This window comes from Streptomyces sp. STR69 (genome assembly GCF_024519455.1).
In the GTDB taxonomy this organism is placed as follows: domain Bacteria; phylum Actinomycetota; class Actinomycetes; order Streptomycetales; family Streptomycetaceae; genus Streptomyces.
In genome coordinates, this window is the sequence record NZ_JALJRY010000018.1 from 166356 (window position 1) to 223104 (window position 56749).

Here is a 56749-nt window from a genome sequence, read left to right on the forward strand (position 1 = left end):
TCCGCACCGTAGAACCACCCGAGCAGCAGGAGAGGAGCCATCCCGATGGCAGTGGACGAAGGAGTCGCCCCCGCGGCGAACACAAGCGAGGACGGCGCCGTTCACCGGCTCAAGCCCAACGCCATCGGCTTGCTGGGCGTGGTCTTCATGGCCGTCGCGACCGCCGCCCCGATCACCGCGATGACCGGCAACGTGCCCTTCATGGTCTCGTCCGGCAACGGCATAGGCGCCCCGGCGAGCTACCTCGTCGCAATGGTCGTCCTGGCAATCTTTTCCGTCGGCTTCACCTCGATGGCCAAGCACATCACCTCGACGGGCGCCTTCTACGGCTTCATCTCCTACGGCCTCGGCCGCACCGTGGGACTGGCCTCGGGCCTCCTCGCCACCTTCGCGTACGTCGTGTTCGAGCCGGCGCTGATCGGCATCTTCTCGGTCTTCGCCACCGGAACCCTCAAGGACCAGACGGGACTTGACGTCCCGTGGTGGGCCTGCGCGATCGTGATGCTGGCCGTCAACGCGACAGGCACCTGGTTCGGTGTCTCGGTCGCGGAGAAGCTGCTCGTCGTCCTCCTCGGCACCGAGGTGACCGTCCTCGCCGCGATGGCGATCTCGGTCGCCCTGCACGGCGGCGGCCCGCACGGCTTCACCTTCGGCCCGGTCAACCCGGTCAACGCCTTCAAGGGGACGAGCGCCGGTCTCGGCCTCTTCTTCGCCTTCTGGTCCTGGGTCGGCTTCGAGTCCACGGCCATGTACGGCGAGGAGTCCCGCGACCCCAAGAAGATCATCCCCAAGGCGACGATGATCTCGGTCCTCGGCGTCGGCGTCTTCTACGTCTTCGTCTCCTGGATGGCCATCATCGGCAACGGCGAGACGGAGGCCGTCAAGGTCGCCTCCTCGGCGAACCCGCTCGCCCTCTTCTTCAACCCCACCGAGCACTACGTCGGCCACTGGGCGGTCGACCTCATGCAGTGGCTGATGATCACCGGCTCGCTCGCCTGCGGCATGGCCTTCCACAACTGCGCCAGCCGCTACATGTACGCGCTGGGCCGTGAGGGCGTCCTCCCCTCCCTCAAGAACACCATCGGCCGCACCCACGCCAAGCACGGCTCCCCGCACATCGCGGGCTTCGTGCAGACCGTGATCAGCGCCCTTCTGATCCTCGCGTTCTGGGCCACGAGCAAGGACCCGGCCAACGCGATGTACGTCCTGCTGGCCATCCTCGGCACGATGGCGATCCTGGTGGTGCAGGCGGTGTGCTCGTTCGCGGTGCTGGCGTACTTCCGCACCCACCACCCCGAAAGCCGCCACTGGTTCAAGACCTTCACCGCTCCGCTCCTCGGCGGCATCGCGATGCTCGCGGTGGTCCTCCTGCTGGTCTCCAACATGAGCGTGGCAGCGGGCTCGGAGTCCGACTCCCCACTCCTGAAGGCAACCCCGTGGCTGGTACTGCTGGTCGCGGCAACGGGCATCGGCTACGCCCAGTACCTGAAGCGCCGGGCGCCCGAGCGCTATGCCTTGCTCGGCCGCACGGTGCTCGAAGAGACCAAGGAGCGCTAACGGCCTTTGTCTTCAGGGGCGCGGGGAACTGCGCGACCAGCCCACCACCGGGCCGCGGGTAAGTACGAACCTGCGGGAGCGTCGTGGCCGGTCGCGCCCACGCGGCGGAGCCGCAAATCGACACAGCCCCGCGCCCCTTCACACAGCCCCGCGCCCCTTCAGGGCGCTCCACCGAACCGTGCTTCCCGGTACACCCTCCACCGCTCCATCATCGCCGCGATCTCCCCGTCGACGAACTCGAAGAACGCGAGGGTCTCGGCCATACGGCGCCCCGCCGGCGTATCCGCACCAAGGCTGGCAACCCCCTCGCTCAGAGCCGCCTCCCACCGCTTGAGGACAGCCTCGCGGTTGGTGAGCGCCTCGTACCACTGGTTGCCCTGAACCCGGTACCGCTCGCGCCGCGAACCCGGCTCGCGCTCCCGCGACACCATGTGCTGCTGCGCCAGATAACGCACCCCACCGGACACCGCCGCCGGACTGATCCGCAGCTGCTCCCCCAGCTCGACGGAGGTCATCGCACCCTCGTCCGAGGAGAGCAGCGCGGCAAAGATCCGGGCCGGCATCCGCTGCATCCCCGCCTCGACAAGCTGCGCCGCGAAGGACTCGACGAACTTCGACACGGACTCCGCGTCCCGCGCACCGGTTGTATCCGTCATGGCCCCACCCTACCCGCGCTTCATACACTTCCTTAACTTCACAAATTTCTGAACATAGCGTACGTTCGGCTCCATGACGAAGGCAATCACCGTCTCCGGACTGCACAAGTCGTTCGGCAGGACACAAGCCCTCACAGGCCTCGACCTGGACGTCGAGACCGGCGAGGTGCACGGCTTCCTCGGCCCCAACGGCTCCGGCAAGTCCACGACCATCCGCGTCCTGCTCGGCCTGCTGCACGCCGACTCGGGCGCCGCCCAGCTCCTGGGCGGGAACCCCTGGACGGACGCCGTCGAACTGCACCGCCGGGTCGCCTACGTCCCCGGCGACGTCACCCTCTGGCGCAACCTCTCCGGAGGCGAAGTCATCGATCTCTACGGCAGGTTGCGCGGCGGCCTCGACAAGTCCCGCCGCGCCGACCTGATCGACCGCTTCGAACTCGACCCCACCAAGAAGGGCCGCACGTACTCCAAGGGCAACCGCCAGAAGGTCGCCCTCGTCGCCGCGTTCGCCTCGGACGTCGACCTGCTGATCCTGGACGAACCGACCTCGGGCCTCGACCCACTCATGGAGGAGGTCTTCCAGCGCTGCGTGGAGGAGGAACGCGACCGGGGCCGGACGATCCTCCTCTCCTCCCACATCCTCAGCGAGGTCGAGGAGTTGTGCGACCGGGTGAGCATCATCCGCAAGGGCCGCACGGTGGAGAGCGGTTCACTGGCCGACCTGCGCCACCTCACCCGAACCAGCGTGAGCGCCGAACTCACCGGCCCGCCCAACGGGTTGGCGTCCCTGCCCGGCGTGCACGACCTCGACGTACAAGGTCATCGCGTCCGCCTGCAGGTCGAAGCGGACCAACTCAACGCTGTACTAAGGTCGTTGACCGATTCGGGCGTACGGTCGCTCACCTCGAAGCCGCCGACGCTGGAGGAACTGTTCCTGCGCCACTACCAGGAGCAGGAGGCGGAATGACCACCGCCACGTTCCCCGCACGCACCGGCGCCTCGCGCCAACTGGCAGGCACCGGCGCCCTGTTGCGCTTCAACCTGCGCCGCGACCGGGTGGTGATCCCGTCCTGGGTCGCGGTGACGGCCCTGCTGGTCCTGTCACTCCCCAGCTCCCTGAAGAGCGTCTACTCCACCCCCGCCGAACGCGCCGACATCGCCCGCCAGATGCTCACGAACAGCTCGCTGCGCGCCACCTACGGCCCGGTGTTCAGCGACTCCCTGGGCGGCCTCACCGCCTGGCGCATCGGCGGCTACGCCGCGATCCTCGCCGGAATCATGAGCCTGATCGTCGTCGTACGGCACACACGGGACGAGGAGGAGAGCGGCCGGCAGGAACTGGTCTCCTCGGCGATGGTGGGCCGCCGCGCACCCCTGACGGCAGCCCTGCTGACGGCGTTCGTCGCCAACTCCGCGCTGGCGCTGCTGATCACGGCCGGGATGGCCGGGCAGGGCACGGCCGGAGCCCTGGCGCTCGGCCTCGGCATCGGCGGAGTGGGCATGGTGTTCGCGACGCTCGCGGCGATCGTCGCGCAGTTCACCGACAGCGGGAGGCTGGCGAAGGGCCTGACCGGCGGCCTGGTGGGAACGGCGTTCGTACTCCGGGCGGCAGGAGACTCCACGACCAACAACGCTTCCTCCCCCCTGACTTGGCTCTCCCCTATCGGCTGGCTGGAGAACCTGCGCCCGTTCGCGTCCGAACGCTGGTGGGTACTGGGCCTGTTCGCGGCGGCGGCACTCCTACAAGGCTCCGTGGCCTACGAGTTGGCAGGCCGCCGGGACGTGGGAATGAGCTTCCTGCCTGCCCGCCCCGGACCCGCCCACGGCCGCCTCCGCACGGCGGGCGCCCTGGCCTGGCGCCTCCAACGGGGTGCCGTACTGGGCTGGAGCGTGGGCTTCCTCGCGGCCGGGGTCGCCTTCGGCGGCATCACCAAGGGCGTAGCGGACCTGGTCGGCGACAACGCCAAGACCCGCGAGATCATCGAGCGGATGGGCGGCCAGTCCGGCATCGAGGACGCGTTCCTGGCCACGATGGTCGGCATGTTCGGCATGCTGGCCGCGCTGTACGCGGTCTCGTCGGTCCTACGGCTGCACAGCGAGGAGACCGGCGGACGCGCCGAACCGATCCTGGCCAACGCGGTGGGCCGCCTGCGCTGGGCGGCCGGCCACCTGACGATCGCCTTCGCGGGCGCGGCCCTGATCATGCTCCTGAGCGGCCTCGGCCTGGCTCTCGGCTACGGCGCCGAGCCCGGCCCCCTGCTCGCCGCCACCCTGGTCCAGCTCCCGGCGATCTGGACGTTGGGCGCCTTGGCGGTCCTGCTCCACGGACTCTCCCCCCGCCTGTCCCCGCTGTCCTGGGGCGCGGCCGGCCTCGCCCTTCTCCTCGGCTGGATCGGCCCGGCGCTGAACCTCCCCCAGGCGGTCCTGGACATCTCCCCCTTCGGCCACTTGCCGAAGCTGCCGGGGGGCGACATGGCGTGGGGGCCGGTGGTGACCCTCACGGGAATCGCCGCCGCCCTGGCCGCCGTAGGACTGGCGGCTCTACGGCGACGCGACCTCACGGCCTGATCGCGCCGGGTACGGGAACCTCCGGCGCGGCGCACGCGTCCGTCCCCGACATGGGACAACGCGCGCAGGCCGCCGGAGGGTGCCTGACCGCCGCACTCGGCGCGGGCCTGGGACTGGCGGTGTGGTCGTACGACGTCCGGGGCCGCTTCGAGCGGTTCGAGGCCGGCCCCGACTGGAGCGTCCTGTACGCCGAGTTGCCGCTGGCGATCCTCGGCGGGGTCGCCGTCGCGCTCGCCGCCTGGGCGCTGGTCCACCGCCTCAGACCGTGACGCGCAGCCCCTCCAGCCCCCGGATCACGAAGTTCGGTTTCCGTTCCGGCTCCGCGGCGAGACCCAGCGTCGGGGCCCGTTCCAGCAACGCGGCCATCGAGGCGGCCAGTTCGATACGGGCCAGGGGCGCGCCGATGCAGTAGTGGATGCCCGCGCTGAAGCTGATGTGCGGGTTGTCGGCGCGGCTCAGGTCGAGGCGCTCCGGGGCGGCGAAGACGTCCGGGTCATGGTTGGCGGAGCCGAAGAGCATCGCGATCTCCGCACCACGCGGGACGGTCGTACCGTCGATCTCGATCTCGTCCAGCACCCACCGCTCGAAGAGCTGGAGCGGGGTGTCGTAGCGCATCAACTCCTCGACGGCGGACGGGATCAGGGAGTGGTCCGAGCGGAGCAATGCCAGCTGATCCGGGTTGCGGAACAGTGCCCACCAGCCGTTGACCGTGGCGTTCACCGTCGCCTCGTGGCCCGCGTTCAGCAGCAGTACGGCGGTGGAGATCATCTCCTGCTCGGTGAGCCGGTCGCCCTCGTCGTGCGCCGCGATGAGACCGGAGATGAGGTCGTCGCCGGGTTCCTTGCGGCGGGCGGCGATCAACTCGCGTAGATACGACGAGAATTCGAGCGACGCGCGGACCGCCTTCGCCGCCGTGTCCTCGCTCGGGCTCAGCTCGTACATCCCGCAGATGTCCGCCGACCAGGGACGCAGCGGGGCACGGTCCGACTCCGGGATGCCGAGCATCTCCGCGATCACCGCGACGGGGAGGGGTTCGGCCACGTCCGTGAGCAGGTCGCCGCCGCCCCGGGCCACGAGTCCGTCCACCAGCTCACCGGCCAACCGGCTCACATACGGCTTGAGCTGCTCGACCGTCCTCGGGGTGAACGCCTTCGACACCAGGCGCCGGATGCGCGTGTGGTCCGGCGGCTCCAGGTCCAGCATCCCGAAGTCGTTGAGGGTGTGGAACGGCTCGTGCTCCGGCGGCGGTGCGGTGCGCCCGAAATCCTCGTGGGTGAACCGGTGCTGATACGTCCGCCCGAGCCGGCGGTCGCGCAGCAGCGCCGACACATCCGCGTGGCGCGGGACCAGCCACTGGTTCGTGGACTCGAAGTACTGCACACGGCCCCGGGCACGCAGCTCGGCGTAGGCGGGGTACGGGTCGGCGAGGAACGCCGGGTCCCAGGGATCGAAGACTGCCATGCACGGACGTTATGCCGACGATCCCCGTCCTGACCAGGGGGAATCGATATCACCGGCCTTGAGGCGCTCAACGAGGGCGGTGAAGGCGGGGTAGGGAAGGAGAGGGGGCCCGGGTGGACGGGTGGAGAGCTTGGAGTCGCGGACGGCTGTGCAAGTGGGGAGGGTGGCCGTTTCGACGCAGGTGTCGCCCCGGCCTCCACCGTCTCACCGACTCTGCGCCCACCACACGAACCCGGCAACCGCCGCACTTCCCAGGGCGGTACTCACACCGCGGACGACCCCGAACAGAGCAGTCCGCCCAAGTCGTCGGACAGTACGCCCGTTTCGAGTCCTGTCGCTCACGTGAACCCCCTGAGATGCCGAGCGGAAGCAGCGACGTCACGCTGCTTGTTGCCCATTCAGGGGCCGCAGGTGAGTTGGCACCACAGATGTCGTGACGGTCCGGATTCCGGACTTCTACACTCCAACTTGGTCGGAAATTCCGACTCTGAGCGGAACTTCCGACTCCAGGACGGTGGGGTGGAGCAACGCATGGCGTCACCGACGATGAGAGTCTTCTCCGACCTATGGGACGCCGCGCGCGCCCGTCAGACCACTGAGGGAAGCCGCGTGACTCTGCTCCGCGTGCAGAAATTGACCGGCGTACCGGTGGCCACCCTGAGCGACTGGCGCACCGGCCATCACGCCCCGCGCGACGCCGACCGCTTCCTGGAGGTCGTACGCCTCCTGTGCCAGTGGGCCGAACTGCCCGCCCCCAATGTCCGCGAGTGGATCCAACTGGTCGAGCCGAGAAGCAACTCAGGCGCCCCCGCCAACCACCTCTCGGGCAATTCCACGGACAGCGCACTGTGGACCACTTCCATGGTCGGGCTGGCGGACCGGCTGTCGCTTGGCTTCTCCGCCCCACATGTGGAAGTCGACGCCCTGTGTCTGACCGGTCAGTCACTGTCCCTGGCCGCGGCCAGGCCCGTGCAGGACATACACGCCGGAAGAATTCGTCCCGAGAAGGTATCCCTCCGTGTGCTGGTGCCGAGCCGGGACATCGACCTGGCCTTCCCGGTCTCGGCGCAAGGAGATCATTCAGTCAGTGATCAGCTGCATCAACGATGGCTGATGCGACGCAACGCCCACGCACAATCGCTGAGAACCGCACTGGATTCACTCCGCGCCTCCCACGGCATCGACGTCGACGTGACATTCCGGGCCCTCCCCTTCACCCCCGTCGTAGAGCTCTATCTGATCAACGGATCCGAAGCACTCTTCTCCTACTGCATAGCCGTGAAGCGCGAGGAGATGATCGACGGCCGGCCTTGGGAGTACTTTGACGCGATGACGGAATTGTCGCTGCAGAGACGATTTTCGTCGGCCACGACCGACTCGGCCGACGCAGCATTCGTCGAACAGTCCTATCTGTGGTTCAACTCCCTCTGGGAAACGGTCTCCACGGAGGCCATGACCATCAATTGACTACCCCGGCCGCACCAGCCGCGCCTCGTACGCGAACACCGCCGCCTGCGTCCGGTCCCGCAGCCCCAGCTTCACCAGGACACGGCTGACATGGGTCTTGATCGTCGACTCGGCTACCACCAACCGCTCCGCGATCTCCACGTTCGACAGCCCTTGGGCGATGAGGACCAGTACCTCCGTCTCCCGCTCGGTCAGCTCTCCGTACGCCGCCTGCTGCGCGGCCGGCATCAGCCGGGGCGACTCGGACAGCTTCGCGAACTCCGTGATCAGCCGCCTGGTCACGGAGGGGGCCAGCAGCGCCTCGCCGGCCGCCACCACCCGTACCCCGTCGGCGAGTTGGCGTGCCGAGGCGTCCTTGAGCAGGAAGCCGGAGGCTCCCGCGCGCAGCGCCTGGTACACGTACTCGTCGAGGTCGAAGGTGGTGAGCACCAGCACCTTCGCGGTGCCGTCCGCCGCGACGATCTCCCGGGTCGCCTCGATACCGTTCATCTCGGGCATCCGGATGTCCATCAGGACGACGTCCGGGGCCAGTTCACGCACCCGCTCGACCGCGTCCCGTCCGTTCACCGCCTCGCCGACGACCTCGATGTCCGGCATCGCGCCCAGCAGGACCGAGAAGCCCTCGCGCACCATCATCTGGTCGTCCGCGATCAGTACGCGGATCGTCATGCCTCACCTTCGCTCGCACTCGGAACCGGCAGGAACACCGTCACCTCGTAGCCGCCGTCGTCCGCCGGGGCGGCCGTCATCTCGCCGTTCAGCATGGAGACCCGCTCCCGCATCCCCGTGATGCCGTGGCCCGCGCCGGGCGAGGGCTTCACCAGACTCGGCTCGGGCATCGGGCCGTTGACTATCCGCAGGCCCAACCCGCCCAGCACGTAACCGATCTCCACGCGGGCGCTCGCACCGGGCGCGTGTCGCAGGGTGTTGCTCAACGCCTCCTGCACTATCCGGTACGCCGACAGCTCGACGCCCTGCGGGAGTTCACGCACCGCCCCCGTCAGCGCCTTGTCGACGCTCAGGCCGGCGTCGCGCACATTGGCGAGCAGCGCGTCCATGTCGGCGAGGGTGGGCTGCGGGGCGTCCGGCGCCTCGTAGTCCTCCGCGCGCACCACGCCCAGGACACGGCGCAGTTCGGTCAGGGCCGCCACCGCGTTCTCCCGGATCGTGACGAACGCGCGCTCCAGCTCCGGCGGCGGGTTCTCCACCCGGTAGGGCGCGGCCTCCGCCTGGATGGCGACCACCGACATGTGGTGGGCCACCACGTCGTGCAGCTCACGGGCGATCGTCGTGCGCTCCTCCAGGAGGGTGCGCCGGGACCGCTCGTGCGCCGTCACCGTCTGCTGCGCGGTCACCTCCTGCCGGGCCTCCCGGCGTATCTGCCAGACGGCGACGCCGAGCAGCACCAGCGCGGAGAGGAACAGCATCTGCGCGCTGTTCGAGCCGAAGGCGTGGCCGCCGGCGAGGCTGGTGGCGCCGATGCCGTAGACCGCCGTCAGCGCCCACATCCAGGCGGCCGTGCGCGGTCGGGTGCGTATCGCCACGATCGCGAGCACGGACAGATGACAGACGAAGCTGCCGGTCCGCCACGGCCAGTCGTCGTCGAACTCGGTCGCCAGGGCGGTGGCGACCGGGGTCGCGGCCATGGACAGCCAGAACGCGCCGACCGGCCGCACCATGGTCAGCAGCACCGGCACCAGGGCGAGCAGGCCGAGGATCACGTTGCTGCCCGCGCCGCGGGCCTCGTCGTTCGTCGCGACGAGCATCGCGAGCAGGCCGACCGCGGTGATCAGGGCGTGCGGGCTCCAGGCCGCGTACTCCCGTGCCCGCCCCTTCAGGCGGCGGGTCAGCGGGCCGTCGGCGGTGGAGGGAGGCAGCGGGCGGTACGCGAAGGCGTCGTGGAACAGGTCCTGCCGCAGTCCGCGCAGGGCGTCCGCGGCAAGCCTGAACTCCGGGCTGCGCGGCTTGGCCCCGCCCGTCGGCGGCAACTGCTGGGTCGTCTCGGTCACATTCAAAACGGTAGGCGGAGGGGCGGGTAGCCGTCGTCACCTGTGAGAAGGGTCCTGGGGCGTCCGTCTCAAGTACTACGGGTATGCCTGACGACCGGGCTTCAGCGGCCCCCGCCCGGCCGCACCAACCCCGACTCGTACGCGAAGACCGCCGCCTGCGTACGGTCCCGCAGCCCCAACTTCACCAGGATGCGGCCGACATGGGTCTTCACGGTCTGTTCGGCGACGACCAGGTGCTCGGCGATCTCCGCGTTGGACAGGCCCTGCGCGATCAGCGCGAGCACCTCCGTCTCGCGTTCGGTGAGGTCGCCGACGCGTGACTTGAGCGGGGTGCGCGGTGTCCCGTTCAGCCGGGAGAACTCGGCGATCAGACGGCGGGTGACACCCGGCGCGAGCAGTGCGTCGCCGGCCGCCACCACCCGTACCGCCTCGGCCAGTTGCTCCGCGGACGCGTCCTTCAGGAGGAAACCGGAGGCACCGGCGCGCAGCGCCTCGTACACGTACTCGTCGAGGTCGAAGGTGGTGAGCACCAGGACCTTTATCTGCGGGGTCGCATCCGTGATGCGGCGGGTGGCCTCGATGCCGCCGAGCTCGGGCATGCGGATGTCCATGAGGACGACGTCCGGGGCGAGTTCGGCGACCTTGGCCACCGCGTCCAGGCCGTCGACCGCCTGGCCGACCACCTCGATGCCGGGCTGGGCGTTCAGCAGCACGGTGAAGCCCTGGCGGACCATCTGCTGGTCGTCGGCGATGAGTACACGGATGGTGCCGCTCGTCATGGGGTCTCGTCTCCTGTCGGGAAGATGATCTCGGGGGCGGCGGATGCGGAGGGTCCGGGGTCGGCGGATGTGCCGGGGTCTGCGGAAGTGCCGCGAGCAGTGGAGAGGCCGCGAGCGGTGGGTCTGTCGGGGGCATCGGGACCGTGCGGGCCACCGGGTCCGTCGCGTCCATCGAGTCCGTCGGGTCCATCAAGTCGGTCGGGGCCGTCGGGTCCGTCGGGGAGTGCGACGCCGTCCCTGGGGAGGAACGCGACGACCGCGAAGCCGCCCTGGAACGTGCTCGCCGCGGTCAGGTGCCCGCCGAGCATGGCCGCGCGCTCCCGCATACCCAGCAGCCCGTGCCCGGCGCCCGGGGACGGCGGGGCGGCCTGCTGCGGGCGGGAGTTGGTGATGATCAGCCGCAGTCCGTCGGGGTCGTGGGCGACCTCGACGGCGACGGTGGAACCGGGGGCGTGACGCAGCGCGTTGCTCAGGGCCTCCTGGACGATCCGGTACGCCGACAGCTCCACACCGGGTGCCAGCGGGCGCACCTCGCCTCTCACGTCGCCGCGCACATCGAGACCGGCGGCCCTGGTGTTCTCGATCAGGGCGTCCAGGCGGTCGAGGGTGGGCTGCGGGGCGTCGGGGGCGGTACCGGTGCCGGGGCCGCCCAGGGCGTAGGGGTCGTCGGGATACTCCGGGTTCTCCGAGCGGAGCACACCGAGGACCCGGCGCAGTTCGGCGAGAGCTTCGAGGGCGTTCTGTCTGATGCCGTCGAGGTTCTCCTTGAGTTCCTCCGACGGGTTCTCGACCAGGAGGGGCGCCACTTGGGCCTGGATGGAGATCACCGACATGTGGTGGGCGACCACGTCGTGCAGCTCGCGGGCGATACGGCTGCGCTCCTCCAGGAGGGTGCGGCGGTTTCGCTCCTCCGCCGTGATCGTGACCTGCTCCACGAGTTGGGTACGGGCCTCGCTGCGACCGCGCAGGGCGGTGCCGATGAGCACGGCCACCGCGCAGACGGCCACCGCGACCGTGCCCGTCGAGGAGTAGCGCTGGGCACCCACGAGACCCTGGATGACGAACGTCGTCAGGGCGGTCGCGGCCAGCGCCGCGAGAGCCTTGCGGGTGGGCACGCGCAGGGCCACGAACAGCAGGACAACGGCCTGGACGATAACTTCGGTGGTACTCCAGGGCCAGTTGGGGCCGGGGGTCACTCCGGGGAGGGGATCCATGGTGGGGAGGGGATCCATGGCAGCACGCACGGTCAGCGCGGTGAAGGCCGTGGCGGTGAGGGACAGGGCCCAGGCGGGGACGGGACGACGCAGGGCGAGGACCAGGGCGACGCCCTGCGCGAAACCGGCCAACAGGCCCTGGAGTACGCCCAGTTTGTACTCGCTCATCATCTCGTCCGTGCCGGACAGGGAGAGGCCGAGAGCGGCGAGGGAGACGAGGGCGTACGTGATGTAACGCAGCCAGCGGTGTCCGGGGAACAGGACGGGTGCGGTGGGCGGGGACCCGGCACCGTCGGCGGCTGCGTTCACCCGGTCAACCCTAGGCACGGTGAGGGCTCTTCGCTGCCGGGTGGGGCGGGTGGGTGTGGGCGCGGGCGACCCGTGCGTGGCGTGACGGGCGGCGCCTCGGACCCTGTTCGTACACCCGGAACGCCGCCCAGCAGACCGTCAGCGTCAGCGCGAACACCGGGAGCCAGGCCAGTCGCGCCGCCACCCAGGTCAGGTCGTCGGGGCGGGTGTGCAGGCCGGGCAGACGGCCGGCGGGCAGGATCGCGGCCGTGGTGGCCATCAGGGCGGTCTGGTGCCAGAGGAAGACCGTCATCGCCGAGAGGTTGACCAGGGCCACCGCCGACCAGGCGAGCGGGCGGCGCAGGGCGCGGCGCAACCGGTCCCGGAGCAGCAGGGCCAGACCGCACTGGGCCAGGCCGAAGGTGACGGCGGCCAGGGTCGGCGGGTCCAGGTTGGAGATCGTGGTGCCGGGGACGCCGACCATCGACGCCGGGTAGCCCGCCCAGAGGACGAGAGCCGCCGTCGCCGCCGTACCGCCGGCCAGCAGGACCCAGCCCGCCCGGGCCCGGTCCAACTCGCCGCGGGTCCAGGCCGCGCCGAGGGTGTAGGGCACGAGCCAGCCCGCCGCGACGTTGACCCAGCCGAGCCAGGAGGGGCCGCCGAGCCCGAAACGGATCAGGTCCACGTGCAGTACGACGGCCAGCGGCCACAGCGGGTTGAGCCGGGTCAGGAGCGGGGTGGCCGCTGTCAGGCCCGCGAACACGACCAGGAACCACATCGGTGACAACGCCAGCTTGACCAGCGCGCGGACGGTCTCGAAGTCCGTGCCGGACAGGAGCAGCGCGACGGCCGTCACGGTCCACACGACGAGGACCGCGGCGACCGGTGTGAACAGCCGGGACAGCCGGGCGGCCAGCCATTGGCCGTACGTCGTGCCCTGGGCGCGTGCGGAGGTGTATCCCCGGGTCGCCACGTGGCCGCCGACCAGGAAGAACACCGACAGCGTCTGGAACACCCAGGAGATGGGCGCCAGCCACGGCATGTCCCGCAACGGGCTCGCCGTGTGCAGGGTGCCGCCGTCCGCGACCAGGGCCGTCACCAGCCAGTGGCCCAGGACGACACCGAGGATCGCGAAGGCGCGCAGGGCGTCCACGGCACGGTCCCGGTCGGGCGGGGTCGCGGCGTCGAGGCGGACGGCGGCCCGGCGGAGGCGTTCACGCATGGGTCACCTCCGTGGTCTCGCCGAGGACGATCCGGGCGAGGTTGGCCAGGGAGGCCGAGCCCGGTGAGAAGTAGTCGCTGTGGCCGCCGTCTCCGGCCGCGAAGACGCGGGCGCCGAACTCCGGGGACACCGGGTCGGTACCGAAGCCGACGGTCGTACCGAACAGGTCGGCGCTGACGTGCGGGACGTCCCCGACCCAGTCGTCGGCGCCGCGCGCCGCCCAGACGCGGGCCGAAGTACGCAGCCCCGCGGCGGAGTCGGCGCCCGTGCCGGGGCTGCCGACGAGGACGAGGTCGGACACGTCCAGGCCGGCGGCGGCTCGGCCGCACACGACCGTGCCGTACGAGTGGCACAGCAGCGCGATCCGCGCCGTGCGGCCGGTGATGCCGTGCAGCTGCCGTATGAACTCCCGTAGATGCGGGGCCGCCTGGTCCGCTCTGCCGGCGGTCAGCACCGTGGTGCTCACCGTGCGCGGGGTGTCGTAGCCGAGCCAGGAGACCACCGCTGTGCGGGAGTTCGGGGCGTCGTGGGTCAGTTGGCGGCGGAGGTTCAGCGCGGTGGCACGGAAGCGGTCGTAGGTGTCGAGCGAGGTGTCCGAGCCCGGGACCAGGACGGCTATGCGGTCGGCGTGGGCCAGGTCGCCGAGGACCTCCGTCGCCAGGCCCGGGCCACGGCCGTCGTAGGCGAGGAGGTGCCGGGCCGGGTCGGCCATGGCGCGGTCCGTCGCGGCGCGACGCTCGTCGCCGTCGGCGGCGGCCATGCGGGACGCCTCGGCGGCGTTGGCGCCGTTCGCCGCGTATGTCCCGTCCAACGTGGCCGGGGTGAGCGGGGCGAGCGCGGCCGGAGCGGGGGCGGGGATCTCGGGCCGGGCCGCGGCCGAGAGGGGTATCACGACGGCGCCTATGACGAGCGCGGCGAGGAGCGCGCGGCGCCAACTACCAGTACGACGAGGCTTGTTGCGGGCGCGTGGCGCCTCGGCCTCCCCGGTCGGGCCCCTCTCCACCGAGTCGGCCACCGCCGTACCGGTCTCCGCGCAGGCCTCGACCACCCCCCTGCCCAGCCCCATGTCCGTCTCCCCTCCCGCTCGGCCCGCCGTCGGGCCGATCTGGAAGGGAAATTACGGATCCGCGGTCGTCGTCCGCGTCCCGCCAGGGAACTCACCTGCGCTGTAGCTCTCAGGTACTACGGGTATGACGCGGGTGGGAGAAGTTGCTCACCACGCCAGTTGTGCGATCTCCTCCGCCACCACCGCGCACGCGTCCGCCGCCGGGTCGATCAGGGGGAAATGGCCGACGTCCTCCAGGAGCGTGAGGCCCACGACCTCGCCGGACTTCGCCGCCGCGTCCGCGTACGACTCGGCGACCGCCTGCGGGACCACGAGGTCGGCGCGGCCCTGGACCAGCGTGGTCGCGATGCCGGTGGGAAGCAGGAGCGTCGGATCGGCGTACGGCAGCCGTTCCGCGAACTTGGCCTCTCCCCCCAGGAGTTGACCCGCCGCTCCCCCGCACACCGCGAGCTTCTCGGCGACCGTGAAGTCGGCGATCGGGGCGAGGGCGACCACACCGCGCAGCGCGGCGGGGGCGTCGGTGCGCCAGGGGGCGTCCTTGGGGAGGACGTGCCGGGCCGCCGCCCACAGCGCGAGATGACCGCCCGCCGAGTGGCCGGTGATCACCGTGCGGCGCCGATCGGCCTGCGGAAGCGCCTCCCGGACGAGCGCGGGCAGCGCGTCTAGCGCCGCCGCGACGTCGTCGAAGGTCTCCGGCCAGCGGCCCGCGACCGGGCTCGTACCGCCCTGCGCGGGCAGTGCGGCCCCCCGTCGGTACTCGACATTGGCCACCGCGAACCCCCGCCGGGCCAGGAAGTCCGCGAACGGGGTGATGTGCCGGCGGTCGTACGGCGCCCGCCACGCACCCCCGTGCAGTACGACGACCAGCGGCGCCGGTTCGCCCGGCACCCGCTCGCCGTGCGGGGCGTAGAAGTCGATCACCTGGTCGGGGTGGTCGCCGTACGCGGCGGTGCTGTCGGGTTCCACGGCGGGGTGCGAGAAGGCCGACTCCTCTTCTGCGGCGGCTGCGGCGGCACGTGCGGCAGCGGCGTCGTCCGGCATGCTCCAACCTCTCAGCGACGATGGGGGCACCTCCCAGGCTTTCGGGCACTGGGGGAGGACTTGGACGGAACGGGATGTGACGGGATATGGCGACCAGGAGCGAAACACACGAAGAAATTCGGCCGTCCGCCGGACGCTACCAGGCCAGTGACGTGCACGGAGACCGCGGTTGTCACGCCCGGTGAGGCGTAAACGGTTCTGCGGTGCACGTCACCGGCACATCACTGGCACATCACCGACATCTAACCACTCCAGCGACCTACGGCGGTTAGACCGGGATACACAGTTCCCAGAGGTCCTAGCGGACCAGGTCCCCCAGCACCCGCGCCGCCCGCTCCACGTCCCCGAACCCGACGTACAGCGGTGTGAATCCGAACCGCAGCACGTCCGGGTGCCGGAAGTCGCCGACCACACCCCGCTCGATCAGCCGCTTCATCACGTCACCGGCGTCCGCGCAGCGCAGCGCGACCTGGCTCCCCCGTTCCGCATGAGCCACCGGAGTCACCGACTCCACCCGCCCGGACGGCACGTACGACGCCACGCACTCCAGGAAGAAGTCCGTCAGCGCAAGGGACTTGGCCCGCACCGCCCCGACCGAGACGCCGTCGCCGTCCCACACGTCGAGGGCCGCCTCAAGGGCGAGCATGGACAGGATGTCCGGGGTGCCGACCCGGCCGCGCAGCGCGCCCGGGGCCGGTTCGTAGGCGGGCCGCATGCCGAAGGGTTCGGCGTGCGAGTTCCAGCCCGGGAGCGGGGAGTCGAAGCGGTCCTGCAACTCCTCGCGCACATACAGGTACGCCGGTGAACCCGGGCCGCCGTTCAGGTACTTGTAGGTGCAGCCGACCGCGAGGTCCACCCCGTGCTCGTCGAGTCCGACCGGCAGGGCGCCCGCGCTGTGGCACAGGTCCCAGACGGCCACGGCACCCGCCGCGTGTACGGCGGCGGTGAGCGCGGGCAGGTCGTGCAGCCGGCCGGTGCGGTAGTCGACGTGGTTGAGGAGCACCGCCGCCGTACGGTCGCCGAGCACGCCCGGCACCTCGGCCGGGGTCACCGGCCGCACCGTGCACCCGGTCATCCGGGCCGCCGACTCGGCGATGTACCCGTCCGTGGGAAAGGTCGTGGCGTCGACGACGATCTCGTCCCGCCCCGAGCCCGCCATCCGCACGGCCGCCACAACCGCCTTGAACACATTGACACTTGTGGAGTCGCCGACGACGATCTGCCCGGCCGCGGCCCCGACCAGCGGGGCGATCCGGTCGCCGATCCGCTCGGGCGCGGTCCACCACCCGCTCTCGTCCCAGGACCGGATCCGCAGCTCGCCCCACTGCCGCCGTACGACGTCCTCGACCCGGCCGGGGACGGACACCGGCAGCGCGCCGAGCGAGTTCCCGTCCAGGTAGACGACATCGCCACCGAGGACGAACTGCGAACGCACGCCCGCGAGTTCATCGGCGGCGTCCAACTTCTCTGCCTTCAGCGCGAGTTCAGACATGGGAGCGCGCCGTCCACAGCTCGGGGAACACGTTCTTCTGCGCGCGCTTCTCCAGCCAGGCCACCCCGGCGGAGCCGCCCGTCCCGGTCTTCGCGCCCATCGCGCGCCGGGTGGCGACGAGATGGTCGTTGCGCCATCGCCACACCAGCTCGGCGACATCGGTCAACGCCTCGCCGAGCCGGGCGAGTTCGTCGCCGGGGTCACCGGAGTAGAGGGCGGTCCACACCTCCTCCACCTCCGCCGACGGCTCGTAGCGCAGCGACACGTCACGCGTGAGCACGGCCTCGGGGACCGTGTGCCCGCGCCGGTCGAGAAGCCTCAACACCTCGTCGTAGAGGCTCGGTTCGTGCAGTGCCTTCTCCAGCTCGGCGTGCACGCGCGGGGCGCCGCGGTGCGGGACGAGCATGGACGCGGACTTCTCGCCGAGCAGGAACTCCATCCGGCGGTACATCGCGGACTGGAAGCCGGAGCCCTCGCCGAGGGCGGCACGGTAGGAGTTGAACTGCGCCGGCGTGAGCTGGCCGAGGGGCCGCCAGGAGGCGTTGAGCGCCTCCAACTCCCGTACAGAACGCTTCAGCGCGTCGATCGCGACCGGCACCCGGTCCTCGCGCAGGGCCCGCGCGGCGGTCTCCCACTCGTGGACGATGACGGTGAACCACAGCTCCATGACCTGGGTGGTGACCAGGAAGACCATCTCTCCGGGGTCGTCGGAGCGGGTGTGCTGGAGGTGGGTGAGGACGTCGGCCTGGACGTAGTCCTCGTAGGGGGTCGTTCCCTGGAAGTCGAGATGCGGGGCCTCGGGCTCCTGCGTTTCCTGAGCCGGTTGGGACATCGCTGTCTCCTGATGCGTACTCCGGGTAGCGGTCCGCCCCTGCCGAATTCCGACACGGGGGCCCCGGTCCCCACCGGGCATCCTCCCCAATGGTCCCCCGAGACCGCAAGGTCCGCCTGGTCACACCAGGCGGACCCGCATCACTGCACCCGGACTACGGGACTAGCCCAGCGTCTGGGCCGCCGTCGGCGAGGAGTCCTTCAGGAACTGGCTGCACCGCGCGTACTCCTCCTGCTCCCCGATGGCCTGCGCGGCCCGCGCGAGGGCGTGCAGGGCACGCAGGAAGCCACGGTTCGGCTCGTGCTCCCAGGGCACCGGTCCGTGGCCTTTCCAGCCGTTGCGCCGCAGGGAGTCGAGCCCGCGGTGGTAGCCCGTACGGGCATAGGCGTACGACTCCACGACGCTGCCCCGCTCGAACGCGTCGTCGGCCAGCAGGGCCCAGGCGAGCGAGGAGGTCGGATACTTCGCGGCGACTTCGGCGGGCGTCGCCCCGCTCGCGAGAAGGTCGCGCGGCCCGGGGTCTTCGGGGAGGTGGGTCGGGGGCGGTCCCCCGAGGAGGTTCTCGTGAATCGTCATGGGTTCCAGTCTCCCCCAGGGGCGGCGATTGACCGGCATCCGCCCGCTACCCCGCGTCGAGACGCCCCTTCCCCAACCGTGGCTCCAGCGGCGGGGCCGTGATCGAGCCGTGGGTGAGGCACTCCGGGCGGCGGCAGTCCGGGGCCGGGCGGCGGACCGTCGTGCAGGCCAGGATCGAACCCGCCACCAGTACCCCCGCGCACCACCCCATCGCCCGGTCGAAGGCGTGGTCGAAGGCGCTCGCCGAGCGGTACGCCTCCGAACCCATCCCCGCGAGCAGCGGCAGCGCGGCGATCGCGATGAGGCCGGCCGCGCGGGCCGCCGCGTTGTTGATGCCGCTGGCCAGGCCCGCGCGAGCCGTGTCGACGGAGGCCAGGACCGTGGCCGTCAGAGGGGCGACCAGGATGACCATGCCGGCGCCCATCACGAGGAGCGCGGGTACGACGTCGGCGAGGTAGGAGGCGTCCGGGCCGACCCGCAGCATCAGCAGCATCGCCGCCGCACACAACAACGGCCCGACGGTGAGCGGGATGCGGGGGCCGATGCGCTGGGCCAGTTCGCCCGAGCGGGCCGAGAACAGGAGCATCAGGGCGGTCGTGGGGAGCAACGCCGTGCCGGCCTCCAGTGCCGAATAGCCTGCCACTACCTGGAGTTGGAGCGCTGTCAGGAAGAAGAAGCCGCCGAACGCCGCGTAGACGCAGAGCGTGACCAGGTTGACCGCCGTGAACTGGCGGGACGCGAAGATGCCCGGCGGCATCATCGGATCGGGGCTGCGCTTCTCGACGTAGACGAAGGCGACCCCCGCGGCCACGCCCGCCACGGCGGTGACGATCACGACCGGCAGCGGGCCGTCGGCCGCCTCGATCAGCGCGTATGTGACGAGGGCGAGTGCGATCGCGCCGAGTGCCGCGCCCAGTACGTCGAAGCGGCCGTGGGTGCGGCCGTCCGCCGACTCGGGGACGTGGCGTACGGCGATGGGGGCGCACACCAGCGCCATCGGCACGTTGATCAGGAACACCCAGCGCCAGCCGGGGCCGTCCACCAGCCAGCCGCCCAGGAACGGGCCGATCGCCGCGCCGATACCGCCGAAACCGGACCACAGGCCGACCGCCCTGGCCCGGTCGTCGGGGTGGAAGGAGGCCTGGATGAGGGCGAGGGAGCCGGGGGTGAGGAGCGCGCCGCCGATGCCCTGGAGCGCGCGGGCGGCGATCAGGACACCGGCGTTGGGGGCCAGACCGCACAGCAGCGAGGCCGCCGCGAACCAGACCACGCCCAGGACGAAGATCTTGCGGCGGCCGTAACGGTCGCCGAGCGAGCCGCCGAGGAGGATCAGCCCGGCCAGCGTCAGCATGTACGCGTTGACCGTCCACTGGAGGGCGGCCAGGTCGGCGTCGAGATCGCGGCCGATGCGGGGCAGGGCCACGTTGACGACGGTGGAGTCCACCATGGCCATGCTGGAGCCGAGCACCGTGGTCAGCAGGATCCACTTGCCCTGGGGCGAGGCGAGTCGGACGTCGGAGGACATGCCCCAGGTATACAACGAGCCCGGTGCCGTAGCACCGGGCTCGCGAAACAGACGGACAGACCGACGGGCGGACGGACTTACTTGATCTTCGTGCCCGTCGAGCGCAGGTTCGCGCACGCCTCCGTGACACGCGCGGCCATCGACGCCTCGGCCAGCTTGCCCCAGGTGCGCGGGTCGTAGGTCTTCTTGGAGCCGACCTCGCCGTCGACCTTCAGGACACCGTCGTAGTTCTTCAGCATGTGGTCGGCGACCGGGCGCGTGAACGCGTACTGGGTGTCGGTGTCGAGGTTCATCTTCACCACGCCGTTCTCCAGCGCGGTGGCGATCTCCTCGGCCGTGGAGCCGGAGCCGCCGTGGAAGACGAAGTCGAACGGGGACGCCTTGCCGTACTTCGCGGCCACGCCGTCGCTCAGGTCCTTGAGCAGCTCGGGGCGGAGCACGACGTTGCCCGGCTTGTACACGCCGTGCACGTTGCCGAAGGACGCGGCCAGCAGGTAGCGGCCCTTCTCGCCGAGACCGAGCGCCTCGACCGTACGGATCGCGTCGTCGACCGTGGTGTAGAGGGAGTCGTTGATCTCGTGCGAGACGCCGTCCTCCTCGCCGCCGGTCGGGGTGATCTCCACCTCAAGGATGATCTTCGCGGCGGCGGCGCGGGCCAGCAGCTCCTGCGCGATGGCGAGGTTGTCGGCGAGGGTCTCCGCCGAGCCGTCCCACATGTGGGACTGGAACAGCGGGTTGCCGCCGGCCTTCACGCGCTCCTCGGAGACGGCGAGCAGCGGACGGACGTAGCCGTCGAGCTTGTCCTTGGGGCAGTGGTCGGTGTGCAGCGCGACCGTGACCGGGTACTTCTGGGCGACGATGTGCGCGAACTCGGCGAGGGCCACGGAACCCGTGACCATCTCCTTGGCGTACTGGCCGCCCAGGAACTCGGCACCACCCGTGGAGATCTGGACGATGCCGTCGCTCTCGGCCTCCGCGAAGCCGCGCAGCGCAGCGTGCAGGGTCTGGGTCGAGGTCACATTGATGGCCGGGTAGGCGAACTTGCCTGCCTTCGCCCGGTCGAGCATCTCGTTGTAGACCTCGGGGGTTGCGATGGGCATCTGTCCGCTCCTTGGTATGTGCGGGTTGGCGATCTGCGCGATCTGCGATCTGCGTACTTCGGCCCTGACCTAGACCTTGGGTGCGACGTCGTCGTCGTGCCCATCTTTCCAGACATGGCCGAATGGTCGGGGCGGGAGGTCAGTCCAGGTTCAGATCGTCCTTGGAGTACGCGAAGAGGTACGGCACTCCCGCGCCCGCCTCGATCTTCTCGGCGGCGCCGGTCGCCCGGTCCACGATGGTGGCGACGCCGACGACCTCGGCACCGGCCGCGCGCACGGCCTCGACGGCGGTGAGCGGGGAACCGCCGGTGGTCGAGGTGTCCTCGACCACCAGGACCCGGCGGCCCGCGATCTCCGGGCCCTCCACCTGGCGCTGCATGCCGTGCGCCTTCGCGGCCTTGCGCACGACGAAGGCGTCCAGCTTCCGCCCGCGCGCGGCGGCGGCGTGCAGCATCGAGGTGGCGACCGGGTCGGCGCCCATCGTCAGGCCGCCGACCGCGTCGAAGTCCAGGTCGGCGGTCAGGTCCAGCAGCACCTGACCGACGAGCGGGGCGGCCTCCCCGTCGAGGGTGACGCGCCGGAGGTCGATGTAGTAGTCGGCCTCCAGACCCGACGACAGGGTCACCTTGCCGTGCACCACGGCCTTGTCCTTGATCTGCTGCAGCAGCACGCCGCGTACGTCCGTCATGCCTGTCAGCTTAGAGGCGATGCCCACCGGCCTAGAAGCGCGTCCACGCCCAGGTCATTGTGGCTTCCAGCGGCTCGATCGGGGTGACCAGGCGGGGCAGGGTGTTGAGGCCGTTCGGCGGACCGGTCTGCGGTTCCACGCAGACGGCGGCCTCCTGCTCGTCGTAGACGACGACCCACTGCTCCGGGCTCGTCACCTTCAGCGCCAGCTGTCCCGGCCAGGTCAGCGTGACGTCGACGCCGTCCGGCATGCCGAAGCAGTCGTCCCAGGGGCTGGGCTTCACGTCGATGCGGTTGCCGGTGGGGAGGTGGTCGTCGCCGCGCTCCTCCTGCCAGGCGGGGCTGAAGTCGACGAGCACGTCCTCGCCGCCGAGGTTGCGGTGGAACCACGGGTGCCAGCCGATCTGCGCCGGGAACGAGTTGTCGTACGCCTCGATCGCCATGGTGAGCGTCAGGGTGTCCGCGGTCAGCGCGACGGCCTGGGTGACGCGGCCCGGGAAGGGCCACGGCTCGACCAGGTCGTACGTGATGACCGCCTCGTCGGCGGTCCGGCGGGCGGTGCGCCAGACGCCGTCGCGGACGGTGCCGTGGATGGCGTGCGGCGGGGAGTTGAGGGGCATCTGGTGGACGGTCCCGCCGTCCATGAAGCGGCCGTCGCGGATCCGACCGCACCAGGGGACCATCGGGAAACACCCGAACCGCTCGCCCTGGCGCAGCAGTTCGGTGCCGCCGACGCGAAGTCCTCCGATACGGCCGCCGTTGCCCGGCTGCACCGTCACTTCCGCGTCGCCCGCGGTCAGCGTGATCTCTTCGTTACTCACGGCACGACCCTACTGGGCCGCTCAACGACGTTTGCGCAGCACCCTGTTCACCACGATCGCCGACGCCAGGACCAGCGCGGCAGCGGGGGCCGCCCAGCGGAGCGTGGCGTTCGCCGAGACGGTCTGCGGCGCGGGGACCGGGGCGTAACGCCCGCGCGGCGGCGCGTGGTCGACCTCCTCCGCGCTGCGGCCGATCATCGTGCGGCGGGCGTGCGCCGCTTCGGCGGGGGGCTGAGGCGTCTCGGCGAAGGTCTCGGAGACGTGGAGCTCCTCGATGGCGCCCGCCAGGTCCACCTCCGGGTCGTCCAGATCCACGTCGTCGGCTTCCACGTCGTCCACGTCATCGACTTCTACGGCGTCCACGTCATCCACGTCGTCGGTGTCGTCGGTGTCGTCGGCCTGCTCCGGCTCCTCACCCAGGTTCGCCGCGAACCGCTCCAGCAGCCTGGTCGTCGCCGCGCTCACCGCGTCCGGGGCCAGTTCGGTGACCCGGCCGTCCGCCGTCGCCGTACCGTCGAAGGTGATCGTGGAGCCGCCGTCGGACTCCCGGACGCGGACGGTGAGGGCGAGTTTGACGGAGCCGGAGCCGCGGACCTCGGTCGCGTCGCCCTCGACGGCGTAGGAGCCGTCGTCCCGGGCGGAGACGCGGACCGACCCCCGGTAGGTGATGGAGTGGCCGCCGACGCGCACCTTCAGGCGGCCGGCGACGGGTTCGGTGCCGGCGTCCTGCTGGAGGCCGGGGACGGCGCGGGCGACCCGGGCGGGGTCGCCGAGCGCGGATCGCAGCCGCTCGGGCGGAACCGGAACGTGCACCTCATGCTCCATGCTTGCGGAGCCTACCTAGGTTGACCCCGGGTACACCTGCCGTTGCCGGGAAGTGCCGCCGTGTTGGAGCGGACCGGCAGCACATCAGTACCGCGGGTGCACCAACGTAGAAGCCGGCAGGCCCGGCACCCACGTCCGCTCCGCCGCCCGTTCGTCGCTCTCCAGCCCCCGCTCCGCGGGCACCGCCCCCCGCGCCGCCAGCACGAACCCCCAGTCGCGCGGCGAGCGGGACGTTCCGGCCGTGCGGTCGGGGCCCGCCGCGAAGCCCGAGGCCCGGCCGCCGACACGGTAGGGGACGGGGTGGAGGCCGGCCGCGCGGAGGGTGGAGACGACCGTCCAGAAGACGCGGCGCCGGGAGGAGACCGGTCCCGCGTGCACGACCAGCCGGCCCCGCTCGGTGAGGGCGCGGCGGGCGAGGCCGTAGAACTCCTGGGAGTACAGCTTGGTGCTGGCGGTGATGCCGGGGTCGGGGAGGTCGGCGACGACCACGTCGTACGTCCCGGGGTGGACCCGGCGCAGCAGGTCGAAGGCGTCGCCGGTGGTGACGTGGACGCGCGGGTCGCCGTAGACGTGGTCGTTGAGCGCGGCCAGGGCGGAGTCGTGGCGGCCCAACTGGACGACGGCCGCGTCGAGTTCGACGATGTCGACGCGGCGCACGCCCCGGTGGCGGAGGACGTCACGGGCCGCGAGTCCGTCGCCGCCGCCCAGGACGAGCACGCGCGCGTGGGGGCCGTCCATCGCGGGGTGGACGAGGGCCTCGTGGTACCGGCGCTCGTCGCGTCCGCTGACCCGCAGGCGGCCGTCGAGGAAGAGGTCGAGGGGGCGGCCGTGGTCGCCGCCGGTGAGGACGACCTCCTGGACGTCCGTCTGGAGAGCCACCCGGACGTCCTTGCCGTAGACCGCGTGCCGTGCGGCCCGTTCGAAGTCGTCGACCAGTACGGCGGCGGAGGCAAGCAGGCCCAGAACTGTGAGGTTGGTGATCACCAGGAGCCAGCGGCCCCGGCGGGTGAGGTCGCGGCGGAACAGGCCGAGGACCAGACAGCCGCCGGCGACCACGTTGACCGTGCCGGTGAGCAGGGTGCCGGTCAGCTGGCCCAGGAAAGGGAGGAGCAGGAAGGGGAACGCGAGGCCGCCGACCAGTGCGCCGACGTAGTCCGCCGCGAAGAGGTCGGCCACCGCGCCGCCCGCGTCCTGGCGGCGGATGCGCTGGATCAGCTCCATCAACAACGGCACCTCGGCGCCGATCAGCAGACCGATCGCGAGGGAGAAGGCGACCAGGAGACAGCGCGGACCCTGCGCCCACAAGCCGCCCCAGCTCCCGGTCCAGGCGAAGACCGCGTACAGCGCCATCGCACTGCAGCCGCCGATCAGCGCGAGGGCCGCCTCGACCGCGCCGAAACCGGCCGCCGCGTGCCAGCGCAGCCGCTTCGCGGCGAGCGAGCCGATGCCCATCGCGAAGACCATCACGGAGAGGACGACGGACGCCTGGGTGACCGAGTCGCCGATCAAGTACGAGGCGAGGGCGACGAGTTCGAGTTCGTACACGAGTCCGCAGGCCGCGCAGACGAAGACCCCCGCGAGCACCAGGAACCGGCCCGTGCCCGGCCGTACGGGCAGCCGCGCGGGGCCTGCCCACGGCGGCTGCGTACCCGGCCGGGCCGGCGCGTGCGGTTCGATCACGCTGCGACGTTACGTCACGGGACGGGCACGCTTCGTCACCCACACGTGTGGAATGTGTTTACGACGGCCGGGGGTGGCTCAACCCTCCGGCGCAGCCCCGCTGTGGCCCTACGCCTCAGACCGGAGACGGCACCGGATGGCCCACCGGCACCCGTACGCCCACCTTCGTCCGCGTCGCCACCAGCTGGCCGTCCTGCGGATAGGCGTGCCAGGTGCGCCAGTGCACCTGGCCCTCGTACCGCTGGGCGAGCATCGCGGTGAAGGCGTGCGGGCTGCCGGGGAAGACCCCCGCCAGACCGTTGGGATGGTCGGCGACCAGGGCCAGCAGCTCCTGGGCGCGGCCCGCGAACTGCCCCGGGGACAGCACCTCGACCCGGGCCGCGAACTCGTACTCCCAGTCGCCGATCCGCTTGGCGACCCCGAGCGGCAGCGGCGTACTGGAACCCGGGATGCACGCGACCGTCTCCGAACAGCTGCCCCGCTCCTCGTGCAGAAGTACCTGGTGGGACGCGCCGAGCAGTCTCAACTGGAGCCGCGCACCGGCGAGTTCGAGGTCGAGTGTGGCCAGCGCGGGAAGCGGCTCGCGCCCCAGGGTCCAGGCGAGGTCGGCCGCACGCGTGTCGGTGTAGGAGGTCTGAAGGGTCGTGAGCATGGATCGGCTCCGCTAGCACGCAAAGAAAGGGGAGGTGTGGGGGTCTGGCACACCCCGGCCGACACCGGGGCATCGGCCCGGTCGGCCCAGTCAGGAGAAGGTGTCTGCAGGCGCCCGAGGGGCTGCGTCGGTGATGTAGAGGGAATCATGAACGGTGGCGCCACCACAGTCTTTTTACCCAACTTCGTGGGGTTTCCATCCCTCAGGGGGCTGCACAGCTCAACTGTTCAACCAAGGCGTACGCCCAGGCGTGTCGAGCGCGCGCCGGAGCGCCCGCCGGGAGCAGTCTCCCGACGGGCGCCCCGCCCCCCGTCGCGCTGGTCAGCTGCCCCCGCCGCAGCCGCCTCCGCCCCCGCACGACGACCCTCCGCCGCACGACGAGCCGCCTCCGCAGGAGGAGTGCCCGCCGCCGCAGGAGTGGTGGCCACCGTGGTGCCCGCCGGAGTGGCCGCCCGAGGACGACCCGCTGTCCCCGGCCCACCAGCTGCTCGTACCGGCCGCGGTTCCCCCGCTGCGGACCCCGGCCCGCCGCCCCGACCCCTTGCTGATCCTGCTCCTGCGGCCCGCGCGGACCAGGGCCCCCACGAAAGCGACCGCGATCACCGCCAGGATGATGCCGAAGAACATGTCTCCACCGAGAATGCCGAACATGGCGTCACCCTCCTTCCGATTCCCCCGAAGCGGCCCCCCGTGGGCGCCTCGTGTGGTGCGTGAAGCAGGGATGCCCGGCCGTCTCACCAGCCAAAGCAGAGTTGAGGAAGTCCAGAGCTTGGGCGCAGGATGACGGGCATGACCTCCAGCGCACGCCCCCTCCTCAACCGCCGGCTCGCCGAGTTCGGGACGACGATCTTCGCCGAGATGTCCGCCCTCGCCCTGAGGACCGGGTCGATCAACCTCGGCCAGGGTTTCCCCGACACGGACGGCCCCGAGGAGATCCGCGAGGCGGCGGTCCGCGCGCTGCGCGACGGACGCGGCAACCAGTACCCGCCGGGCCCCGGAGTCCCCGAACTCCGCACCGCGATCACCGCCCACCAGGAACGCCGCTACGGCCTGTCCTACGACCCCGACGCCGAGGTCCTGGTCACGGCGGGCGCGACGGAGGCCATCGCCGCGGCGCTGCTGGCCCTGGTGGAACCGGGCGACGAGGTCATCGCCTTCGAGCCGTACTACGACTCCTACGCCGCCTGCATCGCGATGGCGGGCGGCACACGCGTACCGGTCACGCTCCGCCCCGCCGACGGCAGCTTCCGCCTCGACCTCGACGAACTGCGCGCCGCCGTCACCGACCGCACCCGCCTCCTCCTGATCAACACCCCGCACAACCCGACCGGCACGGTCCTCACCCGCGAGGAACTCACCGCCATCGCCGAACTCGCCGTAGAACGCGATCTGTTGGTGATCACGGACGAGGTGTACGAGCACCTGGTCTTCGACGCGGCCGAGCACATCCCGCTCGCGACGTTCCCCGGGATGCGGGGGCGCACTGTCTCTATCGGCTCGGCCGGCAAGACGTTCTCGTTCACCGGCTGGAAGGTCGGGTGGGTGACGGGAACCCCGGACCTGGTCACGGCCGTACGCTCGGCGAAGCAGTTCCTGACGTACGTGGCGTCGGGCCCCTTCCAGTACGCGGTCGCGGAAGCCCTCTCCCTCCCCGACTCCTACTTCGACGCCTTCCGCGCGGACATGCTCGCCAAGCGGGACGTCCTGGCGACGGGCCTGACGGAGGCCGGCTTCGAGGTCTTCCGCCCGGCCGGCACGTACTTCGTCACCACCGACATCCGCCCCCTCGGCCCCGACCTCTCCCAGAACGGCGACGGCTTCGCCTTCTGCCGCGCCCTCCCGGAACTCGCCGGCGTCGTCGCCATCCCGAACGCGGTCTTCTACGACCACCGGGAGGCGGGCGCGCCGTTCGTACGGTTCGCGTTCTGCAAGAGGGTAAGTGTGCTGGAGGAGGCGGTCGGACGCCTCAAGAAACTGGCCGGCTGAGCGGTGGGCGGTACGACGACGGCGCCCGTCCACAGGCTGTGGACGGGCGCCGTCGCGTTCACACAGGTCGAAAGGGACCGAGGTGGCCTACTCCTCGTCGCCGTCGTCCTCAGGCTTCTCGACCGCCTCGTCGACTTCCTCGGTGAGGCCGAGCTGCTCGACGAGCCAGCGGTCGAACTCGATGGCGGCGCGCACCCAGCTGACCGTCGAGGAGACGAAGTGGTTCAGGTCGACGCCGGTGCCGATCAGCATCTGCGCCTCACCGATCAGACGGACGGTGCCGTCGTCGTGAGTGTGGCTGTAGACCTTGGGCCACAGGGTGCGGCGGTTCCAGTCGTCGATGGACTCCAGCAGCTGCGGCTTGGAGTCGATCTCGTGGGGACGGTCGTAGAACGTCCGGACGGAGAAGACGAGCTGGTCGTCCTCACCGCGGAACATGAAGTACGTACGGAACTGCTCCCACGGCGCCGCGAGGTCTCCCTCGTCGTCGACGACATACTTCAGCTCCATCTGTTCGAGGAGCTGCTTCACGAGGTCCTGATCCGGGACGACGGGGCCCGCCGGTCCTTGCTGCGGCTCGGGCTGGCCCCCGAAGTTCGGAATCGAGGACGGGTCGATGCTCACCGTGTATTTCCCTTCGTACGGATTCCGCCATCCTCCCCCATCCGGGGAGGGGCGTGGCAACCCCTGCCGGGACTGTCCGCCCTGGGCTGACCCGATCCGGTCGGCCCAGGGCCCCACGGTGCCACCTACAGCGTCTTGCCCGTCGCAGGCCCCACGATCAGCCCGTCCCCGAACGCGTCCACCCGTACCGTGTCGCCGTCCTTGACCTCGCCCGCCAGGATCTCCTTGGCGAGGCGGTCGCCGATCGCGGTCTGCACCAGCCGCCGCAGCGGTCGCGCGCCGTACGCCGGGTCGTTGCCGTTGTCCGCGAGCCAGGTCAGGGCCTCGTCGCTGATCTCCAGGGTGAGGCGGCGTTCCGCGAGGCGCTTGGCGAGGCGGCCGATCTGGAGCGCCGCGATCCGGCCCAACTCCTCCCGGTTCAGGGCGGAGAAGACCACCAGGTCGTCCAGGCGGTTGAGGAACTCCGGCTTGAAGGAGGCCCGCACCACCTGCAGAACCTGTGCCTTCTTCTCGTCCTCACCGGTGCTCGGGTCGACCAGGAAGTTGCTGCCCAGGTTCGAGGTGAGGATCAGGATGGTGTTCCGGAAGTCGACCGTGCGGCCCTGACCGTCCGTCAACCGCCCGTCGTCCAGCACCTGGAGCAGGACGTCGAAGACCTCCGGGTGCGCCTTCTCCACCTCGTCCAGCAGGATCACCGAGTACGGGCGCCTGCGCACCGCCTCCGTGAGCTGGCCGCCCTCCTCGTAGCCGACGTAGCCGGGAGGCGCGCCGACCAGCCGGGCCACGCTGTGCTTCTCGCCGTACTCCGACATGTCGATGCGGACCATGGCCCGTTCGTCGTCGAAGAGGAAGTCCGCCAACGCCTTCGCCAGCTCCGTCTTGCCTACGCCCGTCGGGCCGAGGAAGAGGAAGGAGCCGGTGGGGCGGTCGGGGTCCGCGATGCCGGCGCGGGTGCGCCGTACGGCGTCGGAGACCGCCTGTACGGCCTCCTGCTGGCCGATGAGCCGACGGCCCAACTCCTCCTCCATGCGCAGGAGTTTCTGGGTCTCGCCCTCAAGGAGGCGGCCTGCGGGGATGCCGGTCCAGGCGCCGACGACGTCCGCGATGTCGTCGGGGCCGACCTCCTCCTTGACCATCGTGTCCTTGGAGCCCCCGCCGGAGGCGGAAGATGTCAACGCCTCCTCCGCCTCGGAGGCCTCCTCCAAATCCCGCTCCAGGGAGGGGATCTCGCCGTAGAGCAGCTTGGAGGCGGTGTCGAAGTCGCCGTCGCGCTGGGCCCGTTCGGCCTGGCCTCGCAGTTCGTCGAGCTTCTCCTTCAGCTCGCCGACCTGGTTGAGGGACTGCTTCTCCTTCTCCCAGCGGGCGTTGAGGCCGCGCAGTTCCTCCTCGCGGTCGGCGAGGTCGCGGCGCAGCTTCTCCAGGCGTTCGATGGAGGCGGCGTCCGTCTCCTTGTCGAGCGCCAGCTCCTCCATCTTCAACCGGTCGACGGAGCGCTGGAGTTCGTCGATCTCGACGGGGGAGGAGTCGATCTCCATGCGCAGGCGGGAGGCCGCCTCGTCGACGAGGTCGATCGCCTTGTCGGGGAGGAAGCGGGAGGTGATGTAGCGGTCGGAGAGGGTCGCGGCGGCGACCAGCGCGCTGTCCGCGATGACGACCTTGTGGTGGGCCTCGTAGCGGCCCTTCAGACCGCGCAGGATCGCGATGGTGTCCTCGACGGACGGCTCGGCGACCAGCACCTGCTGGAAGCGGCGCTCCAGCGCCGGGTCCTTCTCGATGCGCTCGCGGTACTCGTCGAGGGTGGTCGCGCCGACCATGCGGAGTTCACCGCGGGCGAGCATCGGCTTCAGCATGTTGCCGGCGTCCATGGCGGAGTCGCCGCCGGCGCCCGCGCCCACGACGGTGTGCAGCTCGTCGATGAAGGTGATGATCTGGCCGTCGGAGTCCTTGATCTCGGCGAGGACGGTCTTGAGCCGCTCCTCGAACTCGCCGCGGTACTTCGCGCCCGCGACCATCGCGCCGAGGTCCAGGGAGACCAGCCGCTTGTTCTTGAGGGACTCCGGCACGTCCCCCTTGACGATCCGCTGGGCCAGCCCCTCGACGACGGCGGTCTTGCCGACGCCGGGCTCACCGATGAGGACGGGGTTGTTCTTGGTGCGGCGGGACAGCACCTGGACGACCCGCCGGATCTCCTGGTCCCGCCCGATGACGGGGTCGAGTTTGCCCTCGCGCGCGGCGGCCGTGAAGTCCGTACCGAACTTCTCCAGTGCCTTGTACTGCCCCTCGGGGTCGGGTGTGGTCACCCGGCGCCCTCCCCTGCTCTTCTGGAACGCGTCCAGCAGCTTCTTCGCACTGGCCCCCTGCTGGGAGAGTACGTCCCCGGCGGCGCCGCCCTTCGCGGCGATCCCGATCAGCAGGTGCTCGGTCGAGAGGTACTCGTCGCCGAGTTCCTTCGCGCGCTCGTCGGCGTCCGCGAGCACCGCGAGCAGCTCGCGGCTGGGCTGCGGGGGCGCGACGGTCGACCCGGTCACGCTGGGCAGCGAGGCGAGCACGCGCTCGGCCCCGGACCGTACGGCGGCCTGGTCGGCGTCGACGGCGGCCAGCAGGTCGGTGATGTTCTCGTTGTCCTCCCCCGCGAGCAGCGAGAGAAGCAGGTGCGCCGGGGTCAGATCGGCGTGCCCTCCGGTGACGGCGCGGCTGCTGGCCGCGTTGATCGCTTCCCGGCTCCTGTTGGTCAGCTCGGCGTCCACGTTCCGGTACTCCTCCTCCTACGACCTTCGTGCACGGACTGACTCGGCCAACGTGCACAAAGTTGAGTCTATTCCACTCAAGGCAGTGGCGGGGAGGATCGAGGGACTAAGTTCCGGGACCATGGCCTCATATCCGGTCGACCCGGGCGATCCCGACCCGTCGTACCTCACCTTCTGGCAGGAACGGCATCTGTGCACCCTCACGACCCCGCGGCCCGACGGCAGCCCGCATGTCGTTCCCGTCGGAGTGACATACGACCCGGAGGCGCGGCTTGCTCGGGTCATCGCGGACAAGTCGAGCAGGAAGGTGGCGAACGTGCTGGCCGCCGGCCCGCCCGGGGCACGGGTCGCCGTGTGCCAGGTGGACGGGCGGCGCTGGGCGACGCTGGAGGGCCGGGCCTTCGTCCGCGCGGAGCCCGGCCGGGTCGCGGAGGCGGAGCGCCGGTACGCCGGGCGCTACGGGCGGACGCCGTCGCCGAACCCGTCACGGGTGGTGATCGAGATCGAGCTGACGCGGGCGCTGGGGAGGGGCTGAAGCGATCAGTTCAGGCCACTGCGACTGGGCCCATACCCTGACATTTCGCCCAAACTGCAGCGGCGTCACCGTGTTCAGGTCACGGTGACGCCGCTGCGGGGGGAAGCACCTGAGCGATCTGTTACGACGGGGGAATCGCGTCAGGCACTGCGGGGGGTGGCTGAGATGGTCTGGATGTCGGGGGCATCCGTTTCCACCAGCCGGTGGTCTCGCTGGTCAAGATTCACAAAGATCATTCCGTACCGGATGGCGCATCGCACCGGCTGCGGCGCCCCCCGAGGCCGTCGCAGACACCGGTACGCCCGTACGTCCTCGTCCTCGTCGCGGGTCACGACCACCGGCTCGCCGAACACTGTCACCATGAGCGAGTCACCGCTGTGGGGGATGGCGGTGGCCAGATCGATGAAGTGCCAGCCGGAGCGGTAGGCCGTGGCCATCTCGCGGCGGAAGGAGCGGTCGTCGGGTGGGGTGGTCACGTCAACTCCACGCAGTGTCATCTGCAGTCACAGAAGTGTCGCCGGCGGTCACAGTCGCGGTGTCAGCCGCGAGCGACCAGGCGGTGTCCTGCCGCACCTCACCCTTCGCACCAGAGAGGCCACTCAGTGTTCCGAAGGCCACAACGGCGGAGAAGGCGGCGACAAGCACCGAGCGAAGCATTCTCTTACGCATAGTCGGCTTCGTCCTCACTTGAAGGTCCCCTCTTCCCCCGTCGAGTAAGACGATGGCTCATTCGGGCACGTCATGGCCACACGATCGGTGCATCATGTTCCTGCATGTTCAGGACCCTGGGGGGTGGAGATTTGACAATCAATCGGACTAAAGCGACACATCCCCATTCTGTGACGGAGTTGTGTGAGGAAGGAGGTCGTCTTTACGCGAACGCGCTCCGCACGGGACGTATCGCCCGCACGGACGTGGAGCTCGCTCCCTGTCTGATGGAGTTCGCCCTGCTCCACCCCGATCCCGACGACGCGAACTGGCTGCGCCCGGTCCCTCCGGCGATCGCGCTGGCTCAGCGGCTCAACCCCATCGAACGTGAGATAACGGACCGCCGACGGCTGTCCATCGAGATGGCCGACGTGTTCGAGCCGTTCATGGCGCTCAGCGCCCAGGTGACGGAGTCCGCTCACTCGATCTCCGTACTGGAAGGACTCGACCGCATCAACGCGGCGCTCGACCTGGCGACGGCCCAGTGCCAGAACGAGGTGCTCGCGGTCCAGCCGAGCCACCGCCACCCGGAACGCCGGCTCATCGAGGCGCTGGAGCGCGACAGGCCGCTGATCGATCGAGGGGTGCGGATCAGAACCCTCTACCAGCACACGGCCAGGTACAGCCCGGAGCGGCTCGCGTGGGTGGACAAGTTCACCGACGGCAAGGTGGAGTACCGCACCATCGACGAACTGGTCGAGCGCCTCATCATCTGCGACGAGACAGTCGCGTTCATCCCCATCCAGGACGACCGCCAGGTCGCCCTGGAACTGCGCCACCCCGGCCTCGTGAGCTACCTGATCAAGGTCTTCGAGTTCATGTGGAGCCGCGCGGTCCCGCTGAGTGCCGGCGCACCCTACGAAACCGCCCCCGACGGCATCACGAACATCCAGCACTCCATCGCCAAGCTCCTCGTGGAGGGCCATGTCGACGAGGCCATCGCCCGGCGCCTGGGCATGAACGTGCGGACGTGCCGGGCCCACATCGCCAAGCTCGCCACGGCCCTGGGCAGCGGCAGCCGCGCGCAGCTCGGCTTCCTCATAGCGCAGTCGGGGATCCTGAACCAGGACCACCCGACGCCTGGAGGAGACGGTTCGCTGTGACCGGGGCGCACACACACGGAGCGGACGACCTGTGCGCAGCGGGTCTGAGCCTGTACGTCCGCGCCCTGCAAGCCGGTCGCGTGCGGGTCGACGACACCGACGAGGCACCGTGTCTGGTCGGTCTCGGGCTGCTGCAGCCCGAGATCGAGGACCTGAGCTGGCTACGGCCCGTCGCGCCCGCCTTCGTGCTCCACCGGCTGCTGCGGAGGTCCGCGGAGCGCATCGCGGACGAGCGGCGCCGGGAGGAGCGCCTGGAGACCGTCTTCGGCCCGCTGGTGCAGCTCGACAGCTCCGGTACGGCAGCCACGGACGCGCCGACCCTCACAGTCCTCCGCGGCATGGACCGCATCAACAAGGCGATCAGCGAGGTCATGGCGGACGCCACGGACGAACTGCTCGCCATCCAGCCCAGCACCAACCGCGACACCCGGCCGAGTCCCGAGGCCCAGGCCCTCGCCCTGGCCCGCGATCAGGCCCTGCTGGACCGCGGCGGCCGTATCCGCACCCTCTACCAGCACACCCAGCGCTACAACCCCGTCGCCCTGTACCGCTACGAGCAACTGCACGGCGACGCGGAGGCCCGCACGCTGGACGAGGTCACCGACCGCCTCCTCGTCGTCGACCGGCAGGTGGCGTTCATCCCCGCCAACAGGGACCGCACCCTCGCCCTCGAAGTCCGTCACCCCACGCTGATCGACTACTTCGTGAACACCTTCGACCGCCTCTGGCACCTCGCCACCCCCATGCACCCCGAGGCGGTCCACCAGCCCTCCCTGAACGGCATCACCCCCCGCCAGCACGCCATCGCCGGCCTGCTGATCGAGGGCCACACCGACGCCGTCATCGCCCACCGCCTCGGCCTGAACATCCGCACCGCCCGCGTCCACATCGCCAAACTCGCCGCCACCCTCGGCAGCGAGAGCCGGGCCCAACTCGGCTACCTCATCGCAGAGTCCGGAATTCTCAGACAGGAGGGAGCGGCGGAGTGACATCCCCGCCCCACGCGGAACACGGTGTGGAAGACCTGTGTCCCGCCGGAACTCAGCTGTACGAACGCGCCCTGCGCGAAGGGTGGGTGAACCGCGCGGACGCCGACACGGCTCCGTGCCTGATCGGCCACGGTCTGCTGCATCCGGCCGCCACGGACCCGGGCCGGCTGGAGCCGGTCGCCCCGGCCGTGGCGCTCCACCGGCTGCTGCGTACCTCGGGGGCGCGCATCGCGGACGAACGGCGCCGCGAGGAGCGACTGGCCGAGGCCTTCGAACCGCTCCTGCGCATCGACGGCCGCCGGTCGGGGACCTCCGGTACCGAGACGATCAACGTCCTGAGCACCTTCGACCACATCAACGGGGCCATCGCCGAAGCCATGGCCGAGGCGTCCCGGGAGGTGCTGGCGATCCAGCCGCGCAGACGGAATCCCGAGTCCCTCGAACTCAGCCTCGACGCCCTGAAACAGGATCAGGTCCTCCTCGACCGCGGCGGTCGCATCCGCACCCTGTACCCGCACGCGCTCCGCCATCTGCCCGCAGTCCTCGCCCGCTACGAGCAGTTGAGCGGCGACGCCGAGGCCCGGACACTCGACGAGGTCACCGACCGCCTCATCGTCATCGACCGCACGGTCGCCTTCATTCCCGCGAACGCGGACCGGACGAAGGCCCTCGAAGTCCGCCACCCGGCACTGCTCACCCATTTCGTCACGGTCTTCGACCGCTTCTGGCACCTCGCCGCCCCCATGTACCCGGAAACGGTCCGGCCTCCCTCCCTCAACGGCTTCACGGCCCGCCAACGCGCCATCGCCACCCTGCTCGTGGAGGGCCACACCGACGCCGTCATCGCCAACCGCCTCGGCATGAACATCCGGACCGTCCGGGTCCACATCGCCAAGCTCGCCGCGACCCTCGGCAGCGAGAGCCGGGCCCAACTCGGCTACCTCATAGGACAGTCGGGGATTCTTGATCCACCGGGGTGAGCTGGGCGGGCAGGTCCGGCATCCGTGACGCGGCGCCGTCCAGGCCCACCTGGGCGATACGGACGCCGAGCTGGGTACGGCTGGCCGCGCCGAGCGTCTCCGACAGCCGGGCGATATGGGCGCGGCAGGTGCGGACGCTTATGCCGAGCCGTTCCGCGATCACCGCGTCCTGGTGGCCCTCCGCGAGCAGGGCGGCGATGGACTGTTCGCGGTGGGAGATGCCCTCGATGCCGGTGTCGGGCAGGGGGGCCGCGACGGGGATCGCGAGGCGCCACAGCCGGTCGAAGACCGTGACGAAGTAGTCGATCAGCGCCGGGTGGCGCAGCTCCAGCGCCATGGTGTGGTCGGCGTTGGCGGGGATGAAGGCGACCGTACGGTCGAACAGGATCAGGCGGTCCACGACCTCGTCCAGCGTCCGTGCCTCGACCGCGTCGCCCATCAACTCCAGGTAGTTCAGCAGGCCTTGGCCGTGCCGGGCGACATGGGTGTACAGGTCGCGCATCCGCACCCCGCGCGAACGCAGGGCCAGGGCGCGGTGCAGGCCCTCGGTGAGTTCCGGTTCGCGACGGATGCCGCCGGGCTGGACGGTGAGGACCTCGCCGGTGCACGCCTCGGTCGCGTCGTCCATCGCCGCCTGGATGCGGGCGAGGCCGTCCAGGACACGGATCGCGGCGCCCTCCAGGGCCCCGGACGCCAACGCCGACGCCTCGACACGGCGGCCGAGACCGGCGTACCGCTCGAAGGCGTCGACCGCCGAACCCACCCGCCGGTGGCTCTCGCTGACCTCTTCGTAGACCCCGCGCAGCAGCCGGGTCATGACCTCCTGCGGAGAGGTCGGCACCAGCCAGTCCATGTCGTCGGGGTCGGGGTGGAGGAGGGCGAGCTCCAGCAGACACGGCACCGGTTCGGCGTCCGTGCGCGGCACCCGGCCCCGCCGTACGGCCCGGGAGTACACGAGGTCCCCGGCGTCGCAGAGTCGGTCAGCACCGTGTGGATGCTCGTCCGTCCCGTGCCCGGCCATCGCCCATCCCACCCCCGGTTCCCGGCTCTTTGCAGCGCAACTATGCGCGGACCCGACCTGCTCCGCAACACGGCTCCCCCTCGAACGGGACCCGAAAATAACCAATATCGTCCACTATCTACCTACCTCCGCCCGCCACCTTGCAACAAGCTGGGGGGTACCGGGCCACGGCCGCCGGCCACTTCGCCGTATCACTTTCCGCGTGAGCTGCCGGAAATCACTCAGAGATCGTCGTGTTACGTACCGCCTCTAACGTCCCCTCATGGCGGACATATTTGACGCATACGCATTGGCCGATGCGTGGGACGAGATGTTTGTGCGGCCGGGTGAGGTCAGAACCGCCTACGAGCCGGTACTGGCGGCACTCCAACCGATCGAGCCGAGTGAACTGCGCTTCCGCGCGGACCAGATGGCCCGCGCGTTCACCGACCGCGGTGTGACCTACGCCTTCGCGGGCGAGGAACGGCCCTGGCCGCTGGACCTGGTGCCGAGGATCATCGACGCGCTGGAGTGGGACCTCATCCAGCGCGGAGTGGCGCAACGGGTAAGGGCACTTGAGGCCTACCTCTCCGACGCCTACGCGCACTGCCGCGCCTTCGAGGACGGGGTCGTGCCCTGGCGGCTGCTCCTCAACTCGGCTCATTTCCATCGGGCCGCGCAGGGCGTCGAGCCACCGGGCGGGGTCCGCATCCATGTCGCCGGCATCGACCTCGTCCGCGACGAGGCAGGGGACCTCCGGGTCCTGGAGGACAACGTGCGGGTCCCCAGCGGGGTGTCGTACGTCATCGAGAACCGCCGCGCCATGACGCGGATCTTCCCGTCCCTCTTCGCCGAGCAGCACGTGGTCCCCGTCGACGGGTACGCGGGGCGGCTGCTGGCCGCGCTGCGCGCCGCCGCGCCCGCCGGGACGCAGGACCCCAGAGTCGTGGTCCTCACCCCGGGGCCGGGGAACGCCGCCTACTTCGAACACGCCCTGCTCGCCCGGCTGATGGGCGTGCAGCTGGTGGTCGGGCACGACCTCACCTGCCGCAACAACCGGGTGTGGATGCGCACCACCCGCGGCGAGGTGCCCGTCCATGTCGTATACCGGCGCCTCGACGACGACTTCCTCGACCCGCTGCACTTCCGCCCCGACTCGGTGATCGGCTGCCCGGGCATCATGAACGCGGCGCAGGCCGGGAACGTCACACTCGCGAACGCGGTCGGCAACGGCATCGCGGACGACAAACTCCTCTACACCTACGTCCCCGATCTCATCCGCTACTACCTCTCCGAGGAACCGATTCTCCCCAACGTGGAGTCGTACCGCCCTGACGAGCCGGGCCAGTTGGAGGCGGTCCTCGACCAGATCGACCAGCTGGTCATCAAGCCGGTGGACGGCGCCGGCGGCCAGGGCATCGTCATCGGACCCAAGGCCGACGCGAAGACCATCGAACGCACTCGCAAAGCCGTCGCCGCCGACCCGCGCGGCTGGATCGCCCAGCGCCCCGTCGCCCTGTCCACCTCCCCCACCCTCGCGGGTGAACGCATGGCCCCCCGCCACATCGACCTCCGCCCGTTCGCCGTGAACGACGGCACCGACGTCTGGGTGCTCCCCGGCGGCCTCACCCGCGTCGCCCTCCAGGAGGGCAACCTGATCGTCAACTCCAGCCAGGGCGGCGGCTCCAAGGACACCTGGGTACTCGCCGAGGGCCCCGCCGAGCACCCCGAACCACTGGCCCCGGACGGCGGACTGCCCGAGGTGGCACCCCGCCAGCACGGCCCCGACGGCAACCCCACGCTCGTAGAGGAAGGGGCGCAGCAGTGAACGACGTGATCCTCTCCCGGATAGCCGAGGCCCTGACCTGGACGGGCCGTTACGTCGAGCGCGCCGACACCACCGGGCGCATCCTCGACGCCTACCTCCACCGCATGCTGGAGGACCCCTGGCGCGACGAGGACGTGGCCTGCCGGTCGCTGTACGCGATCCTCGGGGTCGACGCGGGCGGCCAACGCGTCGACATGCAGCAGGTGTTGGACCAGCTCGCCTTCGACGCCCGCTCCACCTGCTCCATCGAGGGCGCGCTCGGCGCCGCCCGCCTCAACGCCCGCAGCGCCCGCGAGGCCGTCTCCTCGGAGATGTGGGAGTGCCTCAACTCCACCTGGCACGCGCTGGCCGACCAACGCCTCGCGGCCCGCCGCACCGGCCCCTACGCCTATCTCGAACTCGTGCGCAGACGCGCCGCGTTGTTCTTCGGCCTCGCCGACTCCACGATGAGCCGCGACGACAGCTGGCGTTTCGTCGTCCTCGGCCGCAGCCTGGAACGGGTGGACATGACCGTACGGCTGCTGTCGGTACGGGTGTTGGACGCCGCGCACGCGCCCGACTGGCCGACACTGCTGAGCGCCTCGGGCGCCGACGAGGCGTACGCGCGGGTGTACGGCGGCTTCGGCGACACCCCGCGCGTGGCCGAATTCCTGCTCCTGGACCGGGACTTCCCCCGCTCGGCACTGCACGCGCTGACGACGGCCGAGGAGTGCCTCACGGCGCTGGGCCGCCAGCGCCAGGACCCCGCGCGCCGCCCCATCGGCCGGCTCCGCACCCGCCTCGAATACCTGGACTCGCACGCCTTGGAGGAACAACTCCCCGCACTCCTCAAGGACTTGCAGCACGCCTGCATGGCCTCGGCGGAGGCGGTGGCGGAGTTGTTCTTCCCGTACCAGGGCCCCGTCGAGTGGGCCCAGGAAGGAGCCTGAGATGTCCCGTAGGCTTCGCATCCGCCACACCACCCGCGTGTCGTACGCCCAGGCGGCCGTCTCCTCCCACAACGAGGTGAGGATGACCCCGCTGACGCTCCCCGGCCAGACGACGCTGGACGCGCGCGTGACCGTGAACCCGACGACCCCGACCTGGTCGTACTGGGACTACTGGGGCACGCAGGTCACCGGCTTCGACCTGATGGACCCGCACGCGGACCTGACGATCACGGCGTCGAGCCTGGTCGAAACCTCCCCGCCGGACGCACTCGGCCCCGCGCCCACGTGGCAGGAGGTGACCGAACGCACCACGAACTCCCGCCTGTTGGAGTTCATCGGCCCCACGGTCCGTACGACGGTCCCGCCGAAGCTGCTGAAGAAGGCGAGGAAGGCGGCCGTGGGCCTCGACCCGCACGAGACCGCGGTGGCCGTCTCGGCGCTGGTCGCCGACCGGGTGTCGTACCTCCCCGGCGTCACCGGAGTGAACACCTCCGCCGCCGAGGCCTGGGAACAGGGCGCGGGCGTCTGCCAGGACATCGCCCACGTCACCATCGCCCTGCTGCGCGGCCTGGGCCTGCCCACGCGTTACGTCTCCGGCTACCTCCACCCCGAGCGGGAGGCGGAGCTGCACCGCCCGGTGGCCGGCCAGAGCCACGCGTGGATCGAGTACTGGGCGGAAGACTGGTGCGGCTACGACCCGACGAACCGGACGCGGCCGGACGAGTCCCATGTGGTGGTCGGGCGGGGGCGGGACTATGACGACGTGACTCCGCACAAGGGGATCTACCGGGGGGTGGCCGGGGGGCCGCCGGAGGTGACGGTGGAGTTCACGCGGGTGGCGTAGCCCCCGGTTCGCGTCCTGTCTCAGCCCCGCTTCGGGCCGGTGATCGCTTCCCCGATCACGAATCCCTTGGCGGGGCCCTCCGGGATGGTGACGTCGGTGCCGTAGGGGACGCGGTGGATGTCCTCCCAGTCGGCCTTGTCGGGGCGGGGGCCGGTGAAGAGGGTTACGGCGCCCTGGCCGTCGTAGTCGTCGATGAGGACATACATGGGGATCTCGGCGCGGGCGTACTCGCGGCGTTTGCGGATGCGGTCGCGGTCCTGGTTCCGTTTGCCCGGACTGACGACTTCGACGACGAGGTGAAGCACCTTGGCCTCTACCCCCAGGCCGTCTTCATCTGCGTACGGGTCGAGGTCTTCGGGGGCAACAAAGGCGTCAGGGATCCATCCCTTGCGTTTGTGGATGACGTTGACGTCCTGATGGCAGGCGTACTCGCCGTCGTCCAGAAACCTGTCCAGCGCCCGACGCAAACGATTGATGATCTGCGCGTGGGACAGACGACCAGTGGGCGACACCTCGATGGCTCCCTCGATGATTTCGGCGCGGTAGCCCTCGGGGAGTTCCATGGCTTTCCATGCCTGCCACAGGACCTCGTCCAGCTCGGGTCCGTTCTCCGACAGGGACACGGACTCGGTCCTGGCCTCAGTCATGGTCTCGGGCCTCTCGTGCGCAAGAGCGGTCATGGCGGCATCACCTCCTCAAGTGTGGGCTTGACGTCCCTTGGGGCACAAGCGACGCGATCACGGTAGGTACGGCTATACGGCTGACCAGGGGATACACCCCCAGTTCACCTGTTCGAGTGAAGGCGGAACGATCCACCGCCCCCGCCCAGCTCGAACCACACCCCCTTCGCAAACCGCCCCGCCCTCCCGTCGACGACGCCCCACGTGTCCGCCATCTCCGCGACGAGGGCGAGCCCCCGCCCCCAGCAGGCAATCGCCCCGGCGGCGGCGTGCGTGACGACAGGCGGGTCCGGACTCTCGTCGAAGACGCTGACACGGAGGCGGGCCGGGCCGAGCCGGAGGCGGATCATCGCGGAACCCTTCGTGTGCAGGTGAACGTTGGTGACGAGTTCCGAAGTGCACAGGGCCGCCGGCATGACGAGAGGCTCGCGGTCGTGGGTGAAGAGGACGGCGCGCACGAAGTCACGGCAGACGCGGGGCGCGGTGGCGTCGGCGGGGGCGAAGAGGCTGTAGTCGTGGGTCAGTTGGGCGGGACGGTGCGGGGCTCGGCGGGCTGGGTCCACGGGGAGCGGCTCCTTGGGGCGAGGGGTCGAGCCTCGCGATGGCGTCGCCCGCGAGGCGCGGGTGCTCTGTCGGCTTACAGGCAGGGAGAGTTGAACGGTTTCTTTACGTGGCCGATTCCGCACTCAAGGTAGCGCGTAAGGTATTTCATTAACAACCTAATCGCCGAATCGGTGGACCACTCCCCACCACCAGGGCAGACTTCGGATACACCGACAAGGAGAGACGCGTGGGACTACGCACCACCATCAGCGAGCGCCAGCGGCGACTCGGCTTCGAGCTCAAACACCTGCGCGAACAGGCAGGGTTGGCGGGCGGTGAAGCAGCCGAGCGGATCGGCATGGGCCGCGTTCAGCTGAGCCAGATCGAGACGGGCAAGACGACCGTTCTGACCCCACGACTCCTTGAGCTCTGCGAACTCTACGGTTGTACAAATAAGGCACATGTCGAGGCCCTGGTCGCCATGTCCGAGGCAACCGGCAAGGGCTGGTGGAGCGCCTACAAGAAGCGCCGCAGCCTGGATGCGCTCAACACGGCTGAGCTGGAAGCGAGTTGCACGACCCTTCGAATGCACCAGTCGATGTTGATCCCGGGGCTCTTCCAGACGGCCGACTACGCCCAAGCCATCTTCGCCACTCCTGGCCTGGGCTTCGAACGAAGCGAAGGCGCCCTGGAGTTCCGTATGGAGCGACAGCGGGTACTCACCCGCGAGAACCCGCCCTCTGTGCATGCTGTGATCCACGAGTCCGCCCTGCACCTACGGTTCGGCGGAGTCAACGTGGTCCGAGAGCAGTTGCTGCACCTCATCGAACTGGCGCGGCTGCCCAACGTCACCATCCAGATCTATCCGTTCACCGCCCAGGCGCACCCCGCCCTCAGCGGCAACTTCGTCCACGCGATCCCAGACGTTCCGGAGTTGGGCACCGTACTGCTCGAACTACCCCTCGGCCTCACATACTTGGGTGACAGACAGAGCCTGGGCCGATACGAAGGGCTGTTCCGGTACCTGTCGGAGAACGCCCTCGCCCCCGTCGACGTATCGTTGGCCCCAGAAACACACTCGGTGAAGGACTCGCTGGCACTCATCCAGCATGTGCTCTACACCCTCTAGGGAGGCCCCGATGACTGAACTCGCCTGGCAGAAGTCGACCTTCAGCGGCGGCCCCGAGGGCGAGTGCCTCTACGTCGCCACCGCCCCCGACAAAACGATCCGCCTCCGCGAGAGCGACACCCCGGACGTCGTCCTCGCCACCGGCCCCGAAGGGCTCGCCGCGCTGCTGTTGGGCATCAAAACCCTGGCCTGACTTCCAGCAAAGTACGTCGACTTCATAGAAGTTCCCCCACCGAACGTCACGGCTCACCACACTGGGTCAGGGGGTAACACCATGGACGCACTGCTGAGTCTGACGCCGGACGGCGACGCGGATCGCGAGGAAACCGAGCGGCTCGCCACCGGGCTTCGTGCCGAGATGCGCGGGCTCGACATCGACGCGCTGCACGCAGTGTCGGGCGGCGCGCCGCCCGAGGGGGCCAAGGCGGTCGATCCGGTGACCGCAGGAGCCGTGGTGCTGGCCCTGAGCGCCTCCGGCGGGGTCCTCCCCGCCCTCGTCGAGACGCTGCGGGACTGGCTCGGCCGGCAGTCCGCCAAGCACCGCGTCTCGGTGACGATCAACGGCGACACGATCGAACTGGAACAGGCGTCCGCCGAGGAACGTCAGAAGCTGATCGACGAGTTCGTGCGCCGCTACCGGTCGGGTGAGTGACCGTGGGACAAAGACTGGCCCTGCTCGTCGCGACGTACGCGTACGAGGACAAAGGTCTGCGCGGGCTGACGGCGCCCGGTCACGACGCGGAGGCGTTCGCCGAAGTGCTGCGCGACCCGGACATCGCAGGCTTCGACGTCACGATTCTCGTCAACGAGCCGCACCACCGGATCGGCGAGGCCCTTGGCGAACTTTTTCACCACCACCGCCACCACGACGACCTCACCCTGCTCTACTTCACGGGTCACGGCCTCAAGGACGACGAGGGTCGGCTTCATCTCGCCGCGGCCAATACCCGTCACGACAACCTCCTGTTCACGTCGCTGCCCGCCGAGCAGATCGACCGGGCCATGAGCAGATGCATGTCGCGCCGACAGGTCCTGATCCTCGACTGCTGCTACAGCGGCGCCTTCCCGGCCGGCCGGCTCGCCACCAAGTCCGACGCCGACGTGCACACGCTCGAACGCTTCCAGGGCCGCGGCCGTACGGTGCTCACCGCCTCGGACGCCACCCAGTACTCGTTCGAGGGGGACCAGGTGAGCGGCAGCGCCCAGCAGTCGGTCTTCACCCGGCATCTGGTGCAGGGCCTGCGCGACGGCAGCGCCGACCTCGACGGCGACGGCAACATCACGCTCGACGAGTTGTACGCCTACGTCCACGACAAGGTCGTCGACGAGATGCCGCGGCAGCGGCCCAAGAAACAGGACGACGTCGAAGGCCGCATCGTCATCGCCCGGAACGTGAACTGGGCGCTGCCCGCGCATCTTCGGCACGCCCTGCGCAGCCCCATCGCGACGGACCGGCTCGGCGCGGTGGAATCCCTCGCCCACCTGTACCGCATCGGCAACGAGACGGTACGCGGCCTCGCGGAGGAGGAACTCCGGCGCCTGACGGACGACGACAGCCGCAGCGTGTCGAGGGCGGCGGCTTCGCATCTCCGGGACGGGCCTGCCGTCGAGGACCCAGCCCCGCCGGTCCTCGCGCCAACACCCGCCCCCGTCAAGGCCGTTCCCGCGCCCGCGCCAACTCCCTCCCCCGTCAAGGCCGTTCCCCCGCCCCCTGCGTCCGGTACCCAGTTGTGGAGCTTCCAGACCGACAACTGCGTGCGGTCCGCCCCGACCGTAGTGGACGGGGTGGTGTACCTGGGCGACGACGGCGGTTCCCTGCACGCCGTGGACGCGGCAACCGGGGAGCGGAGGTGGAGCCGCGCGCTCAACGCCGGGCCCGTGCGGTCGACCCCGGCGGTCCACGGCGAGCTCGTGTACGCCACCGCGGGACGGGCCCTGTACGCGACCGACACGGGCACCGGACAGGGGCGCTGGGACTTCGCCGAGGGGAGGGTCGGTGTGTCCGCGACGGTGGGCGTCGTCGCCGACCGGGTGTGCGTCGGCAACAGCGGCACCTTGTACATGCTGAACGCCGAACACGGCACCGAGCACTGGCACTTCTCCGTCGGCATGAAGACGCTCCAGTGGGTCACGCTGGACCGCTCGTTGGCGATCCTCGGCAACAAGGGCAGCCACGTGTATGCCCTCGACGCCTACACCCGGCGCAAGAAGTGGGGCACCCGCGTCGTCAACAGCCCCGTATCCGGCCCGTCCGCCCTGTACGAGGGTCTCCTCTACGTCGGCAACCTGCGCGGCGAACTCCACGCCCTCGACACCTCGAACGGGCTGCGGACATGGCGCTACGACACTGGCAGCGCCATCCGATCCGCCCCATTGGCTGCGAACGACACGGTGTACGTCGGCAACGACGACAACCACCTGTACGCCCTCGACGCGGCCACCGGCGAGGTCAAGTGGCGCTTCACGGCCATGGGCCCGGTCCGCACCACCCCGGCCGTCATCGGGACCACCGTCTACTTCGGCAGCGACGACGGCAGCGTCTACGCCGTGGACACCGTCACCGGCCGGGAGCGCTGGCGCTTCCCGACCGGTGGGCCCGTCGTGTCCTCGCCCGCCGTGGTGGACGGAGTCGTGTACGTGGGCAGCGACGACACCCGGCTGCACGCCATCGTGGCCGCCGACTGACCCTGGCCTACTTCAGCCCGGCCGACTCGCAAGCCGTCTTGTACTTGCTGGTGCAGATGTCGGAGATCTTGTAGATCCCGTCCGCGACCACCGTCGACGCGATGTTGTCCTTCGTCAGCGCGACCACGGACACCAGCTGCGCGGGGATCTTCTTGTTGGTGGGGCTGTCCACCGAGTCTCGGGTGAGCGCGTCGAACTCGATGTCCTTGCCCTGGACCTTGGCGACCGCGATCTTCGCGGCGGCCTCCGCCAGGTCGGGGTAGGGCTTGTAGACGCTCATGTACTGCTCGCCGGTCACGATCCGCTGCACGGCGGGGAGTTCGGCGTCCTGGCCGGTGATGGGCGGCATCTTCGTCACGCCCGCGTTCTGAAGGGCCTTGATGACGCCGCCGGCCATCGCGTCGTTGGCGGAGTACACCGCGGCGATGTTGTCCTTGCCGAGCCGGTCGATCGCCTTGGTCATCTCCGACTGTGCGACGACCGGGTCCCAGGCCTTGGTGTCGTAGCTCGCGGCGACCGTCACCTTGCCCTGCAGCTCGGACAGCGCCCCCGCCTTGAACACCCCGGCGTTGGGGTCGGTCGGCGAGCCGTTGATCATGACGACCTTGTCGGAGGTGTCCACGTTGCTGCCCAGCGCCTCGACCAGGGAACGGCCCTGCACCTCGCCGACGAGTTCGCCGTCGAAGGAGACGTACGCGTCGATCGGCCCCTCGGCCAGGCGGTCGTAGGCGATGACCGGGATGCCGGCGGTCTTGGCCTTCTTCACCATGGGCAGGATGAGGTGCGAGTCGACGGAGTCGAGGATGATGATGTCGACCTTCTCGTCGATCATCTTCTGCATCTGCTTGTCCTGGACGCTCGCGACACCGCCCGCGTTCTGGTACTCGGCCTTGCCCTTCTTGTCGGTCAGTTCGCTGACCGTCGACTTGATGATCGGGAAGTCGAACTCCGCGTACCGCGTGTTCGTCTTCTCCGGCATCAGGACGCCCACCGTGATGTCGTTGCCCTTGGCCGGGGTGGCGTCCGAGCTGCTCCCCGACGAGTTCAGCACGCCACAGGCGGCCAGGGGCAGGGCCAGCGAGGACGCGGCCACGGATATGGCGATACGACGCATTGGTGTGCTCACTTCTGGTGCCGTCCGGACGTGGGTGCAGCATTGCAGCCCAGGTGACTGAAAAGCCAACGCGGCTGCGGCCGTCGGCGTCAAGCGGAACTACTTAACGAGATGGCAACACCACGTTCCGTTTGGTATGTGGAGACGTTGCGGAATCCCATCCAAACGCTCTTTACGGACCCTCCACTCAACGGGAGTTCATGAACGGGCAAAGATCAGCACAACCAAGTCCGTTCCTCACGAGTCGTGATCGTCGACGGCCGTCTGTCGCCGTATCCGATCCGACTGGGGGACGCATGACCCGAGCCCGACACGCAACGGCCACCGCCGTGGCCCTCTCCGTCGCGGGCGGCCTGCTCGGCGGCACCGCCGCGAGCGCCTCGGCCGCCGCGACCTGCAACTCCCCCGTCTACAAGCGGCAGTTCTTCGCGAACACCACGTTCAAGGGCACCCCGAAGAAGACGGACTGCGACAACGCGATCGACCAGAACTGGACCGGCGCACCCGCCACCAGCCTCCCCAAGGACAACTTCGCCGTCCGCTGGAGCGTGACCCGTGACTTCGGCTCCGGTGGCCCCTTCTCCTTCGCCGCCTCGGCCCAGGACGGCATCCGCGTCTACCTCGACGGCAGCCGCAAGATCAACCTCTGGAAGAACATCTCCAGCACCGCGAAGAAGACGGTGAACCTCACCGTCCCGTCCGGCAAACACACCCTCCGCGTCGACTACGTCAACTGGACCGGCAAAGCGACCGTGAAGTTCGCGTACACGCCCCGGACTGCGGCCACGGTCGACAAGGTCAAGCCGCTCGCCCCGGCCGGCACCGCGGCGACCTACGACACCCCCACCCAGCAGGCCCGGCTGACCTGGCGGAAGAACGTCGAGATGGACCTGGGCGGCTACCGGGTCTCCCGACGCGTGACGGGCACCACCGGCTGGCAGGTCCTGCGCGACCTGGGGGCGACCGCCACCTCGTACGCCGACACCCCACCCGCCACCGGGGAGACGTACGAATACCTGGTCCGGTCCTACGACAAGGCCAGGAACTACTCGGCCGCCACCTCGACCGCCGCGGTGACCAGCCTCGCCGTCACCGCGCCGACCGCCTTCACCGCCACCGGCACCGACACCGGGATCGCCCTGCGCTGGGACCCGGTGCCGGGGGCGGTCAAGTACCGGGTGGTCCGCTACGCCTCCAGCGCCGACGAGGGCGCCATCTGGAACACCACGGGCACGTCGATGACCGACACCCGTACGACGCGTTCCGCCGCGAACCAGTACCACGTCGCCGCGCTCGACGCGAGCGGCCGGTTCACCGCCTACTCCACGTCCAGCACCGCCCGCCGCCTGGTGGCCGCGCCCACGATCGGCCAGGTCTTCCCCCAGGCCGGCGCGGTCACCGTGACCTGGGACACCGACCGCGAGACCGGCGGGTCCTACATGGGCTTCCGGATCTACCGCGCCACCGGCACGAGCACCGACTGGGTCGAGGTGACCGAACGCTGCGGCTGGACCCGGCGCACACTCGCCGACGGCAACCGCCACTACCTGTGCACCGACTGGTCGGCGGGCAGGAGCACCACCTACCGCTATGCGGTCAGCGGCTACGACAGCGGCGACAAGGAGGGCCTGCGCAGCGGCGAGTCGGCAACCGGCACCACCGGTACCGACCGGCAGGCGCCCACGGCGCCCGCGTCCCTGACCGCCACCGTCGAGGACTGGGGCACGGTCCTGACCTGGTCGCCGGTGACGGACGCCGACCTCGACCGGTACACCGTGTGGCGGGGCACGACCGTCGACGGAACCTGCACGGCCGCCGAGCAGCTCTGGTACACCAGCGACCTGACCGTGACGTCGTGGCAGGACACCGACGTCGCCGACGGCGAGCACCTCTGCTACGCCGTCCGGCCCGCCGACTTCGCCCAGAACGTCGGCGCCGGCACCACGGTCCACCTCACCGAGCACGATCTGCGGCCCACGGTGGAGACCCCGGCCGGGGCCACCCACGGCGCCTACGCGTCTCTCTCCGGCATCGGCAGTGTGCAGGTGCACGGCTGGTCCCCCGCGGGCACGGAGGAATACCAGAGCTTCCGGGCCACCCGCTGGAACCCGAGGACCGCCACCTTCGACGCGCTGGACTACGACCCGCTCTACGGGCCGAAGGACGTCGCTCCCCCGACCGGAACGTCCCTGTGGTACCAGGTCGTCGGCGTCCGCGAGGACGGCACCGTCTCCCTGCCGGTCCTGGTGAGCGTGGCCGTACCGCCGGCCTCCTGACCCGCCCCACCGGCACACGCGGACGCGGAAGGGGCCCGGAGGTCGGTGAACCTCCGGGCCCCTTCTTGCTGCGTGCGCGTCAGTCGTCAGTCCGAGGACTGCTGCCGCTTCGGCCGCCACACCACCAGCGCACTCGTCTGCTGGACCTCCTGGTACGGCACCAGGTCGCGCCGGTACGAAGCGTGTACCGCCGCCTCGCGCTGCTGGATCGCCGCCGCCGCTCCGTCGACCGCCGCCTGGAGTTCGGCGACGCGCTGCTGGAGCGCCACGACCTGGTTCTCCAGCTCGATGATGCGCTTGATGCCGGCCAGGTTGATGCCCTCGGTCTGCGACAACTGCTGGACGGTGCGCAGCAGTTCGATGTCGCGGGCCGAGTAGCGCCGGCCGCGCCCGGCCGTACGGTCCGGGGAGACCAGGCCGAGGCGGTCGTACTGGCGCAGCGTCTGCGGGTGCAGGCCGGAGAGCTGGGCCGCCACCGAGATGACGTAGACCGGGGTCTCCTCGGTCAGCTCGTACGGGTTGCGTCGACGGCCGTCCATCACTCTCATGCTCCCTTCGCGGCCTGGAACAGCTCCGCCCGCGGGTCCTCGCCCGCGGTCGCCTCTCGATACGCCTCAAGTGCGTCACGAGCATTCCCCGTGACGTCCTTGGGGACACTCACCTCGACGGTCACGAGGAGGTCTCCCCGGGTGCCGTCCTTGCGGAAGGCGCCCTTGCCGCGGGCCCGCATCGTCCGGCCGTTGGGGGTGCCCGGCGGCAGCTTCAGCGTCACCGGGGGTCCGCCCAGGGTGGGCACCCTGACCTCGCCGCCCAGCGCCGCCTCGGCGAACGTCACCGGGACCGTCACCGTGAGGTTGTCGTCCTTGCGGCCGAACACGGGGTGCGTGTCGACGTGCACCATGACGTACAAGTCGCCCGAGGGACCGCCCCGTTCACCCGGTGCGCCCTTGCCGCGCAGCCGGATGCGCTGGCCGTCCGTGACCCCCGCGGGGATACGGACCTGCATGGTCCGCGACGACTTGGCGCGCCCGCTGCCCTTGCACTCGGCGCACGGATGCTCGGCGATCAGGCCCCGGCCCTTGCAGTCCGGGCACGGGTCCGTGAGCGAGAAGCCGCCGCCGGAGCCGCGCGCCACCTGGCCGGTGCCGACACAGGTCGGGCACACGCGCGGTGTGCCGTTCTTGTCGCCGGTGCCCGAACAGGCCTTGCAGGGCTGCTGCGAGGACATCCGCAGCGGGACCGTGGCCCCTTCGATGGCCTCCGTGAAGCTGAGCGTGACCTCGGACTCGATGTCCTGGCCGCGCCGGGGCTGGGTACGGGTCGTGCCCGCGCCGCCCCGGTTGAACAGGCCGCCGAAGACGTCGCCGATCCCGCCGCCGAAGCCGCCGGGGGCACCGGTGCCGCCGCCCTGGGCGCCGCCTCCGAAGAGGTCGCCCAGGTCGAAGTTGAAGTTGCCGCCGCCCGCGCCGCCCGGCCCCGGGCGGTAGCCGCCGTTGCCGAAGAGCGAGCGGGCGTCGTCGTACTCCTTGCGCTTCTTGGGGTCACCGAGGATGTCGTGGGCCTCGGAGATCTCCTTGAAGCGCTCCTCGGCCTTGGCGTTGCCCTTGTTGGCGTCCGGGTGGAACTCGCGGGCGAGCTTCCGGTACGCCTTCTTGATCTCGGCCTCGGTGGCGTCCTTGGGGACGCCGAGGACCTTGTAGTAGTCCTTCTCGATGAAGTCCTTGGTGCTCATCCTCGACGTCCCTCCTTCCGCCCGGTGTCTGCGTCAGCCCTCCTCAGGGCCGTTGTCCTTCTCGTCGCCGGCCTCGGACTCGTCCTTGGCCGCCTGCGCCCCGGGCTGCGGCTCGGCCACGGCCACCCGCGCGGGGCGGATGGTGCGCTCGCCGATGCGATACCCGGGCTGCAGGATCGCCACGCAGGTCGTCTCCGTGACGTCCGGCGCGTACGAGTGCATGAGGGCCTCGTGGATCGTCGGGTCGAAGGGCTCGCCCTCCTTGCCGAACTGCTGCAGTCCCATCTTCGCCGCGGCGGTCTCCAGCGACTCCGCCACCGACTTGAAACCGCCGACGAGTTCACCGTGTTCCCGCGCGCGGTTGATGTTGTCGAGCGTGGGCATCAGCTCGGTCAGGAGGTTCGCCACGGCGATCTCCTTGACCGCGATCCGGTCGCGCTCGACACGGCGGCGGTAGTTCTGGAACTCGGCCTGGAGCCGCTGGAGGTCCGCGGTGCGCTCTTCGAGCGCCTTGCGCACCTGGTCCAGCTGGGCCGTCAGACCGGCGATCTGAGCACTTGCGTCCCCTGCCGGGGCCGCCCCCTCCCCACTGGAGGGGGAGGCGGCCTGCGGCTCGGCGTCGTCGGGGGTGGCGCCGGAAGGGACATCAGGCTTCTCGTCGAAGCCCGGGGTCTCCTCCGTCACGCGGCACCGTCCTTGCGCTCGTCGTCCACGATCTCGGCGTCCACCACGTCGTCGTCCGCCCGCGGAGCCTCGGCGCCCGGGGCGTCGCCGCCCGCGGCCTGCGCGGCCTGGGCGTCGGCGTACATGGCCTGGCCGACCTTCTGCGAGACCGCGGCGACCTTCTCGGTGGCGGTGCGGATCTCGGCGGTGTCCTCGCCCTTCAGCGTGGCCTTCAGCTCCTCGACGGCGGCCTCGACCTCGGTCTTGACGTCGCCGGGGACCTTGTCCTCGTTGTCCTTGAGGAACTTCTCCGTCTGGTAGACGAGTTGCTCGCCCTGGTTGCGGGACTCGGCGGCCTCGCGGCGACGGTGGTCCTCGTCCGCGTACTGCTCGGCCTCCTGGCGCATGCGGTCGACCTCGTCCTTCGGCAGCGAGGAGCCGCCGGTGACGGTCATCTTCTGCTCCTTGCCCGTGCCCAGGTCCTTCGCGGTCACGTGCATGATGCCGTTGGCGTCGATGTCGAAGGAGACCTCGATCTGCGGGACACCGCGCGGGGCCGGCGGCAGACCGGTCAGCTCGAACATCCCGAGCTTCTTGTTGTACGCCGCGATCTCGCGCTCGCCCTGGTAGACCTGGATCTGCACGGAGGGCTGGTTGTCCTCGGCGGTGGTGAAGATCTCGGACCGCTTGGTCGGGATCGTCGTGTTCCGCTCGATCAGCTTGGTCATGATGCCGCCCTTGGTCTCGATACCGAGGGACAGCGGGGTGACGTCGAGGAGCAGGACGTCCTTGACCTCGCCCTTGAGGACACCGGCCTGGAGGGACGCGCCGATGGCGACGACCTCGTCCGGGTTGACGCCCTTGTTGGCGTCCTTGCCGCCGGTGAGCTCGCGCACGATCTCGGCGACGGCGGGCATCCGGGTGGAGCCACCGACGAGGACGACGTGGTCGATCTCGTTGATGGAGATGCCGGCGTCCTTGATGACGTTGTGGAACGGCGTCTTGCAGCGCTCCAGCAGGTCGGCCGTCAGCTGCTGGAACTGGGCGCGGGTGAGCTTCTCGTCCAGGTGCAGCGGGCCCTCGGCGGACGCCGTGATGTAGGGCAGGTTGATCGAGGTCTCGGTGGAGCTGGACAGCTCGATCTTGGCCTTCTCGGCGGCCTCGCGCAGACGCTGCAGGGCCATCTTGTCCTTGCCCAGGTCCACGCCGTGGCCGGCGGCGAACTGCTTCACCAGGTAGTCGACGACCCGCTGGTCCCAGTCGTCACCACCGAGGTGGTTGTCGCCGTTGGTGGCCTTCACCTCGACGACGCCGTCACCGATCTCCAGGAGGGACACGTCGAAGGTGCCGCCACCGAGGTCGAAGACGAGGATCGTCTGGTCGTCCTTGTCGAGGCCGTACGCCAGCGCCGCGGCCGTCGGCTCGTTCACGATGCGCAGGACGTTCAGGCCCGCGATCTCGCCGGCCTCCTTCGTCGCCTGACGCTCCGAGTCGTTGAAGTACGCCGGCACGGTGATGACCGCGTCGGCCACCTTCTCGCCCAGGTACGCCTCGGCGTCGCGCTTCAGCTTCTGCAGGATGAAGGCGCTCATCTGCTGCGGGTTGAAGCTCTTGCCGTCCAGCTCGATCTTCCAGTCCGTGCCCATGTGGCGCTTCACGGAACGGATGGTCCGGTCAACGTTCGTGACCGCCTGGCGCTTGGCCACCTCTCCGACGAGCACCTCGCCGTTCTTGGCGAAGGCGACGACGGACGGCGTGGTCCTGGCGCCCTCTGCGTTGGTGATGACGGTGGGCTCGCCGCCTTCAAGAACGCTGACGACGGAGTTAGTCGTGCCCAGGTCGATGCCGACCGCACGTGCCATGGTTGATTCCTCCAGCAATGACTTGAGTGGAACGGACTCAAGTGTGCACGACACTCACCGCTGGGTCAACAGAGCTGAGTCGAGCAGACTCAACTCTTATCCGTTCCTTACACGCAACCGCCCCCCGACCTGCGACGATCCGGCCCGTCGCCCCCCGTAGACAGAGACTTTGAGCAGTCCGAATACGACGACCAGGGCCCCGCCCGCCACCCACATCACGGCGGATTCACCCGCCCACCCGTTGTGCACGAGCACTCCCACGGTCACCCCCGAGAACCCCCCGATCCCGAGCAGCACCACCGTCCCCTGCGGAGTGAGCCCCAACCGCCGCAGCCGGTGGGCGAGATGGTCCGGGCCGCCCCGCAGCAGCGCCCGCCCGGCCAGCCGCCGCGACAGCAGCACCAGCACGGCGTCGGCGCTCGCGACGGCAGTGAGCGCGAACAGCACGCCCGCGCTGGACGCGAGGTCGTGCCCGGCACGGGTGACCACGGCCGCCGAGGCGAGCACGAAGCCCGTGAACAGCGACCCGCAGGCGCCGAGCGCGATCCGCGCGGGATGCCAGTTGTGCATCAGGAACCCGGTGAGCGCGGCGGCCAGCACACTCAACAACACCGCGAGCCCGTCCATCACTTCCATCGCGGCACAGGCCCCCACCCCGAAGGCGGTGACCACCCCCACGGTCCCCGCGAGCCCGTCGGCGTGATCGAGCCCCTTGAAGGCGGCGGCGACGAACACGATCCAGGCCGCCGCGAGCAGCCCGCCGGGCACCCCGAGCTCGCCGTACGGCACGACACAGGCCGCCGCCACCGCCGTACCGAGAACCAGGAACCGCGTCTTGAGCCGCCACACGTCGGCGACCAGCCCGAGCGCGGCCACGGCGGACCCGGCGGTCAGCAGGCCGGCGACGCCATGCCCCAGCGGCGCGACACCGGTCCAGTCGCACCCCCAGGTCACCGCCGCGACGGCGATCACGACGGCCAGTCCCCCGAGCAGCGGTACCGGGCGCGTGCGCCGCCGCCGGTCGACGATCCGGGCGCGCAGGGCGGGCACCCGGAGCAGCGCGGCGAGGAGGGCGGAGAGGAGGAGGGCGGTCGTGGCGGCGAGAATCCCGTAGAGCACGGTTCCAAATTAGACGCAAATGTACCAATTCAGTACGAATAACACGATCGGACCGCCACAGGTTTTTAAGGCAACCCTCAGCGACATAGATCACCGCACCGCTGGCTACAGTGCGACAGAGAATGGGGGTAATCTCGGTCGGACCGATTAAGTTACCGCTTAGTAATGTTCTTGGTTTGGTAATGACCCCTCGCAGGCCCGAGGAGCCCTGAAATGCAACTCGCCGCGATCATCGTGTCGCTGGTTCTGATCGTGGTCGGTGTGGCGCTGTTCGCCCGCGCCGTCCTGCAGATCTACACCTTCATGCGACTCGGCCAGAACGTGCCCGCGGGCACCCGCACCGACGAACCCGTCCAGCGGACCGTCACCGTGGCCAAGGAGTTCCTCGGGCACACCCGGATGAACCGCTGGGGCGTCGTCGGGGTCGCGCACTGGTTCGTGGCGGTGGGCTTCTTCTCGCTGCTGCTGACGATCGTCAACGCCATCGGCCAGCTCTTCCAGGCCGACTGGCTGCTGCCGGTCATCGGCGAATGGGCGCCGTACAACGTCTTCGTCGAGTTCATCGGCACGATGACGGTCCTCGGCATCCTCGCCCTGATCGTCATCCGCCAGCTCAGCAAGCCGAACAAACCGGGCCGCAAGTCCCGCTTCGCCGGCTCCAACTTCGGCCAGGCGTACTTCGTCGAGGCCGTCATCCTCATCGTCGGCGTCTGCATCTTCATGCTGCACGCGCTCGAAGGCGCCCAACACCACGTCGACGCCTACGAGGCGTCCTTCTTCATCTCGTACCCGGTGGTGTCGGGCCTGGAGCACCTGGACGTCTCCACCCTCCAGAACCTCACGTACCTCTTCGCCGGCGTGAAGATCGCGACCTCCTTCATCTGGATGATCACGGTCGCCCTGAAGACCGACATGGGCGTCGCCTGGCACCGCTTCCTGGCGTTCCCGAACATCTGGTTCAAGCGCAACGCGGACGGCGGTACGTCCCTGGGTGCGCTGCTCCCGATGACGTCGGGCGGCAAGCCGATCGACTTCACCGACCCCGGCGACGACGACGTCTTCGGCGTGTCCCAGGTCGAGCAGTTCTCCTGGAAGGGCCTGCTCGACTTCTCCACCTGCACCGAGTGCGGTCGCTGCCAGTCGCAGTGCCCCGCGTGGAACACCGGCAAGCCGCTCTCCCCCAAGCTCCTGATCATGTCCCTCCGGGACCACGCGCACGCCAAGGCGCCCTACCTGCTCGCGGGCGGCGGCAAGTCCATGGAGGGCGAGGAGAAGGCGACGGAGGAGCAGCTGGCCGGCGTACCGGCCGCGGCTCTGGCGGAAGCCGAGCGCCCGCTCATCGGCACCTTCGAGGACAACGGCGTCATCGACCCCGACGTCCTGTGGTCCTGCACCACCTGCGGCGCCTGCGTCGAGCAGTGCCCGGTGGACATCGAGCACGTCGACCACATCGTCGACATGCGCCGCTACCAGGTGATGATCGAGTCCGCATTCCCGTCCGAGGCGGGCACGATGCTCAAGAACCTGGAGAAGAAGGGCAACCCCTGGGGGCTCGCCAAGAAGCAGCGCCTGGAGTGGCTCAAGGAGGTCGAGTTCGAGGTCCCGGTCGTCGGCCAGGACATCGAGGACCTCACCGAGGTCGAGTACCTGTACTGGGTCGGCTGCGCCGGCGCCCTGGAGGACCGCGCCAAGAAGACCACGAAGGCCTTCGCGGAACTCCTCCACATCGCGGGCGTCAAGTTCGCCATCATGGGCGGCGACGAGAAGTGCACGGGCGACTCGGCGCGGAGGCTCGGCAACGAGCCCCTGTTCCAGGAGCTCGGCATGGAGAACGTCATGGCACTGAACATGGCGTTCGGCGAGGAGATGGACGACGACGGCAAGGTGGTGCCGGAGTCCGCGAAGCCGAAGTCTTCGAAGAAGATCGTCGCGACCTGCCCGCACTGCCTCAACACAATCGGCAACGAGTACCCGCAGCTCGGCGGCGACTACGAGGTCATCCACCACACCCAGCTGCTCCAACACCTGATCGACGAAGGCAAGTTGATCCCGGTGACGCCGGTGGAAGGTCTGATCACCTACCACGACCCGTGCTACCTGGGCCGCCACAACAAGATCTACACGCCCCCGCGCGAGATCATCGCCAGCGTCCCCGGCCTCCGCAACGAGGAAATGCACCGCCACAAGGAACGCGGCTTCTGCTGCGGCGCGGGCGGCGCCCGCATGTGGATGGAAGAGCGCATCGGCAAGCGCATCAACAACGAGCGCGTCGACGAGGCCCTTTCGCTCAACCCGGACATCGTGTCCACGGCCTGCCCCTTCTGCCTGGTCATGCTCACGGACTCGGTGAACGGCAAGAAGAACGACGGCAAGGCGAAGGAGTCGATCCAGGTGGTCGACGTAGCGCAGCTGCTCCTGGACTCGGTCAGGAAGCCGGCCGAGGACGAGCCCCCGGCCGGCACCGCGGAACCGGAGAACGCCCCGGAACCCGAGCCGGTCAAGTAACAACCGACCAGTCCGCTACGACAACGCCCCGCACTCTCACTGCAGAGTGCGGGGCGTTGTCGTCCCCTTCTGAACCCCAGGGGACCAGGCCAGCCGCTGAAGACCCGCGGGCGGCGTGAAGGCGCTCCAGAGAACCTCGGCCCCGGTACCGGCGCGGGGCTTGTCGGAGGTGTAGGCACCCACCCTTCACGACGTCCTCGCTCAGGTCCTCCCGCACCCCGCCCGGCCGCTCCCCCCTGCCCCCTGCCCCCCCCTGCCCCCTGCTCCCCCAGCAGCCCCATGGTGTAGCGCACTACACCATGCATTCGGGAGAACGGTCCCTCGTGACAGCGAGCGCGCGACGGAATCGTAGAGACCAGAGATCAGGCCCCTCCGATCCTCCCCTCCTCCTCACCGAGCCCCGAAGGAAATCCCGTGAAATCGCTGCTCGCCACCGTGCAGTCGTTCATCGCCAACCTGCTGCTGTGGTCGTTCTTCATCGGCGGCCTCGCCGCGAGCACGGCCTCCGGCACCGTGCTCGACGGTACGGCGAAGACCGCGGCGACCTTCGCCGGTATCGCCGTCTCGCTGCTGACGGGCTCGCGTATCGCGAAGAAGCCGAAGATCAAGGCGTTTCTGTCGAAGACGTCGACCCTGTGCTTCCTGTTCCT

Annotated in this window: 52 protein-coding genes and 1 pseudogene (1 of these 53 running past the window's edge); 20 read left to right on the forward strand and 33 right to left on the reverse strand. The window is 70.0% G+C overall.

What is annotated here, in order from left to right:
* Positions 1-45 precede the first annotated feature (45 nt).
* Positions 46-1557: an APC family permease gene (locus OC490_RS30785; RefSeq protein WP_262061281.1), complete on the forward strand. Its 1512-nt coding sequence runs from the start codon at positions 46-48 to the stop codon at positions 1555-1557.
* A 158-nt stretch (positions 1558-1715) separates the two neighbouring features.
* On the opposite strand, the gene OC490_RS30790 is transcribed toward OC490_RS30785, so the two are convergent.
* On the reverse strand, positions 1716-2213 hold the full coding sequence (locus tag OC490_RS30790) for a GbsR/MarR family transcriptional regulator (protein WP_262061282.1): 498 nt from the start codon (positions 2211-2213) through the stop codon (positions 1716-1718).
* 73 nt (positions 2214-2286) lie between these two features.
* Between OC490_RS30790 and OC490_RS30795 the strand changes: the two genes are divergently transcribed.
* From OC490_RS30795 to OC490_RS30805, 3 genes are read left to right on the forward strand one after another with little or no spacing between them, the layout of a single operon-like run.
* The gene (locus tag OC490_RS30795; RefSeq protein WP_262061283.1) at positions 2287-3180 is read left to right on the forward strand and encodes an ABC transporter ATP-binding protein; all 894 of its coding nucleotides are present in this window, start codon (positions 2287-2289) and stop codon (positions 3178-3180) included.
* Positions 3177-4781, forward strand: coding sequence for an ABC transporter permease (locus OC490_RS30800; RefSeq protein WP_262061284.1), 1605 nt, complete (start codon positions 3177-3179; stop codon positions 4779-4781). Before OC490_RS30795 ends, OC490_RS30800 begins: the two co-directional genes overlap by 4 nt.
* Before the next feature lie 50 nt (positions 4782-4831).
* On the forward strand, positions 4832-5050 hold the full coding sequence (locus OC490_RS30805; protein ID WP_262061285.1) for a hypothetical protein: 219 nt from the start codon (positions 4832-4834) through the stop codon (positions 5048-5050).
* Here the strand turns inward: OC490_RS30805 and OC490_RS30810 are convergent.
* Both OC490_RS30810 and OC490_RS30815 read right to left on the reverse strand, forming a co-directional pair.
* A complete protein-coding gene (locus tag OC490_RS30810) occupies positions 5040-6242 on the reverse strand; it encodes a cytochrome P450 (protein ID WP_262061286.1) in 1203 nt (400 codons plus the stop codon). The genes OC490_RS30805 and OC490_RS30810 overlap by 11 nt on opposite strands.
* A gap of 9 nt (positions 6243-6251) precedes the next feature.
* Positions 6252-6428: pseudogene (locus OC490_RS30815) on the reverse strand (DUF397 domain-containing protein); the annotation flags it as partial.
* Between the two features lie 423 nt (positions 6429-6851).
* Between OC490_RS30815 and OC490_RS30820 the strand changes: the two are divergent.
* On the forward strand, positions 6852-7709 hold the full coding sequence (locus tag OC490_RS30820; RefSeq protein WP_262061287.1) for a GntR family transcriptional regulator: 858 nt from the start codon (positions 6852-6854) through the stop codon (positions 7707-7709).
* On the opposite strand, the gene OC490_RS30825 is transcribed toward OC490_RS30820, so the two are convergent.
* The 18 genes from OC490_RS30825 to OC490_RS30910 form a co-directional block, all read right to left on the reverse strand.
* The gene (locus OC490_RS30825; RefSeq protein ID WP_262061288.1) at positions 7710-8378 is read right to left on the reverse strand and encodes a response regulator; all 669 of its coding nucleotides are present in this window, start codon (positions 8376-8378) and stop codon (positions 7710-7712) included.
* The gene (locus OC490_RS30830; protein WP_262061289.1) at positions 8375-9718 is read right to left on the reverse strand and encodes a sensor histidine kinase; all 1344 of its coding nucleotides are present in this window, start codon (positions 9716-9718) and stop codon (positions 8375-8377) included. The genes OC490_RS30825 and OC490_RS30830 overlap by 4 nt, the downstream gene beginning before the upstream one ends.
* 101 nt (positions 9719-9819) lie before the next feature.
* Positions 9820-10497: a response regulator gene (locus tag OC490_RS30835; protein WP_262061290.1), complete on the reverse strand. Its 678-nt coding sequence runs from the start codon at positions 10495-10497 to the stop codon at positions 9820-9822.
* On the reverse strand, positions 10494-12020 hold the full coding sequence (locus tag OC490_RS30840; RefSeq protein ID WP_262061291.1) for a sensor histidine kinase: 1527 nt from the start codon (positions 12018-12020) through the stop codon (positions 10494-10496). Before OC490_RS30840 ends, OC490_RS30835 begins: the two co-directional genes overlap by 4 nt.
* A gap of 10 nt (positions 12021-12030) precedes the next feature.
* On the reverse strand, positions 12031-13221 hold the full coding sequence (locus tag OC490_RS30845; protein WP_262061292.1) for an acyltransferase family protein: 1191 nt from the start codon (positions 13219-13221) through the stop codon (positions 12031-12033).
* Positions 13214-14287 (reverse strand): alpha/beta hydrolase family protein, encoded by a 1074-nt coding sequence (locus OC490_RS30850; protein ID WP_262061293.1) that lies wholly within the window; start codon positions 14285-14287, stop codon positions 13214-13216. Before OC490_RS30850 ends, OC490_RS30845 begins: the two co-directional genes overlap by 8 nt.
* Before the next feature lie 147 nt (positions 14288-14434).
* A complete protein-coding gene (locus tag OC490_RS30855) occupies positions 14435-15328 on the reverse strand; it encodes an alpha/beta hydrolase family protein (protein ID WP_262061294.1) in 894 nt (297 codons plus the stop codon).
* A 298-nt stretch (positions 15329-15626) separates the two neighbouring features.
* Positions 15627-16820 carry a kynureninase gene (gene kynU, locus OC490_RS30860; RefSeq protein WP_262061295.1) on the reverse strand — a complete coding sequence of 398 codons (1194 nt, stop codon included), beginning with the start codon at positions 16818-16820 and terminating at the stop codon, positions 15627-15629.
* Positions 16813-17652: a tryptophan 2,3-dioxygenase family protein gene (locus OC490_RS30865; protein WP_262061296.1), complete on the reverse strand. Its 840-nt coding sequence runs from the start codon at positions 17650-17652 to the stop codon at positions 16813-16815. Before OC490_RS30865 ends, kynU begins: the two co-directional genes overlap by 8 nt.
* Positions 17653-17814: 162 nt before the next feature.
* Complete coding sequence (locus OC490_RS30870) at positions 17815-18228, reverse strand: DUF3151 domain-containing protein (RefSeq protein WP_262061297.1); 414 nt, start codon at positions 18226-18228, stop codon at positions 17815-17817.
* A gap of 46 nt (positions 18229-18274) precedes the next feature.
* Complete coding sequence (locus OC490_RS30875) at positions 18275-19753, reverse strand: MFS transporter (protein WP_262061298.1); 1479 nt, start codon at positions 19751-19753, stop codon at positions 18275-18277.
* Positions 19754-19830: 77 nt separating this feature from the next.
* On the reverse strand, positions 19831-20853 hold the full coding sequence (gene fbaA / locus OC490_RS30880; protein WP_262061299.1) for a class II fructose-bisphosphate aldolase: 1023 nt from the start codon (positions 20851-20853) through the stop codon (positions 19831-19833).
* A 139-nt stretch (positions 20854-20992) separates the two neighbouring features.
* Positions 20993-21541 carry an orotate phosphoribosyltransferase gene (gene pyrE / locus OC490_RS30885; protein ID WP_262061300.1) on the reverse strand — a complete coding sequence of 183 codons (549 nt, stop codon included), beginning with the start codon at positions 21539-21541 and terminating at the stop codon, positions 20993-20995.
* Positions 21542-21572: 31 nt separating this feature from the next.
* Positions 21573-22361 carry an aldose 1-epimerase gene (locus tag OC490_RS30890; protein WP_262061301.1) on the reverse strand — a complete coding sequence of 263 codons (789 nt, stop codon included), beginning with the start codon at positions 22359-22361 and terminating at the stop codon, positions 21573-21575.
* Between the two features lie 21 nt (positions 22362-22382).
* Positions 22383-23186 carry an SRPBCC domain-containing protein gene (locus tag OC490_RS30895; protein ID WP_262061302.1) on the reverse strand — a complete coding sequence of 268 codons (804 nt, stop codon included), beginning with the start codon at positions 23184-23186 and terminating at the stop codon, positions 22383-22385.
* 84 nt (positions 23187-23270) lie between these two features.
* Complete coding sequence (locus OC490_RS30900) at positions 23271-24866, reverse strand: polyamine aminopropyltransferase (protein WP_262061303.1); 1596 nt, start codon at positions 24864-24866, stop codon at positions 23271-23273.
* A 115-nt stretch (positions 24867-24981) separates the two neighbouring features.
* Entirely contained in the window at positions 24982-25518 is a 537-nt protein-coding gene (locus tag OC490_RS30905) for a DUF2617 family protein (RefSeq protein WP_262061304.1), read from the reverse strand.
* Positions 25519-25839: 321 nt separating this feature from the next.
* Positions 25840-26169, reverse strand: coding sequence for a hypothetical protein (locus tag OC490_RS30910; protein ID WP_262061305.1), 330 nt, complete (start codon positions 26167-26169; stop codon positions 25840-25842).
* 129 nt (positions 26170-26298) lie between these two features.
* Between OC490_RS30910 and OC490_RS30915 the strand changes: the two genes are divergently transcribed.
* Complete coding sequence (locus tag OC490_RS30915) at positions 26299-27504, forward strand: pyridoxal phosphate-dependent aminotransferase (protein WP_262061306.1); 1206 nt, start codon at positions 26299-26301, stop codon at positions 27502-27504.
* Positions 27505-27591: 87 nt separating this feature from the next.
* On the opposite strand, the gene OC490_RS30920 is transcribed toward OC490_RS30915, so the two are convergent.
* Complete coding sequence (locus OC490_RS30920; RefSeq protein WP_262061307.1) at positions 27592-28128, reverse strand: YbjN domain-containing protein; 537 nt, start codon at positions 28126-28128, stop codon at positions 27592-27594.
* Positions 28129-28253: 125 nt separating this feature from the next.
* Positions 28254-30875 carry an ATP-dependent chaperone ClpB gene (clpB, locus tag OC490_RS30925; protein WP_262061308.1) on the reverse strand — a complete coding sequence of 874 codons (2622 nt, stop codon included), beginning with the start codon at positions 30873-30875 and terminating at the stop codon, positions 28254-28256.
* A gap of 121 nt (positions 30876-30996) precedes the next feature.
* On the opposite strand from clpB, the gene OC490_RS30930 reads away from it, so the two are divergent.
* Complete coding sequence (locus OC490_RS30930; RefSeq protein WP_262061309.1) at positions 30997-31410, forward strand: pyridoxamine 5'-phosphate oxidase family protein; 414 nt, start codon at positions 30997-30999, stop codon at positions 31408-31410.
* A gap of 140 nt (positions 31411-31550) precedes the next feature.
* On the opposite strand, the gene OC490_RS30935 is transcribed toward OC490_RS30930, so the two are convergent.
* Positions 31551-31847, reverse strand: a complete 297-nt coding sequence (locus tag OC490_RS30935; protein ID WP_052347132.1) for a (2Fe-2S)-binding protein — start codon at positions 31845-31847, stop codon at positions 31551-31553.
* A 336-nt stretch (positions 31848-32183) separates the two neighbouring features.
* On the opposite strand from OC490_RS30935, the gene OC490_RS30945 reads away from it, so the two are divergent.
* The 3 genes from OC490_RS30945 to OC490_RS30955 are packed head-to-tail and all read left to right on the forward strand — an operon-like array spanning position 32184 to position 35190.
* Positions 32184-33221, forward strand: a complete 1038-nt coding sequence (locus tag OC490_RS30945; RefSeq protein WP_262061310.1) for a helix-turn-helix transcriptional regulator — start codon at positions 32184-32186, stop codon at positions 33219-33221.
* Positions 33218-34210, forward strand: a complete 993-nt coding sequence (locus tag OC490_RS30950) for a helix-turn-helix transcriptional regulator (RefSeq protein ID WP_262061311.1) — start codon at positions 33218-33220, stop codon at positions 34208-34210. Before OC490_RS30945 ends, OC490_RS30950 begins: the two co-directional genes overlap by 4 nt.
* On the forward strand, positions 34207-35190 hold the full coding sequence (locus tag OC490_RS30955; RefSeq protein WP_262061312.1) for a helix-turn-helix transcriptional regulator: 984 nt from the start codon (positions 34207-34209) through the stop codon (positions 35188-35190). Before OC490_RS30950 ends, OC490_RS30955 begins: the two co-directional genes overlap by 4 nt.
* Here the strand turns inward: OC490_RS30955 and OC490_RS30960 are convergent.
* Positions 35153-36211, reverse strand: a complete 1059-nt coding sequence (locus tag OC490_RS30960; protein WP_262061313.1) for a helix-turn-helix transcriptional regulator — start codon at positions 36209-36211, stop codon at positions 35153-35155. The genes OC490_RS30955 and OC490_RS30960 overlap by 38 nt on opposite strands.
* Positions 36212-36473: 262 nt before the next feature.
* Here OC490_RS30960 and OC490_RS30965 point away from each other — a divergent pair, with 262 nt between their 5' ends.
* Genes OC490_RS30965 through OC490_RS30975 form a run of 3 tightly spaced genes read left to right on the forward strand, consistent with a single transcriptional unit; the run spans position 36474 to position 39791 of the window.
* Positions 36474-38018 carry a circularly permuted type 2 ATP-grasp protein gene (locus OC490_RS30965; RefSeq protein WP_262061314.1) on the forward strand — a complete coding sequence of 515 codons (1545 nt, stop codon included), beginning with the start codon at positions 36474-36476 and terminating at the stop codon, positions 38016-38018.
* The gene (locus tag OC490_RS30970; protein ID WP_262061315.1) at positions 38015-38947 is read left to right on the forward strand and encodes an alpha-E domain-containing protein; all 933 of its coding nucleotides are present in this window, start codon (positions 38015-38017) and stop codon (positions 38945-38947) included. Before OC490_RS30965 ends, OC490_RS30970 begins: the two co-directional genes overlap by 4 nt.
* Position 38948: 1 nt before the next feature.
* On the forward strand, positions 38949-39791 hold the full coding sequence (locus OC490_RS30975; protein WP_262061316.1) for a transglutaminase family protein: 843 nt from the start codon (positions 38949-38951) through the stop codon (positions 39789-39791).
* Positions 39792-39811: 20 nt separating this feature from the next.
* Here the strand turns inward: OC490_RS30975 and OC490_RS30980 are convergent, their stop codons facing one another.
* Together OC490_RS30980 and OC490_RS30985 are read right to left on the reverse strand one after the other, a co-directional pair.
* Positions 39812-40471, reverse strand: coding sequence for a Uma2 family endonuclease (locus OC490_RS30980; protein WP_262061317.1), 660 nt, complete (start codon positions 40469-40471; stop codon positions 39812-39814).
* Between the two features lie 104 nt (positions 40472-40575).
* Positions 40576-41034, reverse strand: coding sequence for an ATP-binding protein (locus OC490_RS30985; RefSeq protein ID WP_262061318.1), 459 nt, complete (start codon positions 41032-41034; stop codon positions 40576-40578).
* Positions 41035-41261: 227 nt separating this feature from the next.
* Between OC490_RS30985 and OC490_RS30990 the strand changes: the two genes are divergently transcribed.
* The 4 genes from OC490_RS30990 (at position 41262) to OC490_RS31005 (ending at position 44828) form a co-directional block, all read left to right on the forward strand.
* Positions 41262-42143 (forward strand): helix-turn-helix domain-containing protein, encoded by an 882-nt coding sequence (locus OC490_RS30990; RefSeq protein WP_262061319.1) that lies wholly within the window; start codon positions 41262-41264, stop codon positions 42141-42143.
* Positions 42144-42153: 10 nt separating this feature from the next.
* Positions 42154-42336, forward strand: a complete 183-nt coding sequence (locus OC490_RS30995) for a DUF397 domain-containing protein (protein ID WP_262061320.1) — start codon at positions 42154-42156, stop codon at positions 42334-42336.
* 81 nt (positions 42337-42417) lie between these two features.
* Positions 42418-42795, forward strand: coding sequence for an effector-associated constant component EACC1 (locus OC490_RS31000; protein ID WP_262061321.1), 378 nt, complete (start codon positions 42418-42420; stop codon positions 42793-42795).
* 2 nt (positions 42796-42797) lie between these two features.
* On the forward strand, positions 42798-44828 hold the full coding sequence (locus OC490_RS31005) for a caspase, EACC1-associated type (protein WP_262061322.1): 2031 nt from the start codon (positions 42798-42800) through the stop codon (positions 44826-44828).
* Positions 44829-44835: 7 nt separating this feature from the next.
* On the opposite strand, the gene OC490_RS31010 is transcribed toward OC490_RS31005, so the two are convergent.
* Positions 44836-45942: a sugar ABC transporter substrate-binding protein gene (locus OC490_RS31010; RefSeq protein ID WP_262061340.1), complete on the reverse strand. Its 1107-nt coding sequence runs from the start codon at positions 45940-45942 to the stop codon at positions 44836-44838.
* Between the two features lie 296 nt (positions 45943-46238).
* Here OC490_RS31010 and OC490_RS31015 point away from each other — a divergent pair, with 296 nt between their 5' ends.
* Positions 46239-48218 carry a PA14 domain-containing protein gene (locus OC490_RS31015; RefSeq protein WP_262061323.1) on the forward strand — a complete coding sequence of 660 codons (1980 nt, stop codon included), beginning with the start codon at positions 46239-46241 and terminating at the stop codon, positions 48216-48218.
* 86 nt (positions 48219-48304) lie between these two features.
* Here the strand turns inward: OC490_RS31015 and OC490_RS31020 are convergent, their stop codons facing one another.
* The 5 genes from OC490_RS31020 to OC490_RS31040 form a co-directional block, all read right to left on the reverse strand.
* Positions 48305-48757, reverse strand: a complete 453-nt coding sequence (locus OC490_RS31020; protein WP_262061324.1) for a heat shock protein transcriptional repressor HspR — start codon at positions 48755-48757, stop codon at positions 48305-48307.
* Between the two features lie 5 nt (positions 48758-48762).
* Positions 48763-49950 (reverse strand): molecular chaperone DnaJ, encoded by a 1188-nt coding sequence (dnaJ, locus tag OC490_RS31025; RefSeq protein ID WP_262061325.1) that lies wholly within the window; start codon positions 49948-49950, stop codon positions 48763-48765.
* A gap of 33 nt (positions 49951-49983) precedes the next feature.
* Positions 49984-50634: a nucleotide exchange factor GrpE gene (gene grpE / locus OC490_RS31030; RefSeq protein WP_262061326.1), complete on the reverse strand. Its 651-nt coding sequence runs from the start codon at positions 50632-50634 to the stop codon at positions 49984-49986.
* Positions 50631-52475, reverse strand: coding sequence for a molecular chaperone DnaK (gene dnaK, locus OC490_RS31035; RefSeq protein WP_262061327.1), 1845 nt, complete (start codon positions 52473-52475; stop codon positions 50631-50633). The genes grpE and dnaK overlap by 4 nt, the downstream gene beginning before the upstream one ends.
* A 96-nt stretch (positions 52476-52571) precedes the next feature.
* Positions 52572-53594, reverse strand: coding sequence for an MraY family glycosyltransferase (locus OC490_RS31040; RefSeq protein ID WP_262061328.1), 1023 nt, complete (start codon positions 53592-53594; stop codon positions 52572-52574).
* 213 nt (positions 53595-53807) lie between these two features.
* Between OC490_RS31040 and OC490_RS31045 the strand changes: the two genes are divergently transcribed.
* A complete protein-coding gene (locus OC490_RS31045; protein WP_262061329.1) occupies positions 53808-56099 on the forward strand; it encodes a (Fe-S)-binding protein in 2292 nt (763 codons plus the stop codon).
* A 414-nt stretch (positions 56100-56513) separates the two neighbouring features.
* Positions 56514-56749: the 5' portion of a hypothetical protein gene (locus OC490_RS31050; RefSeq protein WP_262061330.1), read on the forward strand. 178 nt of this gene lie beyond the right edge of the window; the window shows 236 of its 414 coding nt (coding positions 1-236); the start codon lies at positions 56514-56516; the stop codon falls past the right edge of the window.

What these genes read in the sequence shown, in the direction of transcription:
- OC490_RS30855 (WP_262061294.1), bottom strand. Translation starts at nt 15,328, where the DNA reads ATGCCGGACGACGCCGCTGCCGCACGTGCCGCCGCAGCCGCCGCAGAA.
- dnaK (WP_262061327.1), bottom strand. Translation starts at nt 52,475, where the DNA reads ATGGCACGTGCGGTCGGCATCGACCTGGGCACGACTAACTCCGTCGTC.
- OC490_RS31045 (WP_262061329.1), top strand. Translation starts at nt 53,808, where the DNA reads ATGCAACTCGCCGCGATCATCGTGTCGCTGGTTCTGATCGTGGTCGGT.
- OC490_RS31010 (WP_262061340.1), bottom strand. Translation starts at nt 45,942, where the DNA reads ATGCGTCGTATCGCCATATCCGTGGCCGCGTCCTCGCTGGCCCTGCCC.
- OC490_RS30865 (WP_262061296.1), bottom strand. Translation starts at nt 17,652, where the DNA reads ATGTCCCAACCGGCTCAGGAAACGCAGGAGCCCGAGGCCCCGCATCTC.
- OC490_RS30980 (WP_262061317.1), bottom strand. Translation starts at nt 40,471, where the DNA reads ATGACCGCTCTTGCGCACGAGAGGCCCGAGACCATGACTGAGGCCAGG.
- OC490_RS30810 (WP_262061286.1), bottom strand. Translation starts at nt 6,242, where the DNA reads ATGGCAGTCTTCGATCCCTGGGACCCGGCGTTCCTCGCCGACCCGTAC.
- fbaA (WP_262061299.1), bottom strand. Translation starts at nt 20,853, where the DNA reads ATGCCCATCGCAACCCCCGAGGTCTACAACGAGATGCTCGACCGGGCG.
- kynU (WP_262061295.1), bottom strand. Translation starts at nt 16,820, where the DNA reads ATGTCTGAACTCGCGCTGAAGGCAGAGAAGTTGGACGCCGCCGATGAA.
- OC490_RS30930 (WP_262061309.1), top strand. Translation starts at nt 30,997, where the DNA reads ATGGCCTCATATCCGGTCGACCCGGGCGATCCCGACCCGTCGTACCTC.
- OC490_RS30825 (WP_262061288.1), bottom strand. Translation starts at nt 8,378, where the DNA reads ATGACGATCCGCGTACTGATCGCGGACGACCAGATGATGGTGCGCGAG.
- OC490_RS30805 (WP_262061285.1), top strand. Translation starts at nt 4,832, where the DNA reads ATGGGACAACGCGCGCAGGCCGCCGGAGGGTGCCTGACCGCCGCACTC.
- OC490_RS30975 (WP_262061316.1), top strand. Translation starts at nt 38,949, where the DNA reads ATGTCCCGTAGGCTTCGCATCCGCCACACCACCCGCGTGTCGTACGCC.
- OC490_RS30965 (WP_262061314.1), top strand. Translation starts at nt 36,474, where the DNA reads ATGGCGGACATATTTGACGCATACGCATTGGCCGATGCGTGGGACGAG.
- OC490_RS30845 (WP_262061292.1), bottom strand. Translation starts at nt 13,221, where the DNA reads ATGCGTGAACGCCTCCGCCGGGCCGCCGTCCGCCTCGACGCCGCGACC.
- OC490_RS31000 (WP_262061321.1), top strand. Translation starts at nt 42,418, where the DNA reads ATGGACGCACTGCTGAGTCTGACGCCGGACGGCGACGCGGATCGCGAG.
- dnaJ (WP_262061325.1), bottom strand. Translation starts at nt 49,950, where the DNA reads ATGAGCACCAAGGACTTCATCGAGAAGGACTACTACAAGGTCCTCGGC.
- OC490_RS30870 (WP_262061297.1), bottom strand. Translation starts at nt 18,228, where the DNA reads ATGACGATTCACGAGAACCTCCTCGGGGGACCGCCCCCGACCCACCTC.
- OC490_RS30945 (WP_262061310.1), top strand. Translation starts at nt 32,184, where the DNA reads ATGTTCAGGACCCTGGGGGGTGGAGATTTGACAATCAATCGGACTAAA.
- OC490_RS30935 (WP_052347132.1), bottom strand. Translation starts at nt 31,847, where the DNA reads ATGGCCACGGCCTACCGCTCCGGCTGGCACTTCATCGATCTGGCCACC.
- OC490_RS30915 (WP_262061306.1), top strand. Translation starts at nt 26,299, where the DNA reads ATGACGGGCATGACCTCCAGCGCACGCCCCCTCCTCAACCGCCGGCTC.
- OC490_RS30995 (WP_262061320.1), top strand. Translation starts at nt 42,154, where the DNA reads ATGACTGAACTCGCCTGGCAGAAGTCGACCTTCAGCGGCGGCCCCGAG.
- OC490_RS31020 (WP_262061324.1), bottom strand. Translation starts at nt 48,757, where the DNA reads ATGGACGGCCGTCGACGCAACCCGTACGAGCTGACCGAGGAGACCCCG.
- OC490_RS30785 (WP_262061281.1), top strand. Translation starts at nt 46, where the DNA reads ATGGCAGTGGACGAAGGAGTCGCCCCCGCGGCGAACACAAGCGAGGAC.
- OC490_RS30800 (WP_262061284.1), top strand. Translation starts at nt 3,177, where the DNA reads ATGACCACCGCCACGTTCCCCGCACGCACCGGCGCCTCGCGCCAACTG.
- OC490_RS30850 (WP_262061293.1), bottom strand. Translation starts at nt 14,287, where the DNA reads ATGGGGCTGGGCAGGGGGGTGGTCGAGGCCTGCGCGGAGACCGGTACG.
- OC490_RS30905 (WP_262061304.1), bottom strand. Translation starts at nt 25,518, where the DNA reads ATGCTCACGACCCTTCAGACCTCCTACACCGACACGCGTGCGGCCGAC.
- OC490_RS30960 (WP_262061313.1), bottom strand. Translation starts at nt 36,211, where the DNA reads ATGGCCGGGCACGGGACGGACGAGCATCCACACGGTGCTGACCGACTC.
- OC490_RS31015 (WP_262061323.1), top strand. Translation starts at nt 46,239, where the DNA reads ATGACCCGAGCCCGACACGCAACGGCCACCGCCGTGGCCCTCTCCGTC.
- OC490_RS30895 (WP_262061302.1), bottom strand. Translation starts at nt 23,186, where the DNA reads ATGGAGCATGAGGTGCACGTTCCGGTTCCGCCCGAGCGGCTGCGATCC.
- OC490_RS30835 (WP_262061290.1), bottom strand. Translation starts at nt 10,497, where the DNA reads ATGACGAGCGGCACCATCCGTGTACTCATCGCCGACGACCAGCAGATG.
- OC490_RS30795 (WP_262061283.1), top strand. Translation starts at nt 2,287, where the DNA reads ATGACGAAGGCAATCACCGTCTCCGGACTGCACAAGTCGTTCGGCAGG.
- OC490_RS30875 (WP_262061298.1), bottom strand. Translation starts at nt 19,753, where the DNA reads ATGTCCTCCGACGTCCGACTCGCCTCGCCCCAGGGCAAGTGGATCCTG.
- OC490_RS30910 (WP_262061305.1), bottom strand. Translation starts at nt 26,169, where the DNA reads ATGTTCGGCATTCTCGGTGGAGACATGTTCTTCGGCATCATCCTGGCG.
- OC490_RS30790 (WP_262061282.1), bottom strand. Translation starts at nt 2,213, where the DNA reads ATGACGGATACAACCGGTGCGCGGGACGCGGAGTCCGTGTCGAAGTTC.
- pyrE (WP_262061300.1), bottom strand. Translation starts at nt 21,541, where the DNA reads ATGACGGACGTACGCGGCGTGCTGCTGCAGCAGATCAAGGACAAGGCC.